Genomic DNA, 56,260 nt, shown 5'->3' with positions numbered 1-56,260 from the left:
GCGTCCGTGCCCCCGGCGCACCCGTCACGGCCGGCTACCCGCACTTCCCCGAATTCGCCCCGGACGAGCGTGCCATCGGCCTCGGCGTACGGGCGATGGCGGGCTGGATGGCGGCGCGGACAGAGCGCGGGGCGTAGGGCGTAGGCCGCGAGGCGATCTCGAATCCGGATGCGTCGGGATCGCCCATCTGCGATAGTCGCGCGCTGTGAGCACTTCCGAGCTCGTGTTTCGGCGAGCAGTGGACTCCGACGCGGCCGACATCGCCGACGTGTGGCTGCGGTCTGGCGGAAGTCGTCGTTCTCCGGAACCGGCCCGGACAACAACTGCGTGGAGCTCAGCGCAGCTGACGGCCTCGTACGGCTCCGCGAGGGCGACGACCCCGCCGTCGTCCTCGCCACCACCCCCACCACCCTCGCCGCCTTCCTCCGCGCCGCGAAGTCCGGCCGGTTCGACGGAGACAGCTGAGCGGCTGGTGCCGCGCGGCGCCGGGACGGCGTGGGTGGCGAGAGACCACAGGACTACGTCTTTGGCGCCGGTCCACCCGGGTCTGCGGTCCGATTCGCCGGGCCCCGGCGACGGTTAGCGTCACAGCATGCGTATAGGACTACTTGGCACCGGAAACGTCGCCCGAGCACTGGCTCACGGTTGGAGCGCCGCAGGGCACGACGTGCTCCTTGGTTCACGTCGGCCTGAGGAACGGACAGACCTCGGTCTCCCCGTGGCGGGCCTGAGCGAGACAGCCGCCCACGCAGAGGTACTGGTCAACGCCACCCCAGGGGACGTCTCCGTGGAACTGCTGCACTCCATCGGGGCACCGGCGCTGGCCGGCACCCTGCTGATCGATGTCGGGGTCGGCCTCTCCGACGACTTCACCGAGCTGTCGCACCCCAACAGCAGCCTGGGTGAACAGATCCAGGAAGCCTTCCCCCTGACCCCCGTCGTCAAGACGCTGTGCACCATGGACTCCACCGCGATGACCGACCCGGACGGTCTCGACGGCCCGAGCACCGTCTTCCTCTCCGGCGACGACGCCGAAGCCAAACGGACCACCGGTCGGCTGCTCACCGACCTCGGCTGGCCCCCGTCGTCCCAGCTGGACATCGGCGGTATCACCACCGCACGCGGACAGGAGCACTTCGCCCTGCTCTTCTCGGGCATCGCGGGCGGTCTGGGTGCCCACACGTTCAACATCAAGGTGGTCACCCGCCGCTCCGCCTAGGGCCTGCCGTTGGGGGCTGGTGGGTTTCCCCTACCCCGCCCCTTCCCGCAACCAAGGGCTCTGCGATAGTCGCGCGTTATGAACGGTGCTGAGCTCGTGTTGCGGCGTGCGGTGGACTCCGACGCGGCCGACATCGCCGACGTGTGGCTGCGGTCCTTCGCCGCCGCGCTGCCGACCGTGCGCCGCGCGCACGGCGACGACGAGGTGCGGGGGTGGATTTCCACCGTGGTCGTGCCCCAGTACGAGACCTGGGTGGCCGTCGCCGAGGGCGCGGTGATCGGGCTCCTCGTGCTCGATGGCGGGGAGCTCGAACAGCTCTACCTCGATCCGTCCTGGCGCGGCCGCGGTGTCGGCGACCGGTTCATGGAACTGGCCAAGCGGCAACGGCCCCATGGGCTCGGGCTGTGGACGTTCCACGTCAACGGGCCGGCCCGGCGGTTCTACGAGCGGCACGGCTTCACCGCGGTCGAGCAGACCGACGGACAGCGCAATGAGGAAGGCGAGCCGGACGTCCGCTACACCTGGCAGCCTCAGGGGTAGCCCTACTCCGACGTCGACGGAAGCCGGGTGAACATGCGGCCCCCGAGGTCGACGCCCACGATCGTGCCGCTCTCGTCGCGGGTGAAGAAGCCGCGCCGGCCCTTCAAGCCGCCGCTCGTGACGACGTACTCGTCCCCCTCGCCGGGCAGCAGGCCGATGGTGAACGGCGCGTAGTCCGGGGGAGGTCGGTGTCGGCCGCGGCGCGGATCTCCGGTTTGATCACGACCTCCATCGTCAGCCCCGTTCCGTCCGTCCCGTCCGTCCCGTCCGCGTCGATCGTGAGCGTCATGGCGTCGATCTCGTAGGCCCCGGCGATCTCCTGGGCCCGCGCCCGCACCTCGTCGTACGGCAGCGGCTCCGGGTCCTGGTCGGTGACCCCGAGATACGTCTGGAGGACCCAGCGGACCACGGCCTGGTTGAAGAGGATGCCGTTCGGGCCGGCGTTGGACAGGGTGACGACGGCGAAGTCGCGTTCGGGCACGGTGAGCAGCTCGGCGAAGTTGCCGTTCGCCGAACCGCCGTGGCCGACCGTACGGACGCCGTCCACGTCGCGCAGGAACCAGCCGATGCCCATGGCGTCGCCTTCCGCGCTGCCCCGCAGCGCGACCGTCGGCTCCTTCATCCGCTGCAGGAGGTCGGCGGGGAGGACGCGGACGCCGCTCTCCGCCCGGCCGTCGCCCATGTGGAACCTCGCCCAGCGCAGCTGGTCGGCCGCCGACGAGACGAGGCCCCCGCCGGGTCGGTTGCCGCGCGTGGTGGGTGTCCACGGCCGCGCGACGGACAGCGTGCCGTCCTCGTCGCGGTTGTGCCCCACGGCGAACCGCCGCGTCATGACGTCGTTGGGCGCGAAGAGGCTTTCCGACAGGCCCAGCGGTTCCAGGACGAGTGAGGAGACGGCCCGCTCGTACGTCATGCCGGTGACCTTCTCCAGGATCCGCCCCACCAGGTTGTACCCCGCCTGGCTGTACGAGGACCGGGTGCCGGGCGGCGCGATCAGCTCCAGCTCGGCCATCGACGCCACATAGCCGGCCAGGGCGTCGTCCCCGTCGCCGGTGTCGTTGATGACGCCCCAGTCCAGGCCCGCGGTGTGGTTGAGCAGGTTCAGCACGGTGATCTCCGCGGCGGCCCGCTCGTCCGTCAGCGTGAGCTCGGGAACGTACCGGCGCACCGGGGCGTCCAGTTCGACCAGCCCGTCCGCGACCAGACGCATGAGCGCGGTCGCCGTGTAGGTCTTGGTGACCGAGGCCAGCTGGTACAGCGTGTTCTCGTCGACGGGCAGCGGGTGCTCGACGCTCGTCACGCCGTGGCACGCGTAGATCTCCTGGCCGTCGGCCCACACCCCGACGGCGACGCCGGGTATGCCGAGCTCCGCGGCGGTCGTCTCCACGAACTTCGACAGCTCTGCCTGCGACATCTCATTCCCCTTCGATGGACTTGAACTAAGTTCAAGTGGAACGTTAGAGGAACGATTGAACTAAGTGCAAGTGATGGGCTGAACTTAGTGCAGGGCGGCGGGGTGGTGTCTTATCGTGGGGGCATGCCGCGCACCTCGCTGACCAGGGAACAGATCGTCCGGACCGCCGTCGAACTCCTCGACGAGGAAGGTCTCGAAGGGCTCAACATGCGCGCCCTGGGCAAGCGGCTCGGGACCGTCGCCACCGCCGTGTACTGGCACGTCAAGAACAAGGACGACCTCGTCCTGCTCGTCGGCGACCACGTGTGGAACGAGATCGAGCTGCCCGACCTCGACGCGGTCGACTGGCGCGCGGCCGCCACCTCGATGGCCACCGGCCTGCACGCGATGCTCATCCGCCACCCGTGGCTCGTGCAGGCCTTCGGCTCCTACGTCCTCTACGGGCCCGGCAAGTCGCGCCACGACGACCACAGCCTCGCCGTCTACGAGAAGGCGGGCTTCGTCGGCGCGGAGGCGGACCAGGCGGCGGCCGGTGTCTTCACGTACGTCCTCGGCAACGCCCTCGGCGCGTCGGCCGCGGCGTCGTTGACGCGGCGTCTGAGTCGCGACGGCGGCGACCCGGAAGAGCTGATCCAGCAGACCATGGCCAAGGCCGTTGAGGTCGCCGAGCGGTTCCCGCGCCTGCGCAGCCGCATCGGGACGGACTCCGCCGAGTACCTCGCGGCCCCCGACAAGACCTTCGAACTCGGCCTCTCGGCGCTCCTCGACGGCCTCGAAGGTCGCCTCGCGGCCCGCCGCGCGCGTACCTCCGAGGGATGAGCCGGAGCGCCGTGCTCCGTCGTGATGTGGAGTCCGATCCGGCCTGTCGGCTGACGACGGCGGTTCGGGCGCGCGGAAGAGTGGTGAGTGCAGGCGGTCGCGGTGTTCGGGGGTCATCGCGAAGTGCCGGCTCTCCCTGCGGAATCTGCCCCGCCGCTTCCTCTGGACAGCGGCGGGGCTCCACGTATCCTTCACAAACTGGAGTTCATGCGAGGGCTCCGTGTACGGCCCGTCCGGGCCGGAAGCGATGTGGGGGTATGCAATGAGAACAACGGTGCTCAGAGCGGCTGTTGGGACGGTGCTGACCGTGGCGCTGTCGGCTGTGCTGCTGCCGGCCTCGGCCTCGGCCGCGAGCGCTGGGAAGAACGCGGCGGGGAACACCTCGGGCGACGCCGCGGTGGCGGACCGCGCTACGACCAAGTCCTTCGCCCGTATCGCCGACGCCGTCCTGACCGACCGTACGGCAGCGCTTCTCGACACCCGGCCGGTGCGGCGCCTGGCGCCGCTGGGCGACGCGAAGGTCCGCCTGTCGGGCGGGCTCGCGCGGGCCGAGGGCACCGCGGTGTCCTCGCTGCGGACCCGCAAGGCGCGGCTCGCCGCGCTGGGCGAGGCGTACACCGCGGCGGACACCCGGACCACCGTGGACAAGACCCGCGTCAAGGACGGACGCGCGACGGTCCAGGTCACCGAGACCACGACGCTCACGTACAAGAAGATCCGCGGTGACGAGCCCGCGACGACCGGTTTCCAGGCCCACCACGAGCTGAGCTTCGCCGCTTCGCCGGACGGGAAGTGGGAGCTGACGGGCATCAGGGCGACGGACGACGGCCCCCGGGCGATCAACGCGCCCGCCACGGTGGCGGCCCCGGACGCGGAGGACGGCATCCCCAGCGCGAAGCCCGCGTCCACGTCGTGGCCGGCGCAGCGGAAGCCGAGGACGCCGGGGGCCACCCCGTACGACTACAAGGCCATGGCGACCTACGCCGAGAAGTACTGGCGGAACTACAACCCCGCCTACCGGAAGTTCAACGACGACGGCGGGGACTGCACCAACTTCGTCAGCCAGTCCCTCAAGGCGGGCGGCTGGAAGCACGACTCCGGTGACTACGCGGACTACCGCAACTGGTGGTACAGCTCTTCGTACCAGTCGACGTCCTGGGTCGGGGCCAACGAGTGGTCGTGGTTCACGCTGCACCACAAGCGGGCGACGAACCTCTCCAACGCGTACCAGATGGAGGTCGGGGACATCCTCCAGATGGACTTCGACAAGGACGGCTCCAAGGACCACACCATGGTCACCACGTACCGCAGCAGGACCGGTATGCCGTACATGACCTACCACTCGGTCAACACCTACCGGAAGTCGCTGGCGAGCATCGTGGCCTCCAACTCGGACTCGGCCTACTACGCCTACCGCACCTGAGCCCCGTATCCGGCGGCCGCTGCCGCACCTGACGCCCCGCCGGGTCCGCCCGGCGGGGCGTCGTCAGTCCGCCGAGGACGGAGGGCGTTCCGCGCCGAAGGGGCTGTCGATCGCGTAGCGCCAGCGGCCGTCCGGGCCGCCGCGCTCCCCGCCCTTTCCGACAAGGTGCTCACCGACCGCCTGGCACAGCCGGCGGCGGCGGGCGTGGTCCGGCGCGAGCGCACCCCCGGCCGGCCGCCGACCGTCGCTTACGAGCTGACGCCGCGCGGCCGCGACCTCGGGCCGGTGCTCCAGGCGCTGTGGGACTGGGGCGCGGGCCGCGGTGACGCGTGATCACGGCGCTGCCCGCCGCGATCAGGCGCACCATGGAGGTACGGCAGGAGGTACCGCCATGTTGGAAGTCAAGACGATCGAGAAGCCGGATGAGCGGCGCGACTTTCCCCGAGGACACCTCGACGCGCTGCACATGACCGGGCTGGACTTCGCCGTCGGGACGTTCGAGCCCGGCTGGCAGTGGTCGGAGTCGGTGAAGCCGATCGCGAAGACCGAGAGCTGCCAGGTCCACCACAACGGGTTCGTGGTCAAGGGCCGGATGCGGATCCGCATGGACGACGGCGCCGAGGCCGAGATCGGGCCCGGGGACGTCTTCGTCATCCCGGCCGGGCACGACGCCTGGGTGGTCGGCAACGAGCCGTGCGTCCTGTACGACTTCGCCGGTGTCATGGCCCAGAGCTACGCCCGCGTGGAAGAGGACGCCTAGGCCATGAAGTTCATGCAGGTCATCGAGTACGAGACGACGCGTGAAGAAGAGATGTCGCGGCTCATGGACGAGTGGATGATGGCGACGGAGGGGAGGCGCACGGTGACGCACGAGTTCCACACGCGGGACCGGGAGCACCCCCGCCACTACGTCGACATCGTCGAGTTCCCGTCGTACGAGCAGGCAATGGTCAACAACGCGCTGCCCGAGACGCGGCGCATGGCGGATCAGTTCCGGTCGCTGTGCGAGGGTGAGCCGCGGTTCGTGAATCTGGAGGTCATTGACGAGGAGCCCTGAGGCGAGGAGCCGTGACCCGGCCCAGGGCCCGGGTCAGGGCGATCTCGATCAGGACGCGGTCCGGGTTCGGGGCGGGGGTGCGCTCGTAGCGTTCGGCGTAGCGGCGCACCGCGTCCTCGACGCGGGCCGCGTCCGTGCGGATGACCGCGCGGCCCTCCAGCGTGGCCCAGCGGACGTCGGCCCACTGGCAGACCGAGACCGGGGCGCCGTCGGGGCCCGCGGCCAGGACGTTGGCGACCTTGCGGCTGGTCTTGTTGGTGATGACGCGGGCGAGCCCGGCCTCCGGGTCGTAGGTGACGCCTACGGGGACGACGTGCGGGGTGCCGTCGGGGCGGAGCGTGGTGAGCGTGCACAGGTGGCGCTCGCGCCAGAAGCCGAGGTACAGAGGGTCGGGGTTCCGGAAGTCGATCGCCATGGGATGAACCTATAGGCAACCTGTCGCGAGCGCCTTGAGTGGAATAGACTCAACTTATCGTATGTTGGCTTGAGCAGGCTGCCGACAGGCCGTTGTCGATCGCGCGAGGAGGAGCAGCCAGTCGTGGACGCCGAGCTGACCAACAAGAGCCAGGCCGCGCTGAGCGCCGCCAACGAGCGGGCGGTCTCCGCCGGACACGCGGACCTGACCCCCGCGCACCTGCTGCTCGCCCTGCTCCAGGGGCAGGACAACGAGAACCTGATGGACCTGCTGGCCGCCGTCGAGGCGGACGCCGCCGCCGTACGGTCCGGGACCGAGCGGCTGCTGGGCGGGCTGCCCAGCGTGCAGGGCTCCACCGTGGCGCCGCCGCGGGCCGACCGCGAGCTGCTGGCCGTGCTCGCCGACGCCGCCGAGCGCGCCCGGAGGCTGGGCGACGCGTACGTGTCCACCGAGCACCTGCTGATGGGGATCGCGGCGAAGGGCGGTCAGGCCGGGCTGCTGCTGGACCGGCAGGGCGCCTCGGCCAAGCGGCTGCTCGACGCGTTCGAGAAGCGGCGGGGGACGCAGCGCGTGACCAGCCCGGACCCGGAGGGCACGTACAAGGCGCTGGAGAAGTTCGGCACCGACTTCACGGCCGCGGCGCGCGACGGCAAGCTCGACCCCGTCATCGGGCGGGACCACGAGATCCGGCGCGTGGTGCAGGTGCTGTCGCGGCGCACCAAGAACAATCCGGTGCTCATCGGCGAGCCCGGCGTCGGCAAGACCGCCGTCGTCGAGGGGCTCGCGCAGCGCATCGTCAAGGGCGACGTGCCCGAGTCGCTGCGCGACAAGCGGCTCGTCGCGCTCGACCTGGGCGCCATGGTCGCGGGCGCGAAGTACCGTGGTGAGTTCGAGGAGCGGCTCAAGACCGTCCTCGCCGAGATCAAGGCCAGTGACGGGCAGATCATCACCTTCATCGACGAGCTGCACACCGTGGTCGGCGCGGGCGCGGGCGGCGACTCCGCCATGGACGCGGGGAACATGCTCAAGCCCATGCTGGCCCGCGGCGAGCTGCGCATGGTCGGCGCGACGACCCTGGACGAGTACCGGGAGCGGATCGAGAAGGACCCGGCGCTGGAGCGCCGCTTCCAGCAGGTGCTGGTGGCCGAGCCGACCGTGGAGGACACCGTCGCGATCCTGCGCGGCCTCAAGGGGCGGTACGAGGCGCACCACAAGGTGCAGATCGCGGACGGCGCGCTGGTCGCCGCCGCGACCCTGTCCGACCGCTACATCACCTCCCGCTTCCTGCCCGACAAGGCCATCGACCTGGTGGACGAGGCCGCCTCCCGGCTGCGCATGGAGATCGACTCCTCGCCGGTCGAGATCGACGAGCTCCAGCGGGCCGTCGACCGGCTGAAGATGGAGGAGCTGGCGCTGAAGAACGAGTCGGACGACGCCAGCCGGCAGCGGCTGGACAAGCTCCGCCGCGACCTCGCCGACAAGGAGGAGGAACTGCGCGGCCTCACCGCCCGCTGGGAGAAGGAGAAGCAGGGCCTGAACCGGGTCGGTGAGCTCAAGGAGAGCCTGGACGACCTGCGCGGGCAGGCGGAGCGCGCCCAGCGCGACGGCGACTTCGACACCGCCGCCAAGCTGCTGTACGGGGAGATCCCGGGCCTGGAGCGGGAGCTGGAGGCCGCCTCCGAGGCCGAGCAGGAGGTCAAGAAGGAGACCATGGTCAAGGACGAGGTCGGCCCGGACGACGTGGCCGACGTCGTCGCGGCCTGGACCGGCATCCCGGCCGGGCGGCTGCTGGAGGGCGAGACACAGAAGCTGCTGCGCATGGAGGACGAGCTGGGCAAGCGGCTCATCGGGCAGGGCGAGGCGGTGCGCGCCGTCTCCGACGCCGTACGCCGCAGCCGCGCCGGGATCGCCGACCCCGACCGGCCCACCGGCTCGTTCCTCTTCCTCGGCCCCACCGGCGTCGGCAAGACCGAGCTGGCCAAGGCGCTCGCGGACTTCCTCTTCGACGACGAGCGGGCGATGGTCCGCATCGACATGAGCGAGTACGGCGAGAAGCACAGCGTGGCCCGGCTGGTGGGCGCCCCGCCCGGCTACGTCGGCTACGAGGAGGGCGGCCAGCTGACGGAGGCGGTGCGCCGCCGCCCGTACAGCGTCGTGCTGCTGGACGAGGTCGAGAAGGCGCACCCGGAGGTCTTCGACATCCTGCTCCAGGTGCTGGACGACGGGCGGCTCACCGACGGCCAGGGCCGGACCGTGGACTTCCGCAACACCATCCTGATCCTCACCTCCAACCTGGGCAGCCAGTACCTGGTCGAGCCCCTGACCAGCGAGGAGGAGAAGAAGCAGCAGGTGCTGGAGGTCGTCCGGGCCTCCTTCAAGCCGGAGTTCCTCAACCGGCTGGACGACCTGGTGGTCTTCTCCGCCCTGTCGAAGACCGAGCTGGGGCGCATCGCCGAACTCCAGATCAGGCGCCTCGCCCAGCGCCTGGCCGAGCGGCGGCTCACGCTCGACGTCACCCCGGAGGCCCTGGAGTGGCTGGCGGACGAGGGCAACGACCCGGCCTACGGGGCCCGGCCGCTGCGCCGCCTGGTGCAGACGGCGATCGGCGACCGGCTGGCCAAGGAGATCCTGGCGGGCGAGGTCCGCGACGGTGACACGGTCCGGGTGGACCGAGCGGGCGACGGCCTGCTGGTGGGCCCGGCGCGGTAGGCGTCCAGTGCCCGGGGGCGGGAGCCTGGCCCCCGCCCCGGCCCGCTCAGTAGGTGAGCGCATCCAGGCGCACCAGGGCCGTGTGGCGGCTCTCATAGGTCACGTGGACGACTGTCTCGTAGGCGTGCCCCGGGGCCGCGGCCACGCCGGGGTCGTCAGCGGATCGCGCTCTTGAGCGGGCCGCGGTGCGGACCGTCTTCGCCGAGGAACTGGTTTCCGCCCCACATCAGGGGTACCGCGAACGCCGCTGCCAGGGCGAATGCCGCCACAAAGGCGTAGACCAGTACGCGGAAGAACTTCCCCCAACTGGCGGGTCTGTCGTCCATGGGGACGGATCATGTCAGCCCTCGGCGGATCGGCCCCGTCTGGGGTTGCGGCGACCGGGCGGGTGTGGGGGAGGATGGCCGTATCCATACGAAGGGAAATCCACGGTGAGCATCGACCCGTCCTCGATTCCGAACTTCGGGGGCCAGCCAGAGCCGGAGCCGAGCGGTCCGCTTGGCCCCGTCATTCCGGACCAGGACCTGGTCAAGCAGCTGCTGGAGCAGATGGAGCTGAAGTACGTCGTCGACGAGGAGAACGACCTCGTCGCGCCGTGGGAGCAGTTCCGTACGTACTTCATGTTCCGCGGCGAGCAGGACCAGCAGGTCTTCTCGGTCCGTACGTTCTACGACCGGCCGCACGAGATCGACACGAAGCACCAGCTTCTGGAGGTCGTCGACGACTGGAACCGCCGCACGCTGTGGCCCAAGGTCTACAGCCACACCAACGACGACGGCACCGTCCGGCTGATCGGTGAGGCGCAGATGCTCATCGGCACCGGCGTCAGCCTGGAGCACTTCGTCTCCAGCACGGTCAGCTGGGTGCGGGCGTCGATCGAGTTCGACAAGTGGCTGGTCGAGCAGCTCGGCCTGGAGGCCGACATCGAGTCCGGCGACGACGAGAAGCCGGACGACGAGAACTGAGCTCCGGGCTATGAGCCCGGCCGCGGCCATGAGCCCGGCCGGCCGCGGCCACGAGCTTGGCCGCGGCCACGAGTCTGGCCGAAGCCATGAAGCCTGGCCGCAGCCATGAGCCTGGCCGCGCCGGTCGCGCCATCGCCTACATCGGCAGCGGTGCGACAGTCAGCAGGTACGTCCCATAGAGGCAGGAGAGCCCGGCGAGCGCGCCGGCCGCCACGACGGCGGTGCGCTGCCGGGCTCTCGCCATCGCCAGGGCCGCCGGGAGCAGCAGCGGGAAGGCGGGCAGCAGGAAGCGCGGCTTGGAGGCGAAGTAGTGCGCCCCGCCGCCGCCGAGGGTGATGGCCACCAGGACGAGGGTGTAGACCAGCAGCGCGAGCGGCGGGCGGTCCAGCACGAGCAGGACCAGCGAGACCAGGGCGGCGCCGAGGACCGCGGGCACCATGTACACGGCCAGCACGTCGTCGCCGAGGAGCACGTGGCGTACGGAGCGCAGGGTGTCGCGGCCGAGGTCGAACCGCGAACCCCAGTCGGCCTGCACCGCGAAGTAGCCGAGCGGGTCGCCGCGCCGGGCCCCCACCCAGCCGAGGTAGCCGAGCCAGCCCAGCGGCGAGAGCGCGGCCCCCGCGCAGACCCGCCACCGCGGCGCTGCCCCGCCCGCCTCCGTATGGCAGAGCGCGGCCCCGCCCGCCTCTGTACGGGCGCGCGCGGTCCCACCCGCCTCCGTACGGCAGAGCGCCGCCCCGCCCGTCTCCGTACGGCCGAACACGGCGACCGCGGCGCAGCAGCACACGGCGGCGGCGACCGCGATCCCGTTGGGGCGGCAGAGCCCGGCGAGCAGGGCCAGCGAGCCCGCCCACAGCCAGCGGCCGGTCAGCACCGCGTACAGCGACCAGGCCGCGAGCGCGGTCAGCAGCGGCTCGGTGTACGCCATGGACTGCACGATCGCGTGCGGCAGCAGCCCCCACAGCAGCACCAGGCAGAACGCCGCGCGCCTGCCATGCAGCCGGTCCCCGACGGCGAACATCCCCCACGCGGCGGTACCCGACGCCAGCCAGGCGACGAGCAGCCCGGCGCCGACCGCGCCCAGCGGCGTGACCAGGGCGACGGCCCGCGCCAGCCCGGGGAGCAGCGGGAAGAACGCCAGGTCGCTGAAGGTGAGACCCGGCCAGTCGGGGGAGGGGAAGGAGGTGCCGTAGCCGTGCCGGGCGATGCCCGCGTACCAGATGGCGTCCCAGGAGTGGCCGAGCAGCGTGAGCGGATGCCTGCCGAGCCGCCAGGCCCAGACCGCCATCGCCACCATCCCGGTGAGCCGGACCGCGGCGTACAGCGCGAGCGCGGGGGCGGCCCGGCGCAGGGACCGCCGTACGGCCCGCACGGCGTCGGTGGCGGGGCGGACGGGGCGGTCAGGGCGGTCGGGGCGCGGTTCCGGCGCTTGCAGGGGCCCGGCGGCGTGGGGGGTACCTCCCATGCCCGCAGGGCTATGGGGGATGGACACGGGGCAGCACCTCTCGAAGCGTCGTGCGCCGGGCGGTCAGGCGCCGAGCCCCCGGGAATGCGGCGGGGGCTCGGCACCTCGACCTTGCGCCCGTCCGGCCCCGCCCGCGAGCGGAGGCACCCGGCCGCGCGCCCGTCCGGGGCACGGTTGCACGCGATCGGCGCAGCCCCGCTGGCAACCGCGCCGCATCCGTGCGCCCCGCCGGGCCCGCCCCGGTGATCGGCCGCCCCGCGATCGGCCTACTCGGCCGCCAGGCCCTTGAGGCGGGTCACGGCCTCGAGCAGGACGTCCTGCCGCTTGCAGAACGCGAAGCGGACGAACGGCGCGCCCTGGTCCTGGTGGTCGTAGAAGACGGCGTTCGGGATCGCGACGACGCCGCAGCGCTCGGGCAGGGACCGGCAGAACGCGAACCCGTCGCTCTCGCCCAGTGGCCGGATATCGGTGGTGATGAAGTACGTGCCGGACGGCCGGAAGACCCCGAACCCGGCGTCCCGCAGCCCGTCGGCCAGCAGATCCCGCTTGGCGAGCAGGTCCGCGCGCAGCCCCTCGAAGTAGCTGTCGGGCAGGCGCAGCGCCTCGGCGACCGCGTACTGGAAGGGCCCGGAGGAGACGAAGGTCAGGAACTGCTTCGCGGAGCGCACCGCCGCGACCAGCGGCGGAGCGGCGGTGACCCAGCCGACCTTCCACCCGGTGAAGGAGAACGTCTTGCCCGCCGAGCTGATGGTGACGGTCCGCTCCCGCATGCCCGGGAACGTCGCGAGCGGCGTGTGCCCGGCGCCGAACACCAGGTGCTCGTAGACCTCGTCGGTGACGACGATCAGGTCCCGCTCACAGGCGAGTTCGGCCACGGCGGCCAGCTCCTCGCGGGTGAGCACGGTGCCGGTGGGGTTGTGCGGGGTGTTGAGGAGGATGAGGCGGGTGCGGTCGGTGACGGCCGCCCGCAGTTCGTCCACGTCGAGGTGGTACGTGCCGGAGGCGGCGTCCGGCCGCAGTGTGACCGGCACGCGGGTGCCGCCCGCCATGGCGATGCACGCCGCGTACGAGTCGTAGTACGGCTCCAGGGCGACGACCTCGTCACCCGGTTCCAGCAGCGCCAGCAGCGCGGCGGCGATGGCCTCGGTCGCGCCCGCGGTGACCAGCACCTCGCTGTCCGGGTCGTACGACAGGCCGTACCAGCGCCGCTGGTGCTCGGCGACGGCGGTGCGCAGTTCGGGCACGCCGGGGCCCGGCGGGTACTGGTTGCCGCGTCCGTCGCGCAGCGCGCGCACCGCGGCCTCCCGGATCTCCTCCGGGCCGTCGGTGTCGGGAAAGCCCTGGCCCAGGTTGATGGCGCCGGTGCGCACGGCGAGCGCCGACATCTCGGCGAAGATCGTCGTGCCGAAGGCGGCGAGACGGCGGTTGAGCAGCGGTCGATCCGTGGAGGACATGCAGGACATCCTGCGGCCAACCTCTGGAGTTGCTCAACTCTGCTTTGGGCCGGATTCGGCCGGGGCATCAGCCCTCCACGTACGGAGCGCGACCTCGCTTCGGGGGAGACGTAAGGAGAGTGAGGACAGATGCTGGTGTTCTTTCTGGTGGGCGTTCTGGTGCTGTTCATGATCACGATGGCGATGGCGGTCGCCTCCACCTCGGGGAACCGGCCGCCCGGCCGGGGCCGCGGCTCGGGGTCGTCGCGGAGCTGGTGGGTCGACGGCGGTAGCAGCGACGGCGGCTCCTCGTGCGGCGGCAGCTCGTCCTGCGGCAGCAGTTCTTCCTGCGGGGGCGGCTCGTCCTGCGGTGGCGGCGGTGGCGGGGGCGGCTGCGGCGGTGGCGGTGGCGGCAGCTGATCCGCTGATCCGCGGAACGGGGCTCCGGTGAACGGGGGGATGAGCGGCGGGACGGTGGCAGGCCCACCGACCCGCCGCCGTCGTACGCCCCCGCGCCGCTTCTGAAGCGCCCCCTGTACGCCAACGTGCGCCGGGCGCGCGGTGGTTGAACAGTTGAACGCGCGTGCGCCCGACGGGATGGAAACCCGGCGAACGTGGGTAAAAACAGCTGTGGCGCCGCGCATTTCATGATTCCGTATTCCCGGACCCTACGGACCCCAACGTAGGCACGAGCCGGCGCGCCCCCATCGCCTCTGGTCCGCTCCAGAGATTGGCCCGGCCCACCTTCTCTACTGCGTGCTTGCGGAGCCGATTCATGCTCACGACCCTGAAGACGGCCTACATCGATACCCGCGCCGCCGACCTCGCCTGGTGCCTGGGACGGGAACCGCTCCCCGCCCTCGCCGCGCTCGGTCTCCAATTCGGCCAGGTGAAAGTGCAGTTGAGGCTGCTCGGCGCCTCACACCAAGTGATTCTCGACAGCAGGGACGGCATCTGTTCGGAGACTGTGGCCTGTATGCCCGGCAGCAGCACGCCGCTGCCGTTAGGGGTCTCCACCCTCGTCGGAGAACGGGAGTACGAGTTCGCGGCGCGCGTCGAGACGCTCTCCCGCGGCTCGTTCGCCGGACGCGCCCAGGAACTGCTGGCACTGGTCGCCGACCATCCGCACGGCCTCGCCGGAACCTTTCCCGGGGACCCGCACGCCTTCACCGCGCTGCTCGCGCAGCGCAGCGACGGGCAGGTGGGATGGCGGACCTGGCACGCCTATCCACAGGAAGGGCGGCTGGTCGCGACGCGCACGCGCGTGGGCGTGCGCGCCGCGGCTGCGCTGTAGTGCTCGTCGTGCTCTCACGCTGCCGGTCGGCGGCCGCGTGTGCCGGTTGACGACTGCACGCTGCTCGGGCTTGGCGACTGCACGGCGCCGGGCCGGTGACTGAACGTGACCCGTGGCGGTCGGGGCGACCGGATAGGGGAATCCCGCACCCCCGCCACCAGGCGGATTGCACCCGTGTGAGTGACCGGGGGTGAGTGCGGCGTGACGTAGCGTTTCTGCGTGATCGATTCTTCGCCTCCCTACGGTGGGGAGTCCGCCCGGTGTGCCGTTCCCGCAGCGCCCCCGCCGCCGCGGCGGGAGGCGCCGCCGCGGGCCCCCGTGGCCGCCGGGCTCGGCCGCTTCTCCGTCCTGGTCGCCGCCTTCGTCTGCGCCGCCTGCGGCCTGGTGTACGAGCTCGAACTGGTCGCCCTGGCCTCGTACTTGACGGGCGATTCGGTCACGCAGGCGTCCGTGGTCCTGGCCGTCATGGTCTTCGCCATGGGGCTGGGCTCGCTGCTCGCCAAGCCCCTGCGCCGCAGGGCCGCGCTCGGCTTCGCCGCGGTCGAGGCGCTCCTCGCGCTCGTCGGCGGCGGCTCGGCGATGGCCCTGTACGCGAGCTTCGCCTGGACCGGGAGGTCGGAGACCGCGCTCATCGGCTTCGCGTTCGCCATCGGGGTGCTCATCGGCGCCGAGGTGCCGCTGCTGATGACCCTGATCCAACGGGTGCGGCGCCAGGACGCGGGCTGCGCGGTCGCCGACCTGTTCGCGGCCGACTACGTGGGCGCGCTGGTGGGCGGGCTGGCCTTCCCGTTCCTGCTGCTGCCCGCGCTCGGCCAGCTGACCGGCGCCCTGCTGACGGGCGCGGTCAACGTGGTCGTGGGCGGGGGGCTGGTGCTGTGGCTCTTCCGGCGCGAGCTGACCGTACGGGCGCGCTGGACGCTGGCCGCCGCCAACGTCGTGGTGCTCTCGCTGCTGGCCGTCGGCGCCGTGCTGACCGGCCCGTTCGAGAGCGCCGCGCGGCGGGCCGTCTACGGCGCGGACGTACGGGTCGCGGTCCGCACCGACGTACAGGAGATCGTGCTCACCGGCGGGAAGCCGCTGGGCCTGTACCTCGACGGCCGGCTGCGGATCAGCGCCCGCGACGACGCGCTGTACCACGAGGCGCTCGTCCACCCCGCGATGTCCGGCGCGCACCGGCGGGTGCTGGTGCTGGGCGGTGGCGACGGACTGGCGGCGCGCGAAGTGCTGCGGTACGACGATGTCGCGTCGGTGACCGTGCTGGAACGCGACCCGGGGCTGGTCCGGCTGGCCCGTACGGATCCCGGGCTGTCCGCCCTCAACGCGCGGTCTCTGGACGACCCGAGGGTCCGGCTCGTGACGGGCGACGCCTTCGGCTGGCTCCGCGGCCGCGCCGGGCGGAACGGGACGGGCCGGTTCGACGTGGTGGTCTCCGACCTTCCCCAGCCTGGCGTCACCGCGGGCACCCGGCTGTACTCGCAGGAGTTCTACGGGCTGGTACGGCGCGTGCTGGCGCCGGGCGGGCGGCTGACGGTGCACGCCGGTTCGCTCTGCGCCCGGCCGCGGGACTTCTGGACGGCCGACGCGACGGTCCGGTCGGTGGGCCTGCGGACCGTGCCGTACGCGGTCGGCGGCGCACGGGGCTGCGCACGGCGCCCCGGGCCGGACGGCGCACGGCACGCCGCCCCGCCGGACTGGGGCTTCGTCCTGGCCGGTCGCGGCCACCCGCGGCTGCACCTGCCGCCACGGGTGCCCCCTCTGCGCGCCGTGACGGCGAAGGTGCTGCGGCGGGCGGCCCGCTGGGCGGCGGAGCGGCGCACGCCGGGGGCCCCGGCCTCGACCCTGACGCACCCGCGCTACACGGGTTAGGCCGGGCCGGGGTCCCCTGGGCTGGGCCCGTCCCCGGTCGGGCTGGAGAACCCAGCCCGACCGGCGATTGAGGGTGGACTGGCCGACCGCAGGCACCGTGGCAGCGCTCCTGGCGGGCGCACGGACGCGGGCGCGTGAACAGGCGGGCGGGAGCGGCAAGGGGCGGGCGGAGACCCGGGCGGGGGCGCAGCGTACGGCACGGGGCGCGGCAGCGTACGGCGGCGCGCGAAAGTTGTGCGGGAGCGGCGCTGAGGACGTGCACCGTGGGTAGGCTCGGTGGACATGGAGCATGAGGTGTTCGTTGCGCTTCCCGTCGACACCGTCCGGCGGGCCCTCGCCGACCCCGCCCGGATCGCCCGCAGCATCCCCGGTCTCCAGCAGGACGCCGACGACTCGGCCGGCCCGATCGCCGGGCGGCTGCGGCTGCGTATCGGCGGACACACGATCACCTATCGCGGGACGCTCCGCGTCGCCGAGCGCGACGGAGTCTTCGAGGCCGAGGTGGAGGCTGCGGAGGCGCGTGGCGACGGTGGCGTGAAGGCCGCGCTCACCGTCGTGCCGACCGCGGCCGACGGCGGGACCCGGCTGGCCTGCTCGGCGTCCGCGCGGAGCGAGGGCCGCCTGGCGGAGTACGACACGGAGACGGCGGAAGCGGTCGCCCGCCGCGTGCTGGACCGCTTCGCCGCGAACCTGGCGGCCGGGCTCACCTCCGACAGCCCCGAGGGCGCAGCGGCCGGGAACCCGCCCGAGGCGGTGGCCGAGGACCCGGGAGCCGGGAACCCGCCCGCGGGAGAGGCTCGCGCCACCGCGCCGGATGACGTCGCGCCGGATGACGACACCGCGCCGGACGACGTCACGGCGGACGGCGGCGACACGGCGACGGAGTTCGGCGGCGACGCCGAGCGGCCCCCGCCCGCCCGCGACCCGCTCTCCGCCGACGATGGTGACGGCGCCGACGACGGTGCTGGCGCCGACGAGGGTCACGGCGGCGACGAGGACGGCGCCGAGTACGTCCCCGGTCTGGACGCCGTCGGCGATCTGGCCGGGGTCGACGGTGTCGACGGCGTCGACCCGCTGGACGGTCTGGACGGCGAGCCCCCCGCCGAGGCCGCGCACGCCCGCCGCACGATGATCGGCCGCAGCACCGAAGAGGTCGACCACGCCCCGCCCCGCGGCCGGTACGCCCCCGTTCCCGCCCCCGACACGGCCCCCGGCGGCGTCGCCCTACGCTGGGCCGCGCCCGCCGCCGCGTTCGTCCTCGCGTCCGCCGTCGTGGTCGGCCGCCGCGTACTGCGCCGCCGCCGCTGAGCCGGACGGCAGGCACGTACAGGCGGGCGAGCCGCAGGCGCGGGCAGGCGCCGGCGGACCGTGCAATACGGGCAGCCAGGCGGGCCGCAGGCACGGGCGGGCACGCGGGCCGCAGGCACGAGGGGGCACGGGCGGGCACGCGGGCCGCGCCAGGCCACCCGGCCCTCGCCTCGCCTCCTACCTCCGCCCGCCGCGGCCGCATAGGGTCGGAGCCGTGACCACCCACAACACAACGGAGGCCCACGGCGTGCGGCTGGCCGCCGGTGACGCCGAGCTGACCGTCCTGCCGGACAACGGCTGCCGCATCGGTTCCCTGCGGATCGGCGGAACGGAACTGCTGCGCCAGGGCCCGAAGTTCGGCTCGTTCCCGATGGTGCCGTGGTGCGGCCGGGTCGAGCTGGGCCAGTTCCGCAACGGCGGCTTGCGCCACCAACTGCCCCTCAACGCCCCGCCGCACGCGATCCACGGAACGGGCCGCGACACCGCCTGGCGCGCCGCCCATGTGACGGAGACCGCCGGGTCCTTCACCTACGACCTCGCCGACCCCTGGCCGTACCCCGGCCGCGTCACCCAGGTCTTCGAGCTGGCGCCGGACAGTCTCACGCTGGCGATGAGCGTGGAGACGATCGGCGACTCCTTCCCGGCCCAGGCGGGCTGGCACCCGTGGTTCCTGCGGAACCTCGGCCAGGGCGGCGCCGACGTGGAGCTGTCCTTCACCGCCGACTGGCAGGAGGAGCGGGGCGAGGACCATCTGCCCACCGGCCGCCGCATCGCCCCGCTGCCCGGCCCGTGGGACGACTGCTTCGGGATGGCGGACGGGGTCGAGGTGACACTCACCTGGCCGAAGCAACTGGAGCTGACGATCTCCAGCCGCAGCGAGTGGGTCGTGGTCTACGACGAGCAGGCGGATGCGGTCTGCGTCGAGCCGCAGTCCGGCCCGCCCAACGGTCTGAACACGCTGCCCCGCCTGGTCACCCCCATCGACCCGCTGGAGCTCTCCACGACATGGCGGTGGCGCGCGCTCGACTAGTCTCATACGCATGAGCGATGCGCGTGACGCCCTGCTGGCACAGATCAAGGACAAGGCCGTGGTCCACGGCAAGGTGACCCTCTCCTCCGGGCTGGAGGCCGATTACTACATCGACCTGCGCCGGATCACCCTGGACGCCGAGGCCGCCCCGCTGGTCGGCCAGGTCATGCTCGACGCGACAGCCGACCTGGAGTACGACGCGGTCGGCGGCCTGACCCTGGGCGCCGACCCGGTCGCCACGTCGATGCTGCACGCCGCCGCCGCCCGCGGCCGCAAGCTGGACGCGTTCGTCGTGCGGAAGGCGCAGAAGACGCACGGCATGCAGCGGCGCATCGAGGGCCCGGACATCAAGGGCCGCCGGGTGCTGGTCGTCGAGGACACCTCCACCACCGGCGGCTCGCCGCTGACGGCCGTGGAGGCGGCGCGCGAGGCGGGCGCCGAGGTGGTGGCGGTGGCCACGATCGTGGAGCGCGGTGCGGCCCCGGCGATCGCCGAGGCCGGGCTCCGCTACCTGCCGGCGTACACGCTGGCCGATCTCGACCTGGGCTGATCACCGGGTCGATCACCGGGCTGATCGACCCGGGCTGATCTGCGGTTTTCCTGCGTTTCCCCAAGGGGTGCGGTGTTTCACGTGAAACACCGCACCCCTTCGGCGTACCGGCCGAGGCGCTGTGGGGAGCGATTGACAGAGTCTGCGAGGATAGGCGCGACGATGACGTCGCCCCCTAGGTCAGGGCGCAGAAGAAAACCCCGCAGATCACAAGGAGCGGACACATGCCCATCGCATCCCCCGAGATCTACAACGAGATGCTCGACCGGGCGAAGGCAGGCAAGTTCGCCTACCCGGCCATCAACGTGACCTCGACGCAGACGCTGCACGCCGCGCTGCGCGGTTTCGCCGAGGCCGAGAGCGACGGCATCATCCAGATCTCCACCGGCGGCGCCGAGTTCCTGGGCGGCCAGTACGACAAGGACATGGTGTCCGGCGCGGTCGCGCTGGCCGAGTTCGCGCACGTCGTGGCCAAGAAGTACCCGGTCAACATCGCGCTGCACACCGACCACTGCCCGAAGGACAAGCTCGACGGCTACGTCCGTCCGCTGCTCGCGATCTCCCAGGAGCGCGTGGCCGCCGGCCAGAACCCGCTGTTCCAGTCCCACATGTGGGACGGCTCCGCGGAGAAGCTGGACGAGAACCTGGCCATCGCGCAGGAGCTGCTCGCCGAGGCCGTGAAGGCGAAGATCATCCTCGAGGTCGAGATCACCCCGACCGGTGGCGAGGAGGACGGCGTCTCGCACGAGATCAACGACGAGCTGTACACCACCGTCGCCGACGTCGAGCGCACCGCCGAGGCCCTCGGCCTGGGCGAGAAGGGCCGCTACCTGCTGGCCGCCTCCTTCGGCAACGTCCACGGCGTCTACAAGCCGGGCAACGTCGTGCTCCGCCCGGAGCTGCTGCGCGAGCTCCAGGACGGCGTCGCCGCCAAGCACGGCAAGACCGACCCGTTCGACTTCGTCTTCCACGGCGGCTCCGGCTCCACGGAGGAGGAGATCCGCACCGCGCTGGAGAACGGCGTGGTGAAGATGAACCTCGACACCGACACCCAGTACGCCTTCACCCGCCCGATCGCGGACCACATGTTCCGCAACTACGACGGTGTGCTGAAGGTCGACGGCGAGGTCGGCGACAAGAAGACCTACGACCCGCGCAGCTGGGGCAAGCTGGCCGAGAAGAGCATGGCCGAGCGCGTCACCAAGGCGTGCGCGGACCTGCGCTCGACGGGCACCAAGCTCAAGTAGGGCCTGAGCTCACGTAGGCGCCTGGCCGGAGCCCACCGGCGCCCGGCCTTCGCACCGGCCGCGGGCCCGGTACCCCATGCGGGGTGCCGGGCCCGCGGCGTTCCGCCGCCGGGGTGGCCGCCCGGCCGCGAGGCGGGGACGATCGGGTCATGACCGAGTCCGCGCCGGCGGCGCCCGGTGCCATCCGGCTCGCCACGCCCGTGGGGCGCTGGGTGCTGTTCACCACCGTCCTCGGATCGAGCATGGCGCTGCTGGACAGCACCGTGGTCAACGTGGCGCTGCCGCGCATCGGAGCCGATCTGGGCGCCGGTCTCGCCGCGCTCCAGTGGACCGTGAACGCCTACATGCTCACGCTGGCCGCGCTGATCCTGCTCGGCGGGGCGCTCGGGGACCGGTTCGGGCGGCGGCGGGTCTTCGTCATCGGCGTGGTGTGGTTCGCGGTCGCCTCGCTGCTGTGCGGGGTGGCGCCGAACGCCGGCGTCCTCGTGGCCGCGCGCGCGTTCCAGGGCATCGGAGGGGCGCTGCTCACCCCCGGCTCGCTGGCACTGATCCAGTCCACCTTCCACCCCGACGACCGGGCGCGGGCGGTCGGCGTGTGGTCCGGCTTCGGCGGGGTCGGCGCGGCCGTCGGGCCGTTCGTCGGCGGCTGGCTGGTGGACGGGCCCGGCTGGCGCTGGGTGTTCCTGCTCAATGTGCCGCTGGCGGCCCTGTGCGTCCCCGTCGCGCTGCGGCACGTACCGGAGTCCCGGGACCCGCGGGCGCACGGGCGGTTCGACGTGCTGGGCGCGGCGCTGGGCGCGCTGGCGCTCGGCGCGGTGACATACGCGCTGATCGCGGCGCCGGAGCAGGGCGCCTCGGCCGCCGTGCTCGGCTCCGCGGTCGGCGGGCTGCTGCTGGCCGTCGTGTTCGCCGTGGTGGAACGGCGCCGGCCGGACCCCATGCTGCCGTTCGGGATCTTCACGTCCCGCCAGTTCAGCGCGGTCAACGCGGTCACCCTCTGCGTCTACGCGGCGTTCGGCGGCTTCTTCTTCCTCGTCGTGCTCCAGCTCCAGATCGTGGTGGGATACTCCGCGCTCGCCGCCGGTACCGCCCTGCTGCCCACCACGGTGCTGATGCTGCTGCTGTCCGCCCGCTCCGGCGAGCTGGGCCAGCGGATCGGCCCGCGCGTCCCGCTCACCGCCGGGCCGCTGCTGTGCGCGGCCGGGATGCTGATGATGATGCGCGTCGGCGAGGACGCGCTGTACTGGCGGGACGTGCTGCCCGCGCTGCTCGTGCTCGGGGCGGGCATGGTCACGCTGGTCGCCCCGCTCACCGCGACCGTGCTGGCCTCGGTGGACGTGGGCCGGGCGGGCCTGGCCAGCGGCATCAACAACGCGGCGGCGCGCGCGGCGGGGCTCCTCGCGGTCGGGGCGCTGCCGCTGCTGGCGGGCATGGACCCGGACGCGTACCGCTCGGCGGACCGCTTCGACGACGCCTTCCGGCGCGCGATGGCGCTGTGCGCGGTGCTGCTGGTGCTGGGCGCGCTGCTCGCCTGGCTGACGGTGCGGTCCGATGTGCTGGCGCCCGCGGCGGAGGGCGAGCCGCCGCACTGCCGGGCCGAGTGCCACACGCACTGCGCGGTGGCCGCGCCCCCGCTGGACCCGGGCGAGCCGGAGCCGGCGGTTCACCCGGGTGATCTTCCCCCGCCCCGCTCCTCCTCGTAGTCTCCCCGCCCTCCCCCTACGCCCTTGAGGGCGTGGGGGACCCCCACCTCCCCGTAAGCGCGAACGGAGTCGGCCGCCGTGGCGGGCGGTCCGGCAGACTGGGTCCCATGGCCATTCACGAGAACCTGCTCGGGGGACCGCCCCCGACCCACCTGCCCGACGACCCGGAGCCGCGCGAACTGCTCGCCTCCGGCGCGGCCCCCACCGAGGTCGCCGCGAAGTACCCGGCCTCGTCCCTCGCCTGGGCGCAGCTCGCCGACGAGGCCTTCGAGGCCGGGCGGGTCGTCGAGTCCTACGCGTACGCCCGCACCGGCTACCACCGCGGCCTGGACGCGCTGCGCCGCAGCGGCTGGAAGGGGCACGGCCCGGTGCCGTTCGAGCACGAGCCCAACCGCGGCTTCCTGCGGGCGCTGCACGCGCTCGCCCGCGCCGCCCAGGCGATCGGCGAGCAGGAGGAGTACGAGCGCTGCACGACCTTCCTGAGGGACAGCTCCCCGACCGCGGCGGACACCCTCTCCTGAGGCCGCATCCTCTCCTGAGGCGCATCCTCTCCTGAGGCACGCCGCGTAGGCGCGTCGTGCGCCTACGCGTCCGGCTTCCGGGCCTGCCTGTGCGGATACCGACCAGGCAGGCCCTTGCCGTACGCGCGCGGGCCGCGCATGATGCGCTCAGGACCCGGGCGATCTCGGGTCCTGAGGGGACCGGGGCTCCATCGCCGATGAGGAAGGAGCGGACCGCTACCCGGACGCTGTACCGAGGAGACAGTGATGTCGCAACATCACGACGCGTACCACGCCCAAGCCGCTGCCCAGCCGCAGCCCGGTTACGAGGCGGACCCGGACACCCCGAACCTGGACTTCCAGGGCACCACCCCCTACGAGGACTACGTGCAGGCGTCCGTCCTCACCCATCTCCAGCACCTCCGGTCGGACGACCCCGGCGAGATGGTCTTTCTGGTCACGACCCAGGTCATGGAGCTGTGGTTCACCGTCATCGTCCACGAGTGGGAGACCGCGGCGCGGGCGCTGCGCGAGGACGACCTGCCGACCGCGATGGCCGCGCTGCGGCGTTCCGGCTATGAGCTGGAGTCCCTGAACGACTCGTGGAAGCCGCTCGCGCATCTCACGCCCGGGCAGTTCAACGCCTACCGTTCCGCCCTCGGCGAGGGGTCCGGCTTCCAGTCCGCGATGTACCGGCGGCTGGAGTTCCTGCTGGGCGAGAAGTCCGCGTCCATGCTGGTGCCGCACCGGGGCTCGCCGCGGGTCCACGAGGAGCTGGAGAAGGCACTCGCCGAGCCCAGCCTCTACGACGAGGTGCTGGGCTTCCTCGCGCGCCGCGGCCGCGCGATCCCGCAGTCCGTGCTGGACCGCGACCTCACCCGGCGGTACGAGCCGGATCCGCTGGTCGAAGAGGTGTGGCAGCGGATCTACGCCGAGGCCGGGGCGGGCGACAGCGAGCTGGTCCGGCTCGGCGAGCAGCTGACCGAGGTCGCCGAGCTGGTGTGGCGCTGGCGCAACGACCACCTCGTCGCGACCCGGCGGGCGATGGGCGCCAAGACGGGCACCGGCGGCTCGGCGGGCGTGGCCTGGCTGGAGAAGCGCGCGGCGAAGAACGTCTTCCCCGAGCTGTGGACGGCGCGCAGCCATGTCTGAGCAGCTGGCCGCAGAGGCGGCGCGGCTCGATGCCGCAGACGAACTCGCCAAGATCCGCGACCGGTTCGCCCTCGACAGCGACACCGTCTACCTCGACGGCAACTCGCTGGGTGCCCTGCCGCACTCCGTCGCCCCCCGCCTCCAGGAGGTGATCACCCGCGAGTGGGGGCAGCTGCGCATCCGGTCCTGGGACGAGAGCGGCTGGTGGACCGCGCCCGAGCGCGTCGGCGACCGCGTCGGCCGCCTGATCGGGGCCGCGCCGGGCCAGGTCGTGGTCGGCGACTCGACGAGCGTGAACGTCTTCAAGGCCGTCGTGGCGGCGGTACGGATCGCCCAGGCGGGCGGCGAGGACGGCGCCGGGCCCACGGGCGGGGCGGTTGCCCCGGGCGGCGCGGTGTCCGTGCGCGGCGCGGGTGACGTGGATGGCCGGAACGGCGGCGTCACACCGCCGGGCGTCCCGGGCGACGTGCCCGCCCGGGACGAGATCCTGGTCGACGCCACCACCTTCCCCACCGACGGCTACATCGCGCGGTCCGCGGCCCGGCTGACCGGCTGCACCCTGCGGCCCGTCCCGCCGGGCGAGATCGCGTCGGCCGCCGGGCCCCGCACCGCCGTCGCGCTCGTCAACCACGTCGACTACCGCACCGGACGGCTGCACGATCTGCCCGGCATCACGGCCGCCGTGCACGCGGCCGGTGCGCGCGTGGTGTGGGACCTGTGCCACAGCGCGGGCGCGCTGCCGGTCGGGCTGGACGCGCACGGCGTCGACTTCGCGGTCGGCTGCACGTACAAGTACCTCAACGGCGGGCCCGGCTCGCCCGCGTATCTGTACGTGGCCCGGGACCTCCAGCCCCGCTTCGACTCCCCGCTGCCCGGCTGGAACTCGCACGCCGACCCGTTCGGCATGGAGGCCGACTTCACCCCGGCCGACGGCGCGGCCCGCGGCCGGGTCGGCACCCCCGACATCCTGTCGCTGCTCGCGCTCGACGCGGCGCTCGACGTCTGGGACGGCGTGGAGATCGAGGACGTCCGCGCGAAGAGCCTGGCCCTGACCGACTTCTTCCTGCGCTGCGTCGGGCGGTACGTCCCCGCGGGCCGGGTCGCCTCGGTCACCCCCACCGCGCACGGCGAGCGCGGCAGCCAGGTATCGCTGCGCTGCTCCGACGCCGGCGCGGTGATGACCGAGCTCATACGGCGCGGCGTCGTGGGCGACTTCCGCCGCCCCGACGTGCTGCGCTTCGGCTTCACCCCGCTGTATACGGGCTTCGCCGACGCCGAGCGCGCGGCCCGGGTACTCGCCGAGGTGCTGAGCGAGGGCACCGGGACGTCCGAGGGGGTGTCCTAGCACGTGACGGTGCGAGGGCAGGTGGACGGCGCGCTGCCGAGCGGCCCTGGCGGGCCGAGCGGACCCGGCGGGCCGGACGCGGTCGGCGGCCTCGACCCCGCGCGGCGGGCCGCCGCCGAGGAGGAGTCCGCCTTCGGGCACGCGTACGTCGCCCCGGATGTCTCCGCCGCATACGGCGAACACCCGGACCAGGTCGTCGACTTCTACCTGCCCCGCACCGGGCCCGCCGGGCGGGCGGGCCTGCCTGGTGCTGGGCTCGCCGGGGGCGCGGGCCTGCCTGGTGCCGGGCTCGCCGGGCGGGCGGGCCTGCCTGGTGCCGGGCTCACCGAGCCGCCGGATCTGCCCGGCACCCCGCCCGGCGGGCTGCCGGATATGTCCCGCACCCCGCCCGGTGGGCCGTCCGACCTGCCCCGTCCCGAGGCGGCCTCCTCCGAGGCGGCCGCCGGTCCGGCCCCCGACGTGTCCTGCGCTGACGAGGCCACCGGACCCGCGCCGCTCGTCGTGCTGTTCCACGGCGGTGCCTGGCGGGCGCGCTACGACCGGTGGCATCTGTCGCCGCTCGCCGCGTTCCTCGCCGGGCGCGGCTTCGCCGTCGCGTCCGTGGAATACCGGCGCGGCGGCGAGGAACGCGCCGAGGCGGCGGCCGACGGCGCCCCGAAGGGCCGTCAGGAAGCGGCGGACAGCGCGCCGGACGTGCCGCCGCCCGCCGGACGGTGGCCGGAGACGTTCGACGACATCGCCGCCGCCGTGGACGCGCTGCCCGAGCTCGTACGCACCCGGATCCCGGGCCGCGCCGACCCCGACCGCATCGTGCTCTGCGGGCACTCCGCGGGCGGGCACGCCGCGCTGTGGGCGGCCGCGCGCCATCGACTGCCGACCGGCTCGCGTTGGCATCTCCCCTCGCCTCCCCCCGTTCTCGGTGTGGTCGCGCTGGCCCCCATCGCCGACTTCCGCACCGCGCGGGACCTGCGTGTGTGCTCCGACGCCGTCGACGAACTGCTCGGCGGGGCGCAGCACATGCGGGCACGGTCGCCTCACGCCGACCCCGCCGCGCTGCTCCCCACCGGTATCGCCACCACCATCGTGCAGGGCGCCACTGACATCGACGTTCCACCGCAGGTCGCGGAGGCGTTCGCGGCCGCCGCGACGCGGTCCGGACAGCCGGTCCGGCTCACTCTGCTCGCCCAGACGGGCCACTTCCCGCTGATCGACCCGGCCGCGCCCGCCGCCGACACGGTCGCGGCGGAACTCGCCCGCGTCACGGGACCGGGTCTGCCCGGCCATTGACGCCCGGGCCCGGGCCCGGGGGCGAGGATCTGCCTTCGAGCCCCGAGCCCCGAGAGCCCCGAGCCCCGGGTTGAGGGACGCGTTCGCTACGGCTCCCGCACGCCCCGCTCCCGTACGCTCCCGGCATGACCACAGTCGCAGGGTTCGACCCATGGAGCCGGTCCTTCGTCGCCGACCCCTACCCCGTGTACGCGAGTCTGCGCGAGGCCGGCCGCGCCCACTACTTCGCGCCCACCAACCAATGGCTGATCCCGCATCACGACGACGTCAGCGCCCTGCTGCGCGACCGCCGTCTGGGCCGTACGTACCGGCACCGGTTCACCCACGAGGAGTTCGGCCGGCCCGCGCCCCCGCCCGCGCACGGTCCGTTCCACACGCTCAACGACAACGGGCTGCTGGACCTGGAGCCGCCCGACCACACCCGTATCCGGCGCCTGGTCTCCCAGGCGTTCACCCCGCGTACGGTCGAGCGGCTCGCGCCGACGATCGAGCGGCTGGCGGGCGAGCTGGTGGACGGGCTGCTCGCCGAGGGCGGCGGCGACCTGATAGCGGCCGTCGCCGAGCCGCTGCCGGTGGCGGTGATCGCCGAGATGCTGGGCATTCCGGAGGCGGACCGCGGGCAGCTGCGCCCGTGGTCGGCGGACATCTGCGGCATGTACGAGCTGAATCCCGGCGAGGAGACGGCCGCGCGTGCGGTCCGCGCCTCGCTGGAGTTCTCCGCGTATCTGCGGGAGCTGATCGCGGCCCGCCGGAAGAACCCCGGCGAGGACCTGATCAGCGCGATGATCGCGGCGTACGACGAGGGGGACCGGCTCTCCGAGCAGGAGATGGTCTCCACCTGCGTGACGCTGCTGAACGCCGGGCACGAGGCGACCGTCAACAGCACCGGCAACGGCTGGCTGACGCTCTTCCGCCATCCCGACCAGCTCGCCCGGCTGCGCGCCGAGCCGGACGGGCTGCTGCCGTCGGCGATCGAGGAGCTGCTGCGCTACGACACGCCGCTCCAGATGTTCGAACGGTGGGTGCTGGACGACATCGAGGTCGGGGGCACCGCGATCCCGCGCGGCAGCGAGGTCGCGCTGCTCTTCGGCTCGGCCAACCACGACCCGGCCCGGTTCGAGGACCCCGGCACGCTCGATCTCGGCCGCAAGGACAACCCGCACCTCAGCTTCGGCGCGGGCATCCACTACTGCCTGGGCGCGCCGCTGGCCCGGATCGAGCTCACGGCGTCCTTCGGCGCGCTGCTGCGGCACGCCCCCGATCTGCGGCTGGTCCGGGAGCCGGAGTGGAACCCCGGATACGTCATCCGGGGCCTGCGGGAGATGGTGGTCGAGGTCTGACCGGGCCTGTTTTCTTTGTCCACAGCCTGTGGACAAAGAAAACAGGATCCCGCCTGCGGTCGTCACACGCCCTACGCGTGCGGCAGCAGCAGTCGCCAGGCGTCCGCCATCACCGTCCACGTACGGGTCCGCACCGGGCCGCCGACCAGCGCGTCCGCCCGATAGCGGAAGTCCGGCCCGGAGACGGTGACCGTGCGGGCGCGGGCGTGCAACGGGGTGTCCGCACCATGTGCGTGGACGACGATCTCGGCCAGTCCCCCGCCCGGCGCCGACACCGAGATCCGCCGCACCGGCCGGTCCAGGTCCACCAGCAGCGCGCCGTCCGCCTCCAGCCGCAGCCGCAGCGCGGGCGGCTGGACCCGGCGCCCGCGCTGCGAGCCGCCGCCCAAGCCGGGCACCGGCAAGGTGAGCAGCGCGAGTGCCGTTCGCGCTGTCCGCGCGGCGGGGGTCCACCACGGGTGGTGCCGATCGGATCCCAGGGACGCCGCGGGCTCCAGGGCCCCCGAAGGCCCATCGGACTCCGTAGATCCCTCACGGCCAGACCTACCAGACCCACCAGACCCGCCAGGTCCGCCAGACCCACCAGACCCGCCAGATCCCTCCGCCCGCTCGAATCCCTCAGCCCCCTCGAACTCCGAAGAGCAGGGAGTCCCCGAACCGGGCGCGGCCCCCGGTTCGCCCCGGCCGCCTGCCGTGCCCGGTTCGCCCCGGACGGAGCCGTACGCCTCACCGGCCGCGTCCGCTTCCTCACCGGCCCCATGGGCCGCACGCGCCTCGCCACACGGCTCATGCGCCTCACGCGTCTCATGCGTCTCGTACGGCGCATACGGCTCGTACCCCCCGTACGTACCGTGCTCGCCGCCACCCGAGGGAATCCGCAGCCCGCCCAGCACCACTCCGTCGCTGTCGTCGGCCAGCAGGTCCAGCCGCCGCTCGCGGCCGTCGAGGACCGTCCGCGCCGCCGCGACCGCCCCGGTCGGCACGCCCAGCGAGCGGGCCAGCCCGACCGACGCCGCGGTGCCCACCGGCACCATGGACAGCGGCGTGTCGGCCAGCTCACGCTGCCGGTGCAGCAGCCGCACCACATGCAGCAGCGCGCGGTCGTCCCCCACCACGACGGGCCGCCGACTGCCCCGGCGGGCGAGCGCCCGCGCGACCTCCTCCGGCCCGTCCGGCAGGCAGATTTTCGCCTGCGCGCCCGCACACAGCACATCTTTCGCGATGCGCACGGATTCGCCGTCCGTCTGCCGCGCGGCCGGGTCAATGATCACCAGCAGCGGGCGCTCCCGGACGTCCACGGGAAAATCTCCGGCGAGGTCTGGAGCCGACACCTTCGTCCTTCCTCAGGTAATCTCTCGGTGCAAGAGCCCCTGTCGCTGTTGCGCCAGGGGCTTCGTCTATCCGGGGCACCGGTTCGACGGCTCTGCGCTGGCACATGCCACCGCGCACGTTGGACATGCCCCGCCCGGAAGGGGTGTACGCCTGTGCCCGCACTTGTGCTGCTCGGTGCTCAGTGGGGTGACGAGGGCAAGGGGAAGGCCACTGACCTGCTCGGTGGCTCGGTTGACTACGTGGTGCGCTACCAGGGGGCAACAACGCCGGCCACACGGTCGTCGTCGGTGACCAGAAGTACGCGCTTCACCTCCTCCCCTCCGGAATCCTCTCCCCGGGGTGCACCCCGGTCATCGGCAACGGCGTCGTCGTCGACCCGGCGGTCCTGCTCTCCGAGCTGAGCGGACTCAACGAGCGCGGCGTCGACACGTCCAAGCTGCTGATCAGTGGTAACGCGCATCTGATCACGCCGTACCACACGACCGTCGACAAGGTGACGGAACGCTTCCTCGGCAAGCGGAAGATCGGCACCACCGGGCGCGGCATCGGCCCGACGTACGCCGACAAGATCAACCGAGTCGGCATCCGCGTCCAGGACATCTTCGACGAGTCGATCCTCCAGCAGAAGGTGGAGGCGGCCCTCGATTTCAAGAACCAGGTGCTCGCCAAGCTCTACAACCGTCGTGCGATCACCGCCGACCAGGTCGTCGAGGAGCTGCTGGGCTACGCGGACAAGATCCGCGGCTACGTCTGCGACACCACCCTGGTCCTCAACAACGCCATCGACGAGGGCAAGGTCGTCCTCTTCGAGGGCGGCCAGGGCACGCTGCTCGACGTCGACCACGGCACGTACCCCTTCGTCACCTCCTCCAACCCGACCGCGGGCGGCGCCTGCACCGGCGCGGGCGTGGGCCCGACGAAGATCAGCCGCGTCATCGGCATCCTCAAGGCGTACACCACGCGCGTGGGGGCGGGTCCGTTCCCGACGGAGCTGTTCGACGAGGACGGCGAGAAGCTGCGCACCATCGGCCACGAGCGCGGCGTGACCACCGGCCGCGACCGCCGCTGCGGCTGGTTCGACGCGGTCATCGCCCGCTACGCGACCCGGGTCAACGGCCTCACCGACTTCTTCCTCACCAAGCTGGACGTGCTGACCGGCTGGGAGCAGATCCCGGTGTGCGTCGCGTACGAGATCGACGGCAAGCGGGTCGAGGAGCTGCCCTACAGCCAGACCGACTTCCACCACGCGAAGCCGATCTACGAGATGCTGCCGGGCTGGTCCGAGGACATCAGCAAGGCGAAGACCTTCGCCGACCTGCCGAAGAACGCCCAGGCGTACGTGAAGGCGCTGGAGGAGATGTCCGGCGCGCCGATCTCGGCGATCGGCGTGGGCCCGGGCCGCGACGAGACGATCGAGATCAACTCGTTCCTGTAAGGGGTCGCCCCCTCGGGGGCACCCCCCCCCGTGGCCCCCGTGCCATTGCCGTGGTCGGCGAGCATCGCGCTCGCCGACCACGGCGCGTTTGTGCGCGGCTACGCTGGTGCGCCATGAGGGAGGGAGCCTGATGGCGGCGAGGAGGCAGACGACGGAGCGGCAGCGGCGGCTCGGTACAGAGTTGCGGCGGATGCGCGAGCAGGTGGGGATGTCGCTGGGGGAGGCCGCGGCGATACACCGTGTGGACAAGCCCACCGTCAGCAGCGTGGAGTCCGCTCGGGTCGGTGTCAGCGCGGACCGGGTACGGATCTGGGCCGCCAACTACTCCTGTCCCGACCAGGGGTACGTCGACGCGCTCGCGGAGATGGCCAGGGAGCGCAGTACCAACTGGTGGGATGAGTACCGGGACACGCTCGTCGCGTCTCTGCTGGACTTGGCGGAGCTGGAACACCACGCCGTCGCGCTGCGGCATGTCCAGATCACGCACCTGCCGGGACTCCTGCAACGCGAGGACTATGCCCGCACCGTCTTCCAGGAAGCTGTGCCGCCTTGGGCGCCCGATGCCCTTGAGCGCGTCCTGGCGTTTCGGATGAGGCGCCGCGAGGTGCTTGACCGGATCCAGCCGCCCATGTGCACCTTCCTCGTGCACGAGGCATCACTGCGTATGGAGTTCGGCGGCAGGCAGATGATGAAGGCTCAGCTTGATCACCTGCTGAAGCAGTCCGACCGGGAGAACGTAACGATTCGCGTGGTGCCGTTCGCGGCTGGAGCATTTCCCAATGCGGGAAGCTCGACCGTCTACGCATGCGGTCCGGTTCGCCAGCTCGACACGGTGCAGATCGACATCCCTACGGGGACGACGTTCCTGCATGCGGTGACACATCTGGCGAACTACCGTGAGGTGCTGGATCGAATGGAGCAGCGTGCCCTTGGGGCCAGTGACTCACGGGACTTCATACGGCAAGTGCTGCAAGAGCTATGAAAGCGTGGGGAAGTGGATACTCACTGGCGTAAGTCGTCGTTCTCCGACCAGGTTGGCAACTGCGTCGAGCTCGCGTCGTGCGACGCCTGCGTCCTCGTGCGGGAGAGTGACGACCCTGGCGTGGTCGTTGAGGTCACACCGCAGCGACTGCGTACGTTCCTGGCTGCCGCCAAGGCAGGGGAGTTCGACCGCCTGGCCTAAGACGTGTCCGGTGGATCTTTCCCCTGACCCGCCCCTTCCCGTAACCAGGGGGCTTCGCCCCCTGGACCCCCCGGGGTCTGGGGTGCAAGCGCGCATGGTCGCCAACTGGCATATGCCAACCTGTCGTTGCTGTCGCGTCCATATTGGCGTGGAGCCTATATTGGTGCCATGTCCCCATGTGGGGACATGGCGAAGCCCCGGCGGTGTTGCAGCACCCCGGGGCATGGCCAACGCTTACCCAGAGGAGCGTCAACATGGCTCACGGTACCTGGCGTGCCGTAAAACGAACACTCGACCACGTCATCGCCTTGCTCTCCCCGCGCGCACGGCGGTGCCGCCACGAGACCGCGCCCCCGCCCGCGTACGACACCCCGCCGGTGATGTGGGCAGGACACGGCTACCCCACCGCCGCACCGTACGCGGAGGCGGCGTGATGGAAACCGGTACGCCGAACACATCGGGCACTGGCACCGCCCGCCTGTCGTTGCCGCCGGTCCGGCCGACCCCGGTCGACAACTGCGACGTGTGCACGGCCCTGGCCGTCCAGCGAGCCGAAGCGCGAAGTCGGGGCGACTACTCGGCCGAGACGGACTGCAACGTCGAGATCGCAGCGCACGCGGAAGGGCATTGCTGATGCCGATGCCCATGGATATATGGCGCGAGCGTTGGGACCGCGCCGACAGGACCGCCGCCGCGCTTCGGAACGCCCTCGCCACGCACGGCATCCCCGAGTCCGCTTACGGCTCCATCCGGCCGGTGGTCACGCACCAGGGCAGCGCGTACGTCGACCTCGGCATGCTCCGCGAGGACGCGGCGGCGAAGGTGGCCGCCGTGCTGAACCAGAAGGCGCACGCGGGGGAGGCCTAGGCGGTCGGCATCCCCGCCGGACTTCCCGCGGAGGGGAATACTCCCCGTAGGGGGCTGCTTCCGGAGAACCAGCCCCCTACGGGTCTAGCTATTCTTTCGACTCCAAAAATCGACCAACCGGGACAGCTCGGTTTCAGGAAAAGCCCACGGCCATCGCCGCTCAAAGTCCTTGGCATGACCCGTACCGAGGTCTACAAAGGCTTTGATGAAACCAGTAACTGCCAAATCCGTCGGCACCGCCGCGCCAAAAACCAAGGCACCTCGAACTGGCAGCCATGATTTTCCCGCGAGCCAGTCAGGATCGGCGAAAGAGTGTACGGCAATTCCGCAGCGTTCCTCAGTGATTCTACTGAGGTCGATAAAGTGCCCACCGGGCTCGAGTGGCCAGCGGCATGAAACGTCGGGAGTTCCCGATGCAAGGCAACAGACCGCATGGATCAGACTGGCCAGGGGGTCTACCCGCTCGATGGCCAGGTTGGTTGCCGAGATGCTCGCGGATGCTGTCTCTGTGGCCAGCCGCAGCACCAGACCGGGCCCCATCGAAAAGGTGACCGAGAACATGGACTCTCCATTGACGTGGCTCGGCACCCGGCGAGTCAGGATCAACCCGTGGTGATCCCGGCGTCATCGCTGGCGCACCGCGCCCAGTTGGCGTCGGAGGGGCCAGTATGGCTCCTCCCCATCTTGGTGTACGCCGTAAGGATGTCCTTGGACCTGTTGTCGAACAGGAAGGACGCCGTTCCGTAGTCGTTGGTGTAGGTCCGGAGGGTCGTTCCGGGGGTGTTCCCGTCCTTGTCATTGAACGTGGTGGCGATCCTGGATAGGCACTTCAAGAACTCTTTTCCGTACTTCTCGGTGTGCCCGTCCCCGCCGTGTCCGTCGGCGATGTGCAGTAGCCCCTTGGTCGGGTCCCCGCACTTGAGTCGGTATTTGTGGTCGGACGTCCACGACCCGACGACATCATAGGGGCCGATGTCGCCTTCCAGGCATGCGTTCACCTTCGAGTTCGGCGCTGCGCTGGCGGGCACTGCCGTGACCACGCTGAAGCCGCCCGCCAATATCGCCACACCCACGGCCGCCCTGGCGGCCGTAGCTATACGACTGTAGATGCGTGTTGAATGCATGCTGCGGCCGTAGCGGGCTGAGGTCAACTCTGGCAAGGGTAAATATCAAGCGGTATCGAGAGTCTCCGCCCTTTTCAATGAAGAGTGAACAGTTTAATCGAAGACCTCTAGTGGGATATTGCCGAAGTGGATTCTGTAATTCCTCAGCTCAACTGGTTCAGAGGTCAATCACGTACCCGCTCTGAACAGCGACTCACCAAACCACCGCCACCGCTGCCATCGAACGCGCGCCTTCACTGTGGCGGTCTTCTCGTGCGGGGCTAGGGAGTTTCGTTTGGATCAAGGTGGGGGCGAGTGATGGCGGTCGTTTCCGGGTGGCAGTGTGGGGCGATGCAACCCTGGATCCCATCCACCGAGAACGACCTGCGGCATCTGCTCAATGAGTGGGATCCGATCGGCGTCGCCGACGACGTGCAGGACGAGTACGACTGCATGCTCGCCCCTTTGCTCCAGCGGCTCCGTGGTGGCGCCAGCCAGACGGAGATCGGTGAGTTCCTGCGGCACGAGCTGGAGGATCACTTCGGGCTTGATCCTTTGGGCCTGCGGCCCGAAGCGATGGCCGCCCGAGTGATTGCCTGGTGGACGTCCGCCGGCCCGGCCGATGGCACTGGCCGCACGTAGCCGCTCCCTCCAGATCGTCTGATCGTTGGTCCAGGTGTGCCGTTGACTGACGCGCAGTGGGTGCGGATCGAGCCGTTACTCCCAGATCGGACACCGAAGAGGGGTGGCCGGTGGAGGGACCACCGAGAGGTGATCGACGCGATCGCCTGGAAGTTTCAGACGGGATCGCAGTGGGTCCATTTGCCGGAGAAGTACGGCAGTTGGCGGGGCGTCTACAACCGGCTGCGGATGTGGTCCATCGACGGCACGTGGGAGCGGGTGTTTACTGCGCTGATCGCGCAGGCCGACGCCGACGAAGACCTCAAATGGGCCGTCTCGGTGGACTCCACAATCGTGCGCGCGCACCAGCACGCGGCCGGGGCCCGCAAAAGGGGGCCCCGGTTGGCGAACCGGCAGATCACGCCATCGGCCGGTCCCGCGGCGGACTGACCACGAAGATCCACCTCGCCTCCGATGCCCACTGCCGGCCGCTGGCCTTCGTCCTCACCGCTGGACAGGCCGGCGACGCGCCTGCCTTCGCGCACGTAATGGCCCGCCTGCGCGTTCCTCGACGGCGAGGGCGGCCCCGCACCAGGCCGGACGTGGTCCTGGCCGACAAGGCGTATTCCTCCCGCGCGATTCGCGAGCACCTGCGCAAGCGCAGTATCCGGGCGGTTACCCCCGTTCCAGCCGATCAACGCGGCTACCGCCTGCGGCGCGGCAGCCGGGGCGGCAGGCCGCCCGCCTTCGACCGCGAGGCATACAAGCAGCGCAATACCGTCGAACGCTGCATCAACCGCTTGAAACAGTGGCGGGGCATCGCCACCCGCTACGAGAAGACCGCGACCCTCTACCTGGCCGGACTACACATCGCGGGCATCTTTCTCTGGTCTGCCCGGTGATCCAAACGAAACGGCCTAGCGGTCACCCGGGCCGAGGCGGCCGCCCCGCCTCGGCCCGCAGCGGTTCACTCACAGGAGTGAACCGCTGCGGAATGTGCCCAGACCGCCGATTGCCGGGCGACGCTGGCCTTCACCTGGAAGGGAGTGCGGTATGACGGCCAGAGCCGAGCGCACATCGCACATGCTGGTGGAGGACTTCGAGCAGATCGCCTCCGCCGCGCCCAAGACCGTCACGTTGGAGTTCATCAACGGGCGCATCGAGGAGAAGTGCGCGGCGGATGGGGATCACGAGACGATCGTCATGTGGCTGCTCAGGCAGTGCATGCAAGCCCGTCCCGAGTTCGATCTGCATACCGGCCAAGGGCTGAAGGTCGGGGCGTACCGCAACGGCCGGGCTCGGCCGGACGGCTCGCTGGCACCTGTCGCGCACTTCGCCGGACAGGGCGACTGGGCTGAGCCCGACGGCGTACTGATGACCGTCGAGGTCACCTCGTACGACAGGGACACCGATCGCCGCGACCGAAACGAGAAGCCCGCCGCCTACGCCGCCGCGGGGATCCCCGTCTACCTCCTCATCGACCGCGACGCCTGCGCAGTCGTCGTACACACCAATCCCCACCCCGAGAGGGGCTGTTACCTCGACATCCACAAGGCGCCGTTCGGTGAGCAGGTCGCCATCCCGGACCCCGTCGGGATCACCCTGGACACCGAGGTCCTGAAGAACTACGTCCGCTGACGCCGCGCGTGGGCGGCGGCCTGGTGAGCCCGGGTCGCCACCGTGCTTCGGAGGCGAAGACGGCCGCCGTGCTGGGCTCGGGTCACTGCGGATAGCGGACCACCAGCAGAGCCTCGACGTCTTCGGACGGTGCCTGATACAGGTGCGGGACGTCGGCGGGCCAACTGCCGTGCTCGCCGGGGCCGATCAGGACGGGGGCGGAGAGTTCGCCGATGCGGGCAGTTCCGCTGAGGATGACAATGTGCTCTGTGGTGCCGGGTGTGTGTGCGGCGGACTCCTGTGCCGCTCCCGCTCGGATGCGGACCCGGTACGTTTCGGTGATCGCGGTGGTGTCCTCGAATCGGTCGATGAGGACCGCGTCCACGGCTCGCCCCGAGATTTCGGCGCGGAGAGCGGGGGCGTGCAAGGCCGTGCTGAGGGGCACCTTCAGCGCCGTCGTGACGGCGTAGAGGGTTTCCAACGTGGGGTTGCGCCGTCCGCTCTCCAGCTCGGACAGCGTCCCCTTGCCGATCTTCGACCTGCGTGCCACCTCGGACAGGGACAGGCCCCGCGCCTCGCGCAGCTCCCGCAGGCGCAAGCCCACTTGGGTGGCCAGGTTCATGCTGTTCCTTCGCTCTTCTTCTCGTCGCGTGATGTCCGGTTGATCCGGCGCCCCACGCGATCTACTGTTCCATATGCAGAACGTTCCGTATATGGAACGCGAGGGGCGCGAGGAAAGGAGCGGCATGGCATCACCGGAGGGCGTCGGCACGTCTCTGCCCGCCCGCAGCGAACAGGTGGCGCGGGCCCTTGCCATGGCCGGTGTCCCGGGGCAGGTGCGCCTGCTGGCGGAATCGGCGCGTACCGCCGCCGAGGCGGCCTCGGCCCTGGGGTGCGACGTGGGCGCGATCGCCAACAGCCTCGTCTTCATCTCCGACGACGAGCCCGTGCTGGTCCTCACCAGCGGTCGCCACAAGGTGGACACCACGGCACTCGCCGCCCGATGGGGACGCGGCACGCTCCGCCGCGCCACTCCGGAGCAGGTGCGTGAAGCCACCGGGCAGGCGATCGGAGGCGTCGCGCCGGTCGCCCATCCTCGGGTGCTTCCCGCGGTGGTCGATGAAGCCCTGACCGACTACCCCCAGGTCTGGGCCGCCGCAGGCACGCCCCACACGGTCTTCCCCACCACCGCCAAGGAACTCGTCCGTCTCACCGGCGGACTCCTGCTGCCGGTCTGCCTCTGACGGAGCGCAGGCGGGAGAGGACAGCCGACATCACCGGAAGGGATCTCATGGAACACGAGCTGCGCACGGTCGTCGTGCTCAACAAGAAGCTCGACCCCGGGCGCATGCTGAACGTCACCGGGCACTTGGTGCTGGCCCTGGCTATGGGAATGCCCGAGGCGGACCGTCTCCGCCCGCGCACCTACGTGGACGCCGACGGAGGCGTACACCCGGCGATCTCCCACCACCCGGTCATCGTCTTGCAGGCCAAGAACTCCAACGCCCTGCGGACTCTGCGCTCCAACCTGCGTGAAGAGGGAATCTTCTGCACCGACTTCACACACACGATGGTCGACGGAGGAACCGAGGTGCAGATGGAGACGACCGGTGCGAGTCCGGAGGCGGAGCTTGAGTACTACGGAGTGTGCTGCTTCGGAAGCCGGGCGCAGCTCGACCCCATGACCCGGAAGTTCAGTCTGGTGAGAGGAAAGACAGCGTCCGATTCCGGTTTGTCGTGAGCACTGCCAGCATGTGACGATCAAGCTTTCTCGCATGCCGTGACAGGGGGAGGGCGCCGACGTGTTCGGCCCGCCGCAGGACCGCGCGCCTCGTGTCGTAGGGCCGTATCAGCTGATCGCCCGCCTCGGAGCCGGCGGCATGGGCGAGGTCTTCCTGGGGATCGACCAGCGGCAGGCCGTCTACGGCGGATCCGTGCGGGCGGCGGCGGTGAAGACGATCCGGCCCGAGCTGGGTACAGACGGCGATTTCCGCAACCGCTTCCGTCGGGAGATCGAAGCCGCGCGGGCCGTGGACAGCCGCTGTACGGCCCGGCTGCTGGGTGGGGACGCGGACGCCGTGTCGCCGTGGATGGCGACGGAGTACGTGCCCGGCCCCACGCTCGACAAGGCGGTGCGGGTCGGCGGCCCCCTGCCCCCGGAGGCGGTGCGGCATCTCGCACTGGATCTCGTACGGGCCCTCAGGACCATCCACCACGCCCGGATCCTGCACCGTGATCTCAAGCCCGGCAACGTGCTCCTGGCCGCCGACCACGCCAAAGTCATCGACTTCGGCATCGCGCGCGCCTTCGGCGCCGGCACGATGACGGCCACCGGAATGATGATCGGCTCGCCCGGATTCATGTCGCCGGAGCATGTCGCGGGCAGCCGCCACGTCGTCGCGGCCTCGGACGCCTTCTCCCTCGCCTCGCTGCTCTGCTACGCGGCCACGGGCGAGGGGGTCTTCGGGGACGGGCCGGTGGCGGCGGTGCTGTACCGGATCTCGCAGGCCGAGGCCGACCTGTCGCGCGTACCGGGGTGGTTGCGCGAGGTGGTCGCCGACTGCCTGCACGCGGACCCCTCCGCGCGGCCGGACACGGCGGAGCTGGAGCGGCGGCTCGGCGGCCCGGCCGTCGCCGCCGACCGGCCGAGTGCGCCGTGGCCCGAGCCGGTGCGCGCGCTGATCGCCGAGCGGGAGCGGGAGCTTCAGCAGCTCATCGCCGCGGGTGCCGGGGCCGTTCCCGTGACGCCGCCGGTGCCCACCATGCCCGGTGCCTCGCCGATCCACAGCGCGCCGACCGTACACGGTGCTCCGCCCCGTCCGTATCCGCTTCCGCAGGTGGCGGCGGCCGGGCCTGGACCTGATCGGCGCCGGTTCTCCCGGCGGCTGGTCGTGATCGGCGCGGGCGCGCTCGCCGTGGGGCTGCTGGCGGCCTTGGGAATACGGGCGCTGAAGCCGGGCCCGGAAGGCGATGGTGGGGGCGGGGGAGCGAGCGGAGGGGCGACGAAGCCCGGGGCGGCCGACTCCGGTTCCTCCTACGTGGACGAGCTCGGCGGGCCGGACCGCAACCGCGTCTTCGCCGCAGGCAGCTCGCAGCGGCCGCCCACGTGGCGGGAATGGTCGGCGAAGCTGGCGGACAAGCCGGTCGACTGCGCCCTGGACACGCGTGTCCTCGTCTGCCGTCTCGTCGACGGAAGCCTCCAGGCGGTCAACTCCGCCAACGGCGCCCGGATGTGGCACGCGCCCCAGGACGATCCGGGGCAGAAGCCCTCCTACAGCGCCCGCGGAACCCTCAACATCCCCGGCAGCGGCAGCAATCCGGTGATCCAGGGGGATCTGGTGCTGTCCGCCGAGTCGGGGCGGCTGCGGGCCCGGGCGGTCAAGGACGGCGCCGTGCGCTGGGACAAGCCCCAGACCGCCTACAGCGGCCAGGAAGGGAAGATCGTCGCGGCCGAGGGCCGGGTCTTCCTCACCAGTTTCGAGAACGACGGCTCCACCCGGGCGCTCGCCTACGACGCGGACAGCGGCAGGCGCCTGTGGACCAGGAAGGTCGCTGCGCACAGCGGCTCCGAGGCGTCCCGCATCCCCTTCACGGTCCAGGCGTACGGCACCGGGCTGGTCTACGTCCTGGGCGAGCACGGGCTGACGGCCCGCGACGCCCGGACCGGGGACGAGGCGGCGGTCTCGGACCTGCCGCCCGAGCAGTGCCTGGGCGCCCAGCTCAGCGGAGGCGAGGTGCTCTGCCCGGGGAAGGGGGAGGGCCCCGTCGTCCTGGACGCCCGTTCCCTCGACCGCGTCGACAACCCCCGGGACCCGCGCTATCCGGGGGTCTCCGCGGACAGCGGAGCCCTCGGAGCGATCGCGGGAGAGGGCGCGCTGACCACGGACATGGCCAGACAACAGGTCGTCCTGCACACGCAGATGGGCGAGGAGCGGGTCGTCGGCCCGGTGGCGAGCGCCCCCGACGGCGCACCGGCCCCCGTCTCGTCGCCGGTCTTCGCGGGCCGGACGGCGCTGTACGCGGACAACGCCGCGCTGTACGAGCTGCCGCCCGACGGGGCCAAGGCGTCGCGTATCCCGGTCGCGGGCGCTCCGGGAATCCGCTCCGCCCCCGGCATCAGGGATGTCTCGAAGGCTGTCTGGGCGCCGGAGCTGCTCTCGGTGGGCGGCCTGGTGTTCCTCGCGTACCACGACGGCACGGTGCGGTCACTGGAACTGCCCCGGAACGGCTGAGGGGGAGGAGAAGGAGCCGTGCTGCGACCGCTCGACGTCGGAACGCCCCGCGTGGTGGGCAGCTACGAGTTGCTGGCCACCTTGGGCTCGGGGGGCATGGGTACGGTCCATCTGGCCCGGCAGCAGCCGGACAGCCGGCCCGGCGGCGGCGCGTTCGGCGGCGGCGCGACCGGTGGTGGTGCGCCTGGTGGTGGCGCGCCCGGCGGTGATGCGCTCGGTGATGGCCTGGTCGCCGTCAAGACCATGCGTCAGGAGATGGGGGACGACCCGGGCTTCCGGCTGCGCTTCCGCCGCGAGGTCGACGCGGCGCGAGCCGTGCGCAGCCCGTACACCGCCGCTCTCCTGGACGCCGACCCCGACGCCGCCGTGCCCTGGCTGGCCACCGAGTACGTCGTCGGCCCGTCGCTGCACGAGGCGGTCGCCCGCTGCGGCCCCCTCCCGCCGGATGCCGTCCGGGCCCTGGGGGCGGACCTGGCCCGCGGGCTGCGCGCCGTTCACGGTGCGCGGATCCTGCACCGCGACCTGAAGCCCGCCAACGTGCTGCTGGGAGCCGACGGCCCCAGAGTCATCGATTTCGGTATCGCCCAGGCATACGACGCCACCGCCGTGACCGCGACCGGCCTGGTCGTCGGCTCCCCGGGCTTCATGTCCCCGGAGCACCTGGTGGGCGGGCGCGCGGTGACCGCCGCCTCCGATGTCTTCTGCCTGGGGGCGCTGCTGTGCTTCGCGGCGTGCGGGCGCGGGCCGTTCGACGACGGGGAACTGGCCGCGGTTGTCCACCGCATCGCGCAGGGCTACGCGGATCTCTCCGGGGTTCCCGCCGAGTTGCACGAGGTCGTCGCCTCCTGCCTGCGCCAGGACCCCGGCGCGAGGCCGACCTCCGACCAGCTGATCCGGGAACTCGGCACGCCGGGCGAGGCCGCGACCGCCCGCGGTCCGGGCGCCTCGCCGGTGAGCCGGACCGGCCCCTTCCCGTGGCCGCCGGGCGTCCTGGGGCTCATCGGCACGTACGGGACGGAGGTACGGCAGGCCGTCGCGGCGGCCGACGAGCGCCGGCGGGCGGTTGCGGCAGCGGCTGCCGAGGCGCGTCGGCAGAGCGTGCCGGCACCGCCGTATCCGGCGCACGTCCCCGGTACGGGCGGACTCCCCCCGGCAGTGGGCGGACTCCCCCCGGCAGTGGGCGGTCTTCCCCCGGCAGTCGGGGGTCTTCCCCCGGCACCGGTCGGCGCCGGGCCGGAACAGCGCGGGAACGGCTCGCCGGGACAGCGCGGAGACCGCTCGTCGGAACAGCGCGGGAACGGCTCGCCGGAACAGGGCGGAGACCGCCGCCGTCGGCGGCCGGCGGTCCAGCTCGCCGTCGGCGCGGTGGCGGGGCTCACCGCCGGTGTGCTGGCGGGTGCGCTGTTCCTCCCCGGACTGTGGGACAACGGCACCAAGGACTCCGGCAAGCCCGAGGCCGCCGTACCGCGCGACCTCGTCGGACAGGTGACGACGAGCCGCACGGACATCGGCGCCAGGACCGCCGAGCTGGGGGCCGCCGCTCTCGACGCCGACCGTCGCCCCAAGGGCTGGTCGCCCTGGCACCGGAAGCTGTCGGGCGGGCCGACGGCCTGCCAGCTCTCCACGACCCTGCTGGTCTGCGGTGTCGGCGACGGAGTCGAGGCGCTGGACGTCGCGAGCGGCGAGCGGAAGTGGCGGTACCGCGACGAGACGGCCCCGCAGCTCAGGGACTTCTCCCCGTCATCGGCGGGGACGTGGTGTACGCGGCGGAGGGTGACGGCATCGTCGGCCTGCGGCTCTCCGACGGCGAGCCCGTCTCCCACTGGGCGGGCGCCTCCGGCTTCGACCCCTCGCGGGCGGCCGCCGCCGACGGGATCGTCTACGTCAGCTACGAAGGACCGTGCGGCACAGGCACCGGCTGCAACATGCTCTTCCGCGCGTACCGGGCGTCGGACGGACACAAGATGTGGGAGAAGGTCCACAAGGGGGTGTTCCCCCAGACTCTGGAGCTCGTCGGCGACCGGCTGCACCTCCAGGGCCAGACCCGCGGCATCGCCTTGGACATCGCGGACGGGGAGAAGGCGGGGGACTCGACGCCCTGCTCTCCGCTCGTCGTCCGGGGTGACGAGCTGTTCTGCAAGCTTCCGGCGCGAGAAGGCACGGAGGTCCGCGACGCCCGCACGCTCGGGGAGCGCCGACGGCTGCCGGTGGCGGTGGCCGCGGTCGGCGAGGCCGGACCCGCCGTCGAGGTCGCCCGTGACGAGGTGAACGTACCGACCATGAGAGGGGTGGACCCCCGCTCCGGAGAGGTCCGTTGGACCGGCCGGAAGGGGGTCGGAGACGGGGCCGTCGTGCTGGCGGGCGACCACTTCCTGGTCATCGGCCACGACGGCGTCCAAGCCTTCTCCCGCGCGAACGGACAGCCTCTCGGAAAGGCGGCCCGCTTTCGCGGTTGGCCGCGTCTCGGCCGAGGGACCGAGATGCGGCCCATCGTTCTGGCCGCCGGCGGGACGCTCTGCCTGGTGTTCGACGACGGCACGGTGCTCACCAGCCATCTGCCCTAGCCCTGGCCGCCCTTGGCGGCTCTGGCAGGGCTTCGGCCTGCCGCCGTCAGTTCAGGCGGGTGAAGGTCTGCGTCTTCACCTCGTCGGATTCCTCGTCCTTGTACTCCATGCGCAGTTTGTTCTCGCCGGACGCGGTGAACGTGTGGGACTTCTCGGCGTTGCAGCGGTCCACGGGTACGGACTTCGTGAGCTCCTCCGTGCTCAGCGTCAGGTCGCTGCCGACGGAGACGAGGCGCACGATGCCCTCGCAGTGGGCCCTGTCGCTGTTCCACTCGGTCTTGCCCACGCCGGTGCCGTAGGCGCCCTGGCTGATGGTGAGCTTGAGGGTCGCGTCCTCCCGCCCGTACACGTTGGTCGCCTGCCAGGTGCCCAGGAAGTCATCCGGGATCGGGGTGTCGCCGGTGGGCGACGGGCGGAGCGTGGCCTCGGCGGAGCTGTCCGAGTCGGCCCAGGCCATCGAGCCGTCCTCGCGTCGCTTGAGGGTCTGCTCGCCGAGGTCGGAACAGCCGTCCTGGGGAACGCTGGTGGTCACCTCCGAATCGATGACCAGCAGACTGTCCACCGACTTGAGCGTCCCCGACTCCTGGCAGAACGCGTCGCTGGCGGAGGTCAGGGTGTCGGCGACCTCGGCGCCGATCGTGCCCTGGGTGAGGACGATCCGGCGGATCTTGCCGGTCGGGGTGCCGTCCTCCAGGATCTCCCCTTCCCAGGCGCCCAGATACGCGTCCGGGATGTCTCCGGTGGTGACGGGCTTCGTCGCCGAGGCGGAGGCGGAGACGGAGGGAGGCGCGGACGCGGAGGGGCTGAGCGAGCTGCCCGCGCTGGGCGTCCGGGGGGCGGGTTCCGCGGACGAGCGGCCGTCCCGGTCCTTCGCCTTGCTGTCCTTGTCGTCGCCGCCACGGGTGACGGCGAACGTGGCCACGCCCGCGATCAGCAGCGTCGCGACGGCGGCCGAGACGATGACGAGCTTGCGCCTGCCGCGCTTGGGGGGCGCCGGGGACGGGCCGCCGGGTTCACCGGGCGCGCCGGGGCCCAGGGGCGGGGTGCCACCTGGAGGCGTGTGCCCGGTCGTCTCGAACGACGTGACCTGCGGCGGCCCGAAGACGCCCGCTCCCGCCCCTGCCGCGGGCGCGGATCCGGCAGTGGCGGGCGTCGGCGCAGGCTCAGGCGCAGGCTCAGGCGCAGGCGTGGAGGCCGGCGCGGCGGCCGATGCCGGGGTCGATGCCGGGGCCGATCCCGGGGTGGGCGCCTCAGGCGTGGGCGCGGGTCCGGGAGCGGCGGCCGCGGGAGCTGGGTCCGCGGGTGAGGCCGACGGCTCGGTGCTCGACGGCTCAGCGCCCGGCGGTACGGACGAGGCACCCGGCGGAGGCGCCGACGAGGATGACGACGGGGACGACGAGGCCGACGGCGCGGCCGCGGGCGCGCCGGATGGAGTGCGCACCGGCGTTCCGGACGGTGCCGGGGGCGTGGCCGGTCCTGCCGGGGCGGCCAGCGGGAAGGACGTCGGCGGCGGCGGCGCGGCCGGTGGCGGAGGCGTCGCGGATCCCGACGAGGACGGGGGCGCCCCGGGCCCCGACGCTGCCGGAGCCGTGGTGACGGGGCCGGACGGCGGGGGAGGTGCCACCGAGGCCGGTGGCGGAGCCGTCGCGGGTCCCGATGGCGGCGGGGGCGTCGGAGCGCCTGCGGGCCGTGGAGGCGCCGCGGGGCCCGAGGACGCCGGAAACGCTGCCGGACCCGAGGACGACGGAAACGGTCCCGGACCCGAGGACGACGGAAACGGTCCCGGGCCCGAGGACGACGGAAACGGTGCCGGACCCGAGGACGGCGGCAAGGGTGCCGGGCCCGAGGGCGGCGGTGGGGTCGCCGGGGCCGACAACGGCGGCGGAGGCGTGCCGCCCGCCGTGGGCGGCACGGTCGGCGGCAGCGGAACCGTCCCCCCGGACGCCGCATGTGCGCGCGGCGGTACGGCAGGCGGGGCGGGCGTGCCCGCGGCCATCGGGCCGGGCGCGCCAAGGGCCGTCGGGGCCGCGGGCGACTCCGCGTCGAGCAGTTCCACCGCGTGCCGGCCGAGCTGGGCGACGAGGCTGCCCGGCAGCCACGGTTCGGCGGCGGTCCCCTCGTCCTCGGGCGCGGCCGTACGCTCCAGCAGCTCCGCGAGCGTGGGCCGCTCGGCGGCGTCCTTGCGCAGACAGTCCCGGACCAGGCCCTCCAGCCCCTCGGGCAGACCCTCCAGGTCCGGCTCCTCCTGGGCGATGCGGTACATCACGGCGTGCACGCCGCTGTCGGCGGTGCCGAAGGGCTGCCGTCCGGTGCCCGCGAACGCGAGCACCGAGCCGAGGCAGAAGACGTCGCTGGCCGGGGTGACCCGCTCGCCGCGCACCTGCTCCGGGGACATGAAGCCGGGCGAGCCGACGACCGCGCCGCTGCGCGTGAGGATGCCGTCGGTGACCGTCTCCAGCGCGCGGGCGATCCCGAAGTCGATGACGCGCGGTCCGTCGATGGTGATCAGGACGTTGGAGGGCTTGAGGTCGCGGTGGACGAGACCGGCGGCGTGGATGTCCCGTAACGCGCGGGTCAGCCCGTTGCCGAGGATGCGTACGGACCGTTCGGGCAGCGGGCGGCGGCCCTCGGCGATGACCTCGTGCAGGGAGGGACCGGCGATGTAGCCCGTGGCCACCCACGGGGTGTCGGCCTCGGTGTCGGCGTCGAGCACGGGGGCGGTCCAGTCGCCTCCGACTCGTTGGGCGGCCTTGACCTCCTGTTTGAACCTCCGCCGGAACTCGGCCTGTTGGGCCAGTTCCGTCTGGACGAGCTTGACGGCGACCGTACGGCCGCGTGCCGAATGAGCCAGGAACACCCGGCCCATGCCACCGGCGCCCAGCCGCCGCAGCAGCCGGTACTCGCCGATACGGCGAGGGTCCTCAGCCCCCAGGTCTTCCATGCGTTCGTGCCCCTTCCCCTGTCAACCCTCGCCAGAGAATAGAGGCGGCGAAGAGCGATGGGGGCGACGTGGGCGATCCGTTACCGGTTCCGTATCCAAAGCGTTTCAACGGCCCGCGGGCGGCCGTTACTTGACGCGCGAGTAGGTGAGGGACTGCTCGCCGGACTGCCTGTCGGTGTCGATGAAACCCCGCAGGAACGTGCCTTCTTGTTGCATCGTCAGATAGCTCGCCGCACCGGACTGGCAGGCGGACCCGCTGGGCTCGGCGACGGTGACGACCGACGGGCCCAGCTTGAGCGGGCCGTCCGCCGTACCCTCCGCGGTGAGGGCGGCGGTCCAGACGCAGCGGTATCGCCCGAGCGTGTCCATGCCCTCGCCGGTGATCGTGGCGATGTCCGCCCCGGTTCGTCCCTGGCTGATGACGATCCGTCGGGTCTGGTGCCCCTGGGGCGTCCTGAAGCTGGTGTTCCATGTGCCCAGGAACCGCTTCGGTACATGACCTGAGGCGTCCGGCGTCGATGACGCTTCGCCACCCTGCGCCGCCTCGCCGTTCCCGGCGTCGTTCCGGTGCTGGACGACGTAGTAGGCGCCGCCTCCGACCAGTGCGGCGGCGGCGACCACCGCGGCGATGACCAGCGGCGCCCTGGACCGCCCTGGCCGTCCACCGAGGGCAGTCGCCGGAGTGGGCCCGGGCGTGGGCGTGGGAGCGGGGTCGGCCGGAGTCGGGGCGCCGGCGGCGTCGGCGGCGTCGGCCGGGGGACATCCGTCCCCGGCGGCAACCGGGGTCCCCGGCCGCGGCCCCGACCCGGTCAGCGTCATCGCTGTGGGGGACGCCATGCCGCCCGCAGGCGCCGCGCCGCCCGCAGGTGTCGCGCCGCCCACGTCGGGGTCCTCCGCGTCCAGCAGTCGTATCGCGTGCCGCCCCAACTGGGCGACCAGGCCGCCCGGCAGCCAGGACTCCGTGGCCCGCAGATCCGCCAGCAGCCCCTCGACTCCGGTGCGGTCCACCACCTCCTCGGGGGTGGGCCGGTCCGCCGGGTCCTTGGCGAGGAACGCGGAGATGAGCGGACGCAGTCCCTCCGGTACGTCCGTGAGGTCCGGCTGCTCCTGCGCGATGCGGAACATCAGCGCGTGCACCCCGCTGGACTCGCCGCCGAACGGCATCCGCCCGGAGGCCGCGTACGCCAGCACCGAGCCCAGGCAGAAGACGTCGCTGGCGGGCGTGACGCGGTCGCCGCGCACCTGCTCGGGGGACATGAAGCCGGGCGAGCCGACGGTCGCTCCGGTACGGGTGAGCCCGCCGTCGGTGACGGAGTCCAGGGCGCGCGCGATGCCGAAGTCGATGACGCGCGGCCCGTCGATGGTGATCAGGACGTTGGAGGGCTTGAGGTCCCGGTGCACGATCCCGGCCCCGTGGATGGCCTGGAGCGCGCGGGCGAGACCGGCGCCGAGCACGCGTACGGACCGTTCGGGCAGCGGCCCGAAGTCCCGTGCGACGCGTTGCAGCGAGGGCCCGGCGATATAGCCGGTGGCGACCCAGGGCACCTCGGCCTCGGTGTCGGCGTCCAGCACCGGCGCGGTCCACTCGCCGCCGACCCGGCGCGCCGCGGCCACCTCCTGCCGGAACCGGTGCCGGAACGACTCCTGTCCGGCGAGGTCCGGGTGGACGAGCTTGACCGCGACCGTACGCCCGCGATCGGAACGGGCGAGGTAGACGCGGCCCATGCCGCCCGCACCGAGCCGGCCGAGCAGCCGGTACGAACCGAGCGTGCGCGGATCCCCTGGCGCCAGCCTGTCCATGACGGCGGTGTCCTTCCCCCGATGTCCTCGTCCCCCGAAAGTCCTTGCCGGAGGATAACCGGGGCCCCGGCTCGCCCGGGGGCCGGTGGTCGGCCTGCCTTCCACGCCGGCCGCCCGCCGGGTGATCCGCCCTGTGCGCAGGCCGCCCGGTGGCCCGGTCCGCCTTCCGCGCACGGCCACCCGGCGGGTGAGCCCGCCCTGTGCGCCGACCGCCGCCCGCCGGGTCAGTCCGCCCGGTGGTCGCCGGTCCGACCTGCGCCGACGCGTATCAGGGCGGCGCATCAGGGCGGACCAGAGCCCGCTGCCGCGGCGCCGTCCTGGTCCGGCTGCCGCCGCTCCGCGAGCGCGTCCAGTGCTCCGGACAGCTCCTCCACGGCGGCCATGACGCGATGGAACTCCGCCTCGCCGCCGAGCGCTTCGGACAGCTGCTCCGCAAGGGCCTGGTGCCCGGGGACGATACGGCGCACCGCTTCCCGCCCCTGCTCGGTGGGGGCGAGCAACTTGGCGCGGCGGTGGGCCGGGTTGGGCCGGTACTCGGCCAGGCCCTCCGCCACCAGCAGGTCGGCAACGCGCTGCACGCTCTGCCGGGTGATGCCCATGACCCGGGCGATCGCGGCGACGGGCAGTGGCTCGCTCAGGACCGCCCCGAGCACCTGCCAGCGAGCCGCGGTGAGCCCGGCGGGCCGGGCCAGCTCCTCCGACACGGACAGGAACTGGCCGTTGAGCCGGAAGACGCCGAGCGCGGTACGGCTGAGCAGCGCCGGGACCGACGCACCCGCTGTCCCCGCCGCGGACTGCTCGTCCGACTCGTTCAGCGGCTTGTCCGTCACCGCTGCGCCGCCGCGGCCAGCACCTCGTACGCGCTCGCGTCCGACGCCGCGAAGAGCCGGTACCAGGCGTCGAGTACCTCCGGCTCGAAGACGTCGAGCTGGGCCAGGATCTCCCGTGCGAACGCGATCGGTTCGGTCGGGCCGGCCGTGATCAGCCCCCGGTCGGTGACGGCCGCCGCCTCGCGGTACCGGTCGCCGCCCTGGTAGCCGGTGGCGGCCAGATACCCGGCGGCCGCGCTCGTGTGGTCCCGGTCGTCCAGCAGTCCCTCGGCAGCCAGCCCTGCCGTGGCGCCGCAGATCGCCGCGACCGGGACGCCCGCGTCGAGGAAGGCGCGGGCGGCACGGGCGAATGGCGCGTTGGCGTCACCGGCGTCCCAGGCCGTGGCTCCGGCCAGGATCAGCAGCGCGCTGTCCTGGGGGCGCAGGTCGCCGATCGCGAGGTCGGGAACGATGCGCAGCCCGCCCATGGTGGTCACCGGCTCGGTGGTCGGACCCACCGTCGCGACGGCGAAGCCGGTACGGGGCGCGCGGTGGTAGCTGGTGTCGCGCAGGTGCGCGATCGCGTAGCCGATCTCCCAGTCCGCGAGCGTGTCGTAGACGGCCACGTGCACGGTCGGTCGCTGTCGCTGCTCTGTCGTTTCCATCATGACAGCATTCTGTCTTTTCGGCAGCATGCTGTCAATTGCCATGTCGATTGGCTGGAGCGGGGCGGGGCAGGGGCGACCCGACACGCTGCCCAGCGAAGTGGCCGAAGCCATACAGGTTGGCGGTGCCGGTCCGCGCCGACCGCTTCGTACGCTGGGCGGAGCCGTCCACAAGTGATCGAGGTGCGAACCCGTGACCGTCTCCCCCCAGGTCCCCGACCCGGCCGCCGGTGCCGCCGTCAAGGCCGCCGACCGCGCGCACGTCTTCCACTCCTGGTCCGCCCAGGGCCTCATCGACCCGCTCGCCGTCGCGGGCGCCGAGGGCTCGTACTTCTGGGACTACGACGGGAGGCGCTACCTCGACTTCTCCTGCCAGCTGGTCAACACCAACATCGGCCACCAGCACCCGAGGGTCGTCGCCGCGGTCCAGGAGCAGGCCGCGAAGCTGTGCACCATAGCCCCGGGCTTCGCCGTGGACGTGCGGTCCGAGGCGGCGCGCCTGGTCGCCGAGCGCACCCCCGGCGACCTCGACAAGATCTTCTTCACCAACGGCGGCGCCGAGGCGGTGGAGAACGCGGTCCGCATGGCCCGGCTGCACACCGGACGCACCAAGGTGCTCTCCGCCTACCGCTCGTACCACGGCGCCACCGCCGCCGCGATCAACCTCACCGGCGACCCGCGCCGCTGGCCCTCCGACACCGCCTCCGCGGGCGTCGTCCACTTCTGGGCGCCTTTCCTCTACCGCTCGCCGTTCCACGCCGAGACCGAGGAGCAGGAGTGCGAGCGCGCGCTGCGCCACCTCGAGGACACCATCGCCTTCGAGGGTCCGCAGACCATCGCCGCGATCATCCTGGAGACCGTCCCGGGCACCGCCGGGATCATGGTCCCGCCCCCGGCTACCTGGCCGGGGTCCGCGAGATCTGCGACCGGTACGGCATCGTCTTCATCCTGGACGAGGTGATGGCGGGCTTCGGGCGGACGGGCCGCTGGTTCGCCGCCGACCACTGGGGCGTCACCCCCGACCTGCTGACCTTCGCCAAGGGCGTCAACTCCGGCTACGTCCCGCTGGGCGGCGTCGCGATCTCCGCCGAGATCGCGGCCACCTTCGACCAGCGCCCGTACCCCGGCGGCCTGACGTACTCCGGCCACCCCCTCGCCTGCGCGTCCGCCGTCGCGACGATCAACGCCATGGCGGAGGAGCGGATCGTGGAGAACGCCGCCGACATCGGCGAGCGGGTCATCGGCCCCGGCCTGCGCGAGCTCGCCGAGCGGCACCCGTCGGTGGGCGAGGTGCGCGGCCTGGGCGTCTTCTGGGCGGTGGAACTGGTCAAGGACCGCACCACGCGCGAGCCGCTCGTCCCGTACAACGCGAGCGGGCCCGCCAACCAGCCCATGGCCGACTTCGCGGCCGCCTGCAAGCAGCGCGGGCTGTGGCCGTTCGTGAACATGAACCGCACGCACGTCGTGCCGCCGTGCACCGTCACCGAGACCGAGGCCAAGGAAGGGCTCGCCATCCTCGACGAGGCGCTGGCGGCCGCGGACACGCACACGGTCTGACCCGCGGGTCTCACACGGCCCGACCGCAGGTCTCACACCGTCTGACCCGCAGGTCTCACACGGCCTGACCCGCAGATCTGGGGAAACCGTGAAGGTGTAGCGCGGTGTAGACCACGGCGTACTCCCCGCGACGGCCCTCGCATATCGTGAGGCGTGGGCCGTCGCGCACATCCGCGACGACGGCCGCGAAAGTGTCAAAGGAGACGGTCGTCGATGCCCCTGCCCGGCAGCAGCCAGGTCAAGCGCAGCACTCTGCGTCAGCAGATCGCCGACGCGCTGTGCGACGAGGTGCTCTCGGGCAGGCTCCCGGCCGGCCGGCAGTTCACCGTCAAGGAGATGGCCGACCAGTACGGGGTCTCGGCGACCCCGGTCCGCGAAGCCCTCATCGACCTGTGCTCGCAGGGGCTGCTGGACGTCGAGGAGCACCGGGGCTTCCGCGTCCACGAGTTCACGCTGGACGACTTCCGCGCCATGCTCGAGGCGCGGGCGCTGATCGTCGAGGGCATGTTCCGGCGCTCCGCCGCGCACGTGCTGGCCTCGATCCCGCCGCAGGCCCTGGCCTCCGTACGGCGCCGCGCGGAGGAGGCCGAACGCGCCGCCCGCCTCGGCGACCTGGACATCCTGATCGGCTACGACCTGCGGTTCTGGCGCGAGCTGACGGGCCTGGTCGGCAATCCGTATATCTCGGACTTCCTGCAGCGGGTGCGGGTGCAGTGCTGGGTGTTCACCGTCCCGTACCTGCGCGGCGTACCGGATCTGTCCGGGCGGCTGTGGTCCGCGCACGGCGATCTGACCGACGCCGTCACGCGCGCCGACGCGGCCGCGGCGGAACGGATCATCTCGGCGTACAACGCGCACTCGCTCGCGCTCATCGAGGAACTGGCCGGGTGCCCCGGACCGTCCGCCGGTCCGACTCCGGTGGACGGCCCGGCGGACGGCGCGGTCGGCGGCTGAATTCCGGCCCTCCGGCGCCCTTCGCGGAGCGTGCGCGGGGCATTACGCTGGCCCGACCATCAGACCTCCACCCGACGGCCGCCCCCGAGCGAGAGTGAGATCACGTGGCATGTGACCTCTGGCTGGTCCCCCTCGTCGATGTGCTGTGCCACAGCCCCGACAACCCGTTCGCCGAGGAGATCGCGGAATACGACAAGGTCCTCGGCGAAGCCGGTCTCCCGCCCGTACCCGTCTTCGGCTACATGCCGGGGCTGTCCGGGGACGTCGCCCCGGTCGCGGGCTTCGACTACGACGCGCTGCACTTCCTGCGCCGCGCCTACCTGCTGCAGTTGTGCGGACTCGCGGTCACCCCGGTGGACGAACTCGGCGGGGACTACGAGCAGTTGCTGGAGATGTTCGAGCCCACGGCCCAGCAGTCCCATCTGGTGTGGCACTACGACCACGCCGGGGCGTACGTCCCCGTCGACTTCGCCGCGCCGCTGACCAGCGACGAACTGATGGCGGGGGCGGGCCGCTGGGCTCCAGCCACGGTCTGCTGCGCGAGCTCCAGGCGGTCGCCCCGGTGCTCGGCATCGACCCGGCCAACCCGCCGGCCGCCCCCGCGCCCCCCGCCCGCCCCACCGGCCTGGAGGAGCCGGCGGCGCAGCCGCTCCCGCACGACCACAGCCCGTTCGCCCGGGAGCGCCATGTGTGGCTCGGCCTGCACGCGGCCGCGACCCGCAGCCTGGGCCAGGGCTCCATGATCGTGTTCAGCTGACGGCGACCGGCGACCGGCGACCGGCGACCGGCGGCTGGCGGCTGGGTGACGCGGCTGGGTAACCCGGCGGCCGCTTCGGCTGCGGCGGCCGAGGACGACGACTCCGGCCGCCGCGACCGGCGAGACGCGACCCCGGACCGTCCTCAACGCGTCGGCCCAGGCGGCCGTTGGCGCGGCATGTTCGGCCGGGTGCCGGGCGGCGGCGGAAAGCGGCCGCCCGGAGCCTCGCCGTCCACGCGGGCCCCGCCCATCGTGAGGGCCTGCGCGTACAGCGGCGCGGAACCCGACCCGAACTCCGCCATCCAGCCGACCGTCTCGGCCCGGACCAGCCCCGAGACGTCCTCGCAGAACCGGCGCAGCACGGCGAGACAGCGGTCCGCGGCCTCGCTCGCCGTGCCCTCGGCGGGGCCCAGCACCTCCCGTACGCTCTCCATCGCCCAGTCGAACCGCAGCGCCTCCAGCCGCCGGAGCACCGCCTGCGCCGTCGCCACGTCGCGCATCCAGCCCGACGTCAGCCCGAAGAACCGATCGCAGGCGACACACGCCACCGCCAGCAGCAGCGCCAGGCAGCCCCAGCCCGCGCCCTCGGCCACCAGCCCGTTCAGGTCCAGCAGCGGGAGGGTTCCACCCGCCACCGCGGCGACCCCGGTCCCCACCCGCAGGGCGAACGCCGTCCGCCGCTTCCAGACCCGGTCGGCGAGGTACCACTCGGCCACGCGCAGCGCATCGTTTTCCGCCCAGCGGAAAAGCTCGTCGAGGCGCTCGGCGGGTTCGGCCCAGTCGCCGAGCGGGAAGGGCCGACCGAGCAGGTCGCCCTGCTTCCTCCCGCGTCCCTGCCGAGGCGGCTCCAGGGGCCCCTCGGGCTGCATCTCCGGCTGACTCACCCGTGCGCTCCCTGCTGCGGTTGCGTTCTCCGACGAGAGGCACCATTCCTACCGCCGAACGGTTGGCCTCACCGCCGCGATCGGGATATTTCCGCCCGTAAGTGGTGGCTGATCGGATATAGGGGCGTCCCCACCCTCACTCGAAAGAGGACACCGCCACGCTTCCCGCCCCCGGTCGTGCCGTACGCGGGCGCGCCTGGCGGGTCCGCCGTACGCGGCCGTGCCGTACGCGGTGGTGTCGGACCGGCCGCCGGGCAGCCCGCACGCCATCGGCCGGCCGGTGAGGCAATAGGCTGCCTCCCGTGAAGGTCCTCGTCATCGGCGGCGGCGCCCGCGAACACGCCCTGTGCCGCTCCCTGTCCCTCGACCCCGACGTCACCGCCCTGCACTGCGCCCCCGGCAACGCCGGCATCGCCGAGCTGGCCACCCTGCACGCCGTGGACGCCGTCGACGGCGCCGCCGTCGCCGACCTCGCCGCCTCCCTGGAGGCGGACCTCGTGGTCGTCGGCCCGGAGGCCCCCCTCGTCGCCGGTGTCGCGGACGCGGTGCGCGACCGGGGCATCCCCGCCTTCGGGCCGTCCGCGGAGGCCGCGCGGCTGGAAGGCTCCAAGGCGTTCGCCAAGGACGTGATGGCGTCGGCGGGGGTGCCCACCGCCCGCTCCTACGTCTGCACCACCCCGGAGGAGATCGACGAGGCCCTCGACGCCTTCGGCGCCCCCTACGTCGTCAAGGACGACGGCCTCGCCGCCGGCAAGGGCGTCGTGGTGACGTCCGACGTCGAGCAGGCCCGCGCCCACGCCCTGGCCTGCGAACGCGTCGTCATCGAGGAGTTCCTGGACGGCCCCGAGGTGTCGCTGTTCGCCATCACCGACGGCGAGACGGTCCTGCCTCTCCAGCCCGCGCAGGACTTCAAGCGCGCGTACGACGCCGACGAGGGCCCGAACACCGGCGGCATGGGCGCGTACTCCCCGCTGCCCTGGGCCGACCCCCGGCTGGTCGACGAGGTCCTGGAAACCGTCCTCCAGCCCACCGTCGACGAACTGCGCCGCCGCGGCACGCCCTTCTCCGGCCTGCTCTACGCCGGTCTGGCGATCACCTCGCGCGGCGTGCGCGTCATCGAGTTCAACGCCCGCTTCGGCGACCCGGAGACCCAGGTCGTCCTCGCTCGCCTCAAGACCCCCCTGGCGAGCGTGCTGCTCAACGCCGCGACCGGCAACCTGGCCGCCGAGCCGCCGCTGCGCTGGAGCGACGGCGCCGCGGTGACCGTCGTCATCGCCTCCCACAACTACCCGGGCACGCCGCGCACCGGCGACCCGATCTCCGGCCTGGAGGAGGTGGCCGAGCAGGACGGGCCCAAGGCGTACGTCCTGCACGCGGGCACCAAGCGCGACGAGGCCGCCGGGCAGGTGGTCAGCGCGGGCGGCCGGGTGCTGTCCGTCACCGCCACCGGTTCCGACCTGGCGACCGCGCGGGAGCGGGCGTACCGGGCCGTCGGACGCATCACCCTCCCGGGCTCGCACCACCGCACGGACATCGCGCTGAAGGCAGCCTCCGGCTGATCCGACGGGCCTGCCGACGCACGCGTCGGCGGGCCCGATGGTTGCCTGCTCCGGCCAATCCCATTCCATCGAGTGAGCGCTTGGCCATCCTGCTGACGGGCGCCGTTGCCCCAACTAATGTGCCGCTCAGGTGCGCTGCGGCAACTGGCCCACCGGCATTGCGACAGCGTGGACCGGTGTGACAGTGGGGGAGTACGAAGCAACGCCGCCAAGCGCCCGCTGTCTCACTCGTCAGCAGGGCAGTAGGGGGTGATCAGACTCGTGGCAGGTCCGGAAGCAGGAGCACAGGCAGCGCGCGCCCGCGCGCTCGCAGTGCTGCGGATCCGCGGCACGGCGCTGGCCGTGGCGCTTCTACCCGCGGCCGCGGCCGTGGTGCTGCTGGTGGCGAGCGCCACCGGCCGGATCGGCGGCGGCGAGGGGTGGAGCGCCGTGCGCTGGGCGGTGACCGGCGTGGCCCTGGTGGTGCTGCTGGTGGCGGCCGCGGTGGCCGCCGTGGTCGTACGGGCCAGGCCCGCCCTCAGCCCGACCGTGCCGATCCCCGAGGAATCGGCCCCCGACCTCTACCGACTGGTCCGCGACCTCGCCGACCGCCTGGAGGTGCCCGCGCCGTCCGCCATAGCGCTGACCCCTGACTGCGACAGCTGGCTGGAGGACCGTACGCATCGCGCGCACGGCCGGTCCAGGGCGGGCGCGAAGGCCGGGGCGGCGGGCCGGAGCGTTCCGGCGGCCGCGGGCGCGGCAGCGGCGGCCACGCGCGGCCTCACGGCCTTCGGGCGCGGCCGGGCGCCCCAGGCCCCGGTCCTGGTGATCGGCTCACCCTTCCTGTGGTGGATGCGCGTCGCCGAGCTGCGCGCGCTGCTCGCACCGGTCGTCGCGGGTACGGGGCCGTCCGCGCACCCCGACATAGCCGCCGCCCGGCGGTTCGTGCGGGGCCTGGACGCGGCGGTGGCCGTCGCGGCACAGGGCACCGGCTCGCGCCCGGTGGCACCGGGCTTCCCCGGAGACACGCCGTACGGCGCTGCCGCCGACCTCCCGGCGGGCCCCCCGACGCGCGGCGCGGGGACGGACGGAGCGGCGGGCGGCGGCCGTGCCCGGCGCATCGTGGCGGCCGTCTTCGGGCGCTTGCTGCGCCGTCCCGCCCTCGCCTTCGTCGGCTGGGTCGCCCGGCTGCTGCTGCGCCGTTGCCGGGACCACGCGGCCGAGATGGAGCGCGGCGTCGCCGCGGCCGCCTCCCAGCGCGCACAGAACGTGGACTACGGCCTGCGGATCGTCGCCCAGGAGCAGGTGGGGCTGGCCTAC

The 56,260-nt window shown here is 72.5% G+C and carries 49 protein-coding genes and 9 pseudogenes (2 of these 58 cut by a window edge); 44 read left to right on the top strand and 14 right to left on the bottom strand.

Going from position 1 to position 56,260, the window contains the following annotated elements:
- The 4 genes and pseudogenes from Q3Y56_RS16395 to Q3Y56_RS16380 form a co-directional block, all read left to right on the top strand.
- Nucleotides 1–137: pseudogene (locus Q3Y56_RS16395) on the top strand (M20 family metallopeptidase) (it extends 1,134 nt beyond the left edge of the window).
- 133 nt (nt 138–270) lie between these two features.
- Entirely contained in the window at nt 271–465 is a 195-nt protein-coding gene (locus Q3Y56_RS16390; protein ID WP_304462656.1) for a DUF397 domain-containing protein, read from the top strand.
- A gap of 127 nt (nt 466–592) precedes the next feature.
- Complete coding sequence (locus tag Q3Y56_RS16385) at nt 593–1,219, top strand: NADPH-dependent F420 reductase (protein WP_304462655.1); 627 nt, start codon at nt 593–595, stop codon at nt 1,217–1,219.
- Between the two features lie 78 nt (nt 1,220–1,297).
- A complete protein-coding gene (locus Q3Y56_RS16380) occupies nt 1,298–1,759 on the top strand; it encodes a GNAT family N-acetyltransferase (RefSeq protein WP_304462654.1) in 462 nt (153 codons plus the stop codon).
- A 103-nt stretch (nt 1,760–1,862) separates the two neighbouring features.
- Here Q3Y56_RS16380 and Q3Y56_RS16375 read toward each other — a convergent pair whose 3' ends face one another.
- Complete coding sequence (locus Q3Y56_RS16375) at nt 1,863–3,173, bottom strand: serine hydrolase (RefSeq protein ID WP_304462653.1); 1,311 nt, start codon at nt 3,171–3,173, stop codon at nt 1,863–1,865.
- 123 nt (nt 3,174–3,296) lie between these two features.
- Between Q3Y56_RS16375 and Q3Y56_RS16370 the strand changes: the two genes are divergently transcribed.
- From Q3Y56_RS16370 to Q3Y56_RS16350, 5 genes and pseudogenes are all read left to right on the top strand, one after another.
- The gene (locus Q3Y56_RS16370; protein WP_304462652.1) at nt 3,297–3,992 is read left to right on the top strand and encodes a TetR/AcrR family transcriptional regulator; all 696 of its coding nucleotides are present in this window, start codon (nt 3,297–3,299) and stop codon (nt 3,990–3,992) included.
- Nucleotides 3,993–4,254: 262 nt separating this feature from the next.
- Nucleotides 4,255–5,415, top strand: a complete 1,161-nt coding sequence (locus Q3Y56_RS16365; RefSeq protein WP_304462651.1) for an amidase domain-containing protein — start codon at nt 4,255–4,257, stop codon at nt 5,413–5,415.
- A gap of 150 nt (nt 5,416–5,565) precedes the next feature.
- A pseudogene (locus Q3Y56_RS16360) lies at nt 5,566–5,748 on the top strand (winged helix-turn-helix transcriptional regulator); the annotation flags it as partial.
- A 58-nt stretch (nt 5,749–5,806) separates the two neighbouring features.
- On the top strand, nt 5,807–6,175 hold the full coding sequence (locus Q3Y56_RS16355) for a cupin domain-containing protein (RefSeq protein WP_304462650.1): 369 nt from the start codon (nt 5,807–5,809) through the stop codon (nt 6,173–6,175).
- A 3-nt stretch (nt 6,176–6,178) separates the two neighbouring features.
- On the top strand, nt 6,179–6,472 hold the full coding sequence (locus Q3Y56_RS16350; protein ID WP_304462649.1) for a hypothetical protein: 294 nt from the start codon (nt 6,179–6,181) through the stop codon (nt 6,470–6,472).
- Here Q3Y56_RS16350 and Q3Y56_RS16345 read toward each other — a convergent pair.
- Nucleotides 6,453–6,887, bottom strand: coding sequence for a pyridoxamine 5'-phosphate oxidase family protein (locus Q3Y56_RS16345; protein WP_304462648.1), 435 nt, complete (start codon nt 6,885–6,887; stop codon nt 6,453–6,455). The genes Q3Y56_RS16350 and Q3Y56_RS16345 overlap by 20 nt on opposite strands.
- 123 nt (nt 6,888–7,010) lie before the next feature.
- Between Q3Y56_RS16345 and clpB the strand changes: the two genes are divergently transcribed.
- Nucleotides 7,011–9,596 carry an ATP-dependent chaperone ClpB gene (gene clpB / locus Q3Y56_RS16340; RefSeq protein WP_304462647.1) on the top strand — a complete coding sequence of 862 codons (2,586 nt, stop codon included), beginning with the start codon at nt 7,011–7,013 and terminating at the stop codon, nt 9,594–9,596.
- Nucleotides 9,597–9,751: 155 nt separating this feature from the next.
- Here the strand turns inward: clpB and Q3Y56_RS16335 are convergent, their stop codons facing one another.
- Nucleotides 9,752–9,922 (bottom strand): hypothetical protein, encoded by a 171-nt coding sequence (locus Q3Y56_RS16335; protein ID WP_304462646.1) that lies wholly within the window; start codon nt 9,920–9,922, stop codon nt 9,752–9,754.
- A gap of 105 nt (nt 9,923–10,027) precedes the next feature.
- On the opposite strand from Q3Y56_RS16335, the gene Q3Y56_RS16330 reads away from it, so the two are divergent.
- The gene (locus Q3Y56_RS16330; protein ID WP_304462645.1) at nt 10,028–10,561 is read left to right on the top strand and encodes a YbjN domain-containing protein; all 534 of its coding nucleotides are present in this window, start codon (nt 10,028–10,030) and stop codon (nt 10,559–10,561) included.
- 136 nt (nt 10,562–10,697) lie between these two features.
- On the opposite strand, the gene Q3Y56_RS16325 is transcribed toward Q3Y56_RS16330, so the two are convergent.
- Nucleotides 10,698–12,026, bottom strand: coding sequence for a hypothetical protein (locus Q3Y56_RS16325; protein WP_304462644.1), 1,329 nt, complete (start codon nt 12,024–12,026; stop codon nt 10,698–10,700).
- A gap of 266 nt (nt 12,027–12,292) precedes the next feature.
- Nucleotides 12,293–13,489, bottom strand: coding sequence for a pyridoxal phosphate-dependent aminotransferase (locus Q3Y56_RS16320; protein ID WP_304462643.1), 1,197 nt, complete (start codon nt 13,487–13,489; stop codon nt 12,293–12,295).
- A 120-nt stretch (nt 13,490–13,609) separates the two neighbouring features.
- Between Q3Y56_RS16320 and Q3Y56_RS16315 the strand changes: the two genes are divergently transcribed.
- From Q3Y56_RS16315 to Q3Y56_RS16250, 14 genes and pseudogenes are all read left to right on the top strand, one after another.
- On the top strand, nt 13,610–13,879 hold the full coding sequence (locus tag Q3Y56_RS16315; RefSeq protein WP_304462642.1) for a hypothetical protein: 270 nt from the start codon (nt 13,610–13,612) through the stop codon (nt 13,877–13,879).
- A gap of 355 nt (nt 13,880–14,234) precedes the next feature.
- A complete protein-coding gene (locus Q3Y56_RS16310) occupies nt 14,235–14,753 on the top strand; it encodes a DUF2617 family protein (protein ID WP_304462641.1) in 519 nt (172 codons plus the stop codon).
- Between the two features lie 318 nt (nt 14,754–15,071).
- Nucleotides 15,072–16,619 (top strand): polyamine aminopropyltransferase, encoded by a 1,548-nt coding sequence (locus Q3Y56_RS16305; protein WP_304465641.1) that lies wholly within the window; start codon nt 15,072–15,074, stop codon nt 16,617–16,619.
- Between the two features lie 294 nt (nt 16,620–16,913).
- Nucleotides 16,914–17,927, top strand: coding sequence for an SRPBCC domain-containing protein (locus Q3Y56_RS16300; protein ID WP_369696757.1), 1,014 nt, complete (start codon nt 16,914–16,916; stop codon nt 17,925–17,927).
- 214 nt (nt 17,928–18,141) lie between these two features.
- Nucleotides 18,142–18,957 (top strand): aldose 1-epimerase, encoded by an 816-nt coding sequence (locus tag Q3Y56_RS16295; RefSeq protein WP_304462639.1) that lies wholly within the window; start codon nt 18,142–18,144, stop codon nt 18,955–18,957.
- Between the two features lie 10 nt (nt 18,958–18,967).
- Entirely contained in the window at nt 18,968–19,507 is a 540-nt protein-coding gene (pyrE, locus tag Q3Y56_RS16290; RefSeq protein WP_304462638.1) for an orotate phosphoribosyltransferase, read from the top strand.
- A 224-nt stretch (nt 19,508–19,731) separates the two neighbouring features.
- Nucleotides 19,732–20,754, top strand: coding sequence for a class II fructose-bisphosphate aldolase (gene fbaA, locus Q3Y56_RS16285; protein WP_304462637.1), 1,023 nt, complete (start codon nt 19,732–19,734; stop codon nt 20,752–20,754).
- Nucleotides 20,755–20,903: 149 nt separating this feature from the next.
- On the top strand, nt 20,904–22,457 hold the full coding sequence (locus Q3Y56_RS16280) for an MFS transporter (protein ID WP_304462636.1): 1,554 nt from the start codon (nt 20,904–20,906) through the stop codon (nt 22,455–22,457).
- Nucleotides 22,458–22,564: 107 nt separating this feature from the next.
- On the top strand, nt 22,565–22,978 hold the full coding sequence (locus Q3Y56_RS16275) for a DUF3151 domain-containing protein (RefSeq protein WP_304462635.1): 414 nt from the start codon (nt 22,565–22,567) through the stop codon (nt 22,976–22,978).
- Between the two features lie 246 nt (nt 22,979–23,224).
- Nucleotides 23,225–24,109 (top strand): tryptophan 2,3-dioxygenase family protein, encoded by an 885-nt coding sequence (locus Q3Y56_RS16270; protein WP_304462634.1) that lies wholly within the window; start codon nt 23,225–23,227, stop codon nt 24,107–24,109.
- Nucleotides 24,102–25,454 (top strand): kynureninase, encoded by a 1,353-nt coding sequence (locus Q3Y56_RS16265; protein ID WP_304462633.1) that lies wholly within the window; start codon nt 24,102–24,104, stop codon nt 25,452–25,454. Before Q3Y56_RS16270 ends, Q3Y56_RS16265 begins: the two co-directional genes overlap by 8 nt.
- Nucleotides 25,455–25,487: 33 nt before the next feature.
- Nucleotides 25,488–25,670 (top strand): annotated as a pseudogene (locus tag Q3Y56_RS16260) (hypothetical protein); the annotation flags it as partial.
- Nucleotides 25,671–25,859: 189 nt separating this feature from the next.
- Entirely contained in the window at nt 25,860–26,741 is an 882-nt protein-coding gene (locus Q3Y56_RS16255; RefSeq protein ID WP_304465640.1) for a S9 family peptidase, read from the top strand.
- Nucleotides 26,742–26,866: 125 nt separating this feature from the next.
- Nucleotides 26,867–28,081, top strand: coding sequence for a cytochrome P450 (locus Q3Y56_RS16250; protein WP_304462632.1), 1,215 nt, complete (start codon nt 26,867–26,869; stop codon nt 28,079–28,081).
- A gap of 71 nt (nt 28,082–28,152) precedes the next feature.
- Here the strand turns inward: Q3Y56_RS16250 and Q3Y56_RS16245 are convergent, their stop codons facing one another.
- Nucleotides 28,153–29,412, bottom strand: a complete 1,260-nt coding sequence (locus Q3Y56_RS16245) for a diacylglycerol kinase family protein (RefSeq protein WP_304462631.1) — start codon at nt 29,410–29,412, stop codon at nt 28,153–28,155.
- A gap of 153 nt (nt 29,413–29,565) precedes the next feature.
- On the opposite strand from Q3Y56_RS16245, the pseudogene Q3Y56_RS16240 reads away from it, so the two are divergent.
- The 6 genes and pseudogenes from Q3Y56_RS16240 (at nt 29,566) to Q3Y56_RS16215 (ending at nt 32,898) form a co-directional block, all read left to right on the top strand.
- A pseudogene (locus Q3Y56_RS16240) lies at nt 29,566–30,848 on the top strand (adenylosuccinate synthase).
- A gap of 130 nt (nt 30,849–30,978) precedes the next feature.
- Complete coding sequence (locus Q3Y56_RS16235; RefSeq protein ID WP_304462630.1) at nt 30,979–31,830, top strand: helix-turn-helix transcriptional regulator; 852 nt, start codon at nt 30,979–30,981, stop codon at nt 31,828–31,830.
- Between the two features lie 12 nt (nt 31,831–31,842).
- Nucleotides 31,843–32,031, top strand: a complete 189-nt coding sequence (locus tag Q3Y56_RS16230) for a DUF397 domain-containing protein (RefSeq protein WP_304462629.1) — start codon at nt 31,843–31,845, stop codon at nt 32,029–32,031.
- A 254-nt stretch (nt 32,032–32,285) separates the two neighbouring features.
- Nucleotides 32,286–32,465 (top strand): hypothetical protein, encoded by a 180-nt coding sequence (locus Q3Y56_RS16225; RefSeq protein ID WP_304462628.1) that lies wholly within the window; start codon nt 32,286–32,288, stop codon nt 32,463–32,465.
- Nucleotides 32,465–32,665, top strand: coding sequence for a hypothetical protein (locus Q3Y56_RS16220; protein ID WP_304462627.1), 201 nt, complete (start codon nt 32,465–32,467; stop codon nt 32,663–32,665). Before Q3Y56_RS16225 ends, Q3Y56_RS16220 begins: the two co-directional genes overlap by 1 nt.
- A complete protein-coding gene (locus tag Q3Y56_RS16215) occupies nt 32,665–32,898 on the top strand; it encodes a hypothetical protein (protein ID WP_304462626.1) in 234 nt (77 codons plus the stop codon). Before Q3Y56_RS16220 ends, Q3Y56_RS16215 begins: the two co-directional genes overlap by 1 nt.
- 84 nt (nt 32,899–32,982) lie before the next feature.
- On the opposite strand, the gene Q3Y56_RS16210 is transcribed toward Q3Y56_RS16215, so the two are convergent.
- Both Q3Y56_RS16210 and Q3Y56_RS16205 read right to left on the bottom strand, forming a co-directional pair.
- Nucleotides 32,983–33,459, bottom strand: a complete 477-nt coding sequence (locus Q3Y56_RS16210) for a hypothetical protein (protein WP_304462625.1) — start codon at nt 33,457–33,459, stop codon at nt 32,983–32,985.
- A gap of 41 nt (nt 33,460–33,500) precedes the next feature.
- Nucleotides 33,501–34,022 carry a hypothetical protein gene (locus tag Q3Y56_RS16205; protein WP_304462624.1) on the bottom strand — a complete coding sequence of 174 codons (522 nt, stop codon included), beginning with the start codon at nt 34,020–34,022 and terminating at the stop codon, nt 33,501–33,503.
- 297 nt (nt 34,023–34,319) lie between these two features.
- Here Q3Y56_RS16205 and Q3Y56_RS16200 point away from each other — a divergent pair, with 297 nt between their 5' ends.
- The 3 genes and pseudogenes from Q3Y56_RS16200 (at nt 34,320) to Q3Y56_RS16190 (ending at nt 36,260) form a co-directional block, all read left to right on the top strand.
- Complete coding sequence (locus Q3Y56_RS16200; RefSeq protein ID WP_304462623.1) at nt 34,320–34,643, top strand: hypothetical protein; 324 nt, start codon at nt 34,320–34,322, stop codon at nt 34,641–34,643.
- Between the two features lie 21 nt (nt 34,644–34,664).
- Nucleotides 34,665–35,524, top strand: a pseudogene (locus Q3Y56_RS16195) (IS5 family transposase).
- A 151-nt stretch (nt 35,525–35,675) separates the two neighbouring features.
- Nucleotides 35,676–36,260 carry a Uma2 family endonuclease gene (locus Q3Y56_RS16190; RefSeq protein ID WP_304462622.1) on the top strand — a complete coding sequence of 195 codons (585 nt, stop codon included), beginning with the start codon at nt 35,676–35,678 and terminating at the stop codon, nt 36,258–36,260.
- An 82-nt stretch (nt 36,261–36,342) separates the two neighbouring features.
- Here the strand turns inward: Q3Y56_RS16190 and Q3Y56_RS16185 are convergent, their stop codons facing one another.
- Nucleotides 36,343–36,861 carry a helix-turn-helix domain-containing protein gene (locus tag Q3Y56_RS16185; RefSeq protein WP_304462621.1) on the bottom strand — a complete coding sequence of 173 codons (519 nt, stop codon included), beginning with the start codon at nt 36,859–36,861 and terminating at the stop codon, nt 36,343–36,345.
- 124 nt (nt 36,862–36,985) lie between these two features.
- On the opposite strand from Q3Y56_RS16185, the gene Q3Y56_RS16180 reads away from it, so the two are divergent.
- The 5 genes and pseudogenes from Q3Y56_RS16180 to Q3Y56_RS16160 all read left to right on the top strand — a co-directional run bounded on the left by Q3Y56_RS16180 (nt 36,986) and on the right by Q3Y56_RS16160 (nt 43,035).
- Nucleotides 36,986–37,483: a YbaK/EbsC family protein gene (locus tag Q3Y56_RS16180; protein ID WP_304462620.1), complete on the top strand. Its 498-nt coding sequence runs from the start codon at nt 36,986–36,988 to the stop codon at nt 37,481–37,483.
- Between the two features lie 47 nt (nt 37,484–37,530).
- Nucleotides 37,531–37,980 (top strand): DUF2000 domain-containing protein, encoded by a 450-nt coding sequence (locus Q3Y56_RS16175; RefSeq protein ID WP_304462619.1) that lies wholly within the window; start codon nt 37,531–37,533, stop codon nt 37,978–37,980.
- Between the two features lie 61 nt (nt 37,981–38,041).
- On the top strand, nt 38,042–40,471 hold the full coding sequence (locus Q3Y56_RS16170; RefSeq protein WP_304462618.1) for a PQQ-binding-like beta-propeller repeat protein: 2,430 nt from the start codon (nt 38,042–38,044) through the stop codon (nt 40,469–40,471).
- A 96-nt stretch (nt 40,472–40,567) separates the two neighbouring features.
- Nucleotides 40,568–41,314 (top strand): annotated as a pseudogene (locus tag Q3Y56_RS16165) (serine/threonine-protein kinase); the annotation flags it as partial.
- 911 nt (nt 41,315–42,225) lie between these two features.
- Entirely contained in the window at nt 42,226–43,035 is an 810-nt protein-coding gene (locus Q3Y56_RS16160; protein ID WP_304465911.1) for a hypothetical protein, read from the top strand.
- A gap of 2,134 nt (nt 43,036–45,169) precedes the next feature.
- Here the strand turns inward: Q3Y56_RS16160 and Q3Y56_RS16155 are convergent.
- The 4 genes and pseudogenes from Q3Y56_RS16155 to Q3Y56_RS16140 form a co-directional block, all read right to left on the bottom strand.
- A pseudogene (locus Q3Y56_RS16155) lies at nt 45,170–45,976 on the bottom strand (serine/threonine-protein kinase); the annotation flags it as partial.
- A 126-nt stretch (nt 45,977–46,102) separates the two neighbouring features.
- Nucleotides 46,103–47,776 (bottom strand): serine/threonine-protein kinase, encoded by a 1,674-nt coding sequence (locus tag Q3Y56_RS16150; protein ID WP_304462617.1) that lies wholly within the window; start codon nt 47,774–47,776, stop codon nt 46,103–46,105.
- A 281-nt stretch (nt 47,777–48,057) separates the two neighbouring features.
- The gene (locus Q3Y56_RS16145) at nt 48,058–48,534 is read right to left on the bottom strand and encodes a MarR family winged helix-turn-helix transcriptional regulator (RefSeq protein ID WP_304465639.1); all 477 of its coding nucleotides are present in this window, start codon (nt 48,532–48,534) and stop codon (nt 48,058–48,060) included.
- 68 nt (nt 48,535–48,602) lie between these two features.
- On the bottom strand, nt 48,603–49,250 hold the full coding sequence (locus tag Q3Y56_RS16140) for a DJ-1/PfpI family protein (RefSeq protein ID WP_304465638.1): 648 nt from the start codon (nt 49,248–49,250) through the stop codon (nt 48,603–48,605).
- Nucleotides 49,251–49,443: 193 nt separating this feature from the next.
- On the opposite strand from Q3Y56_RS16140, the pseudogene Q3Y56_RS16135 reads away from it, so the two are divergent.
- From Q3Y56_RS16135 to Q3Y56_RS16125, 3 genes and pseudogenes are all read left to right on the top strand, one after another.
- Nucleotides 49,444–50,807 (top strand): annotated as a pseudogene (locus Q3Y56_RS16135) (aspartate aminotransferase family protein).
- A 213-nt stretch (nt 50,808–51,020) separates the two neighbouring features.
- Nucleotides 51,021–51,761: a GntR family transcriptional regulator gene (locus Q3Y56_RS16130; protein WP_304462616.1), complete on the top strand. Its 741-nt coding sequence runs from the start codon at nt 51,021–51,023 to the stop codon at nt 51,759–51,761.
- Nucleotides 51,762–51,865: 104 nt separating this feature from the next.
- Nucleotides 51,866–52,518: pseudogene (locus tag Q3Y56_RS16125) on the top strand (hypothetical protein).
- A gap of 143 nt (nt 52,519–52,661) precedes the next feature.
- Here the strand turns inward: Q3Y56_RS16125 and Q3Y56_RS16120 are convergent.
- Nucleotides 52,662–53,402 carry an SLATT domain-containing protein gene (locus Q3Y56_RS16120; protein WP_304462615.1) on the bottom strand — a complete coding sequence of 247 codons (741 nt, stop codon included), beginning with the start codon at nt 53,400–53,402 and terminating at the stop codon, nt 52,662–52,664.
- 302 nt (nt 53,403–53,704) lie between these two features.
- Between Q3Y56_RS16120 and purD the strand changes: the two genes are divergently transcribed.
- A complete protein-coding gene (gene purD / locus Q3Y56_RS16115) occupies nt 53,705–54,961 on the top strand; it encodes a phosphoribosylamine--glycine ligase (RefSeq protein WP_304462614.1) in 1,257 nt (418 codons plus the stop codon).
- 261 nt (nt 54,962–55,222) lie between these two features.
- Nucleotides 55,223–56,260 carry the beginning of a hypothetical protein gene (locus tag Q3Y56_RS16110; protein ID WP_304462613.1) on the top strand. It continues 1,200 nt past the right edge of the window, so 1,038 of the gene's 2,238 nt are visible here — the first part of the coding sequence; its start codon is at nt 55,223–55,225; its stop codon lies off the right edge, out of view.

Origin of the sequence: Streptomyces sp. XD-27, assembly GCF_030553055.1 — a bacterium.
Lineage (GTDB): Bacteria > Actinomycetota > Actinomycetes > Streptomycetales > Streptomycetaceae > Streptomyces.
This window is presented reverse-complemented; position numbering and strand designations above follow the sequence as displayed.

What these genes read in the sequence shown, in the direction of transcription:
- Q3Y56_RS16225 (WP_304462628.1), top strand. Translation starts at nt 32,286, where the DNA reads ATGGCTCACGGTACCTGGCGTGCCGTAAAACGAACACTCGACCACGTC.
- Q3Y56_RS16350 (WP_304462649.1), top strand. Translation starts at nt 6,179, where the DNA reads ATGAAGTTCATGCAGGTCATCGAGTACGAGACGACGCGTGAAGAAGAG.
- fbaA (WP_304462637.1), top strand. Translation starts at nt 19,732, where the DNA reads ATGCCCATCGCATCCCCCGAGATCTACAACGAGATGCTCGACCGGGCG.
- Q3Y56_RS16310 (WP_304462641.1), top strand. Translation starts at nt 14,235, where the DNA reads ATGCTCACGACCCTGAAGACGGCCTACATCGATACCCGCGCCGCCGAC.
- Q3Y56_RS16250 (WP_304462632.1), top strand. Translation starts at nt 26,867, where the DNA reads ATGACCACAGTCGCAGGGTTCGACCCATGGAGCCGGTCCTTCGTCGCC.
- Q3Y56_RS16280 (WP_304462636.1), top strand. Translation starts at nt 20,904, where the DNA reads ATGACCGAGTCCGCGCCGGCGGCGCCCGGTGCCATCCGGCTCGCCACG.
- Q3Y56_RS16275 (WP_304462635.1), top strand. Translation starts at nt 22,565, where the DNA reads ATGGCCATTCACGAGAACCTGCTCGGGGGACCGCCCCCGACCCACCTG.
- Q3Y56_RS16190 (WP_304462622.1), top strand. Translation starts at nt 35,676, where the DNA reads ATGACGGCCAGAGCCGAGCGCACATCGCACATGCTGGTGGAGGACTTC.
- Q3Y56_RS16320 (WP_304462643.1), bottom strand. Translation starts at nt 13,489, where the DNA reads ATGTCCTGCATGTCCTCCACGGATCGACCGCTGCTCAACCGCCGTCTC.
- Q3Y56_RS16205 (WP_304462624.1), bottom strand. Translation starts at nt 34,022, where the DNA reads ATGCATTCAACACGCATCTACAGTCGTATAGCTACGGCCGCCAGGGCG.
- pyrE (WP_304462638.1), top strand. Translation starts at nt 18,968, where the DNA reads ATGAGCGATGCGCGTGACGCCCTGCTGGCACAGATCAAGGACAAGGCC.
- Q3Y56_RS16345 (WP_304462648.1), bottom strand. Translation starts at nt 6,887, where the DNA reads ATGGCGATCGACTTCCGGAACCCCGACCCTCTGTACCTCGGCTTCTGG.
- Q3Y56_RS16130 (WP_304462616.1), top strand. Translation starts at nt 51,021, where the DNA reads ATGCCCCTGCCCGGCAGCAGCCAGGTCAAGCGCAGCACTCTGCGTCAG.
- Q3Y56_RS16315 (WP_304462642.1), top strand. Translation starts at nt 13,610, where the DNA reads ATGCTGGTGTTCTTTCTGGTGGGCGTTCTGGTGCTGTTCATGATCACG.
- Q3Y56_RS16180 (WP_304462620.1), top strand. Translation starts at nt 36,986, where the DNA reads ATGGCATCACCGGAGGGCGTCGGCACGTCTCTGCCCGCCCGCAGCGAA.
- Q3Y56_RS16335 (WP_304462646.1), bottom strand. Translation starts at nt 9,922, where the DNA reads ATGGACGACAGACCCGCCAGTTGGGGGAAGTTCTTCCGCGTACTGGTC.
- Q3Y56_RS16355 (WP_304462650.1), top strand. Translation starts at nt 5,807, where the DNA reads ATGTTGGAAGTCAAGACGATCGAGAAGCCGGATGAGCGGCGCGACTTT.
- Q3Y56_RS16200 (WP_304462623.1), top strand. Translation starts at nt 34,320, where the DNA reads ATGGCGGTCGTTTCCGGGTGGCAGTGTGGGGCGATGCAACCCTGGATC.
- Q3Y56_RS16235 (WP_304462630.1), top strand. Translation starts at nt 30,979, where the DNA reads ATGGCGGCGAGGAGGCAGACGACGGAGCGGCAGCGGCGGCTCGGTACA.
- Q3Y56_RS16265 (WP_304462633.1), top strand. Translation starts at nt 24,102, where the DNA reads ATGTCTGAGCAGCTGGCCGCAGAGGCGGCGCGGCTCGATGCCGCAGAC.
- Q3Y56_RS16210 (WP_304462625.1), bottom strand. Translation starts at nt 33,459, where the DNA reads ATGTTCTCGGTCACCTTTTCGATGGGGCCCGGTCTGGTGCTGCGGCTG.
- Q3Y56_RS16215 (WP_304462626.1), top strand. Translation starts at nt 32,665, where the DNA reads ATGCCGATGCCCATGGATATATGGCGCGAGCGTTGGGACCGCGCCGAC.
- Q3Y56_RS16140 (WP_304465638.1), bottom strand. Translation starts at nt 49,250, where the DNA reads ATGGAAACGACAGAGCAGCGACAGCGACCGACCGTGCACGTGGCCGTC.
- Q3Y56_RS16365 (WP_304462651.1), top strand. Translation starts at nt 4,255, where the DNA reads ATGAGAACAACGGTGCTCAGAGCGGCTGTTGGGACGGTGCTGACCGTG.
- Q3Y56_RS16325 (WP_304462644.1), bottom strand. Translation starts at nt 12,026, where the DNA reads ATGGGAGGTACCCCCCACGCCGCCGGGCCCCTGCAAGCGCCGGAACCG.
- Q3Y56_RS16385 (WP_304462655.1), top strand. Translation starts at nt 593, where the DNA reads ATGCGTATAGGACTACTTGGCACCGGAAACGTCGCCCGAGCACTGGCT.
- Q3Y56_RS16185 (WP_304462621.1), bottom strand. Translation starts at nt 36,861, where the DNA reads ATGAACCTGGCCACCCAAGTGGGCTTGCGCCTGCGGGAGCTGCGCGAG.
- Q3Y56_RS16380 (WP_304462654.1), top strand. Translation starts at nt 1,298, where the DNA reads ATGAACGGTGCTGAGCTCGTGTTGCGGCGTGCGGTGGACTCCGACGCG.
- Q3Y56_RS16370 (WP_304462652.1), top strand. Translation starts at nt 3,297, where the DNA reads ATGCCGCGCACCTCGCTGACCAGGGAACAGATCGTCCGGACCGCCGTC.
- Q3Y56_RS16150 (WP_304462617.1), bottom strand. Translation starts at nt 47,776, where the DNA reads ATGGACAGGCTGGCGCCAGGGGATCCGCGCACGCTCGGTTCGTACCGG.
- Q3Y56_RS16175 (WP_304462619.1), top strand. Translation starts at nt 37,531, where the DNA reads ATGGAACACGAGCTGCGCACGGTCGTCGTGCTCAACAAGAAGCTCGAC.
- Q3Y56_RS16375 (WP_304462653.1), bottom strand. Translation starts at nt 3,173, where the DNA reads ATGTCGCAGGCAGAGCTGTCGAAGTTCGTGGAGACGACCGCCGCGGAG.
- Q3Y56_RS16270 (WP_304462634.1), top strand. Translation starts at nt 23,225, where the DNA reads ATGTCGCAACATCACGACGCGTACCACGCCCAAGCCGCTGCCCAGCCG.
- Q3Y56_RS16220 (WP_304462627.1), top strand. Translation starts at nt 32,465, where the DNA reads ATGGAAACCGGTACGCCGAACACATCGGGCACTGGCACCGCCCGCCTG.